General features: G+C 59.6%; 44 protein-coding genes, 2 tRNA genes and 1 pseudogene (1 of these 47 running past the window's edge). 17 read left to right on the forward strand and 30 right to left on the reverse strand.

All coding sequences use genetic code 11. The features are described from left to right. Positions 1–111 (forward strand): annotated as a pseudogene (locus ROI90_RS08115) (IS5/IS1182 family transposase); the annotation flags it as partial. A gap of 86 nt (positions 112–197) precedes the next feature. Here the strand turns inward: ROI90_RS08115 and ROI90_RS08120 are convergent. The 22 genes from ROI90_RS08120 to asnB all read right to left on the reverse strand — a co-directional run bounded on the left by ROI90_RS08120 (position 198) and on the right by asnB (position 27,229). Then, positions 198–1,421 (reverse strand): glycosyltransferase family protein, encoded by a 1,224-nt coding sequence (locus ROI90_RS08120; protein WP_315997838.1) that lies wholly within the window; start codon positions 1,419–1,421, stop codon positions 198–200. Beyond that, on the reverse strand, positions 1,421–2,680 hold the full coding sequence (locus tag ROI90_RS08125) for a glycosyltransferase (RefSeq protein WP_315997839.1): 1,260 nt from the start codon (positions 2,678–2,680) through the stop codon (positions 1,421–1,423). The genes ROI90_RS08120 and ROI90_RS08125 overlap by 1 nt, the downstream gene beginning before the upstream one ends. Before the next feature lie 18 nt (positions 2,681–2,698). Further along, the gene (locus tag ROI90_RS08130; protein WP_315997840.1) at positions 2,699–3,730 is read right to left on the reverse strand and encodes a glycosyltransferase family 2 protein; all 1,032 of its coding nucleotides are present in this window, start codon (positions 3,728–3,730) and stop codon (positions 2,699–2,701) included. A 108-nt stretch (positions 3,731–3,838) separates the two neighbouring features. Further along, positions 3,839–4,420, reverse strand: coding sequence for a DUF1919 domain-containing protein (locus tag ROI90_RS08135; protein WP_315998065.1), 582 nt, complete (start codon positions 4,418–4,420; stop codon positions 3,839–3,841). Between the two features lie 172 nt (positions 4,421–4,592). Further along, on the reverse strand, positions 4,593–5,519 hold the full coding sequence (locus ROI90_RS08140) for a glycosyltransferase family 8 protein (RefSeq protein ID WP_315997841.1): 927 nt from the start codon (positions 5,517–5,519) through the stop codon (positions 4,593–4,595). A gap of 36 nt (positions 5,520–5,555) precedes the next feature. After that, positions 5,556–6,584: a glycosyltransferase gene (locus ROI90_RS08145; protein WP_315997842.1), complete on the reverse strand. Its 1,029-nt coding sequence runs from the start codon at positions 6,582–6,584 to the stop codon at positions 5,556–5,558. A 49-nt stretch (positions 6,585–6,633) separates the two neighbouring features. Then, on the reverse strand, positions 6,634–7,686 hold the full coding sequence (locus ROI90_RS08150) for a glycosyltransferase (RefSeq protein WP_315997843.1): 1,053 nt from the start codon (positions 7,684–7,686) through the stop codon (positions 6,634–6,636). Between the two features lie 32 nt (positions 7,687–7,718). Beyond that, the gene (locus tag ROI90_RS08155; protein ID WP_315997844.1) at positions 7,719–8,657 is read right to left on the reverse strand and encodes a glycosyltransferase; all 939 of its coding nucleotides are present in this window, start codon (positions 8,655–8,657) and stop codon (positions 7,719–7,721) included. An 18-nt stretch (positions 8,658–8,675) separates the two neighbouring features. Further along, the gene (locus ROI90_RS08160) at positions 8,676–9,347 is read right to left on the reverse strand and encodes a NeuD/PglB/VioB family sugar acetyltransferase (RefSeq protein WP_315997845.1); all 672 of its coding nucleotides are present in this window, start codon (positions 9,345–9,347) and stop codon (positions 8,676–8,678) included. Between the two features lie 43 nt (positions 9,348–9,390). Further along, complete coding sequence (locus ROI90_RS08165) at positions 9,391–10,515, reverse strand: DegT/DnrJ/EryC1/StrS family aminotransferase (protein ID WP_315997846.1); 1,125 nt, start codon at positions 10,513–10,515, stop codon at positions 9,391–9,393. A gap of 43 nt (positions 10,516–10,558) precedes the next feature. After that, positions 10,559–12,334: an ABC transporter ATP-binding protein gene (locus ROI90_RS08170; protein ID WP_315997847.1), complete on the reverse strand. Its 1,776-nt coding sequence runs from the start codon at positions 12,332–12,334 to the stop codon at positions 10,559–10,561. 531 nt (positions 12,335–12,865) lie between these two features. Then, positions 12,866–14,614, reverse strand: a complete 1,749-nt coding sequence (locus tag ROI90_RS08175; protein WP_315997848.1) for a hypothetical protein — start codon at positions 14,612–14,614, stop codon at positions 12,866–12,868. 110 nt (positions 14,615–14,724) lie between these two features. After that, a complete protein-coding gene (locus ROI90_RS08180) occupies positions 14,725–16,494 on the reverse strand; it encodes an ABC transporter ATP-binding protein (protein WP_315997849.1) in 1,770 nt (589 codons plus the stop codon). Between the two features lie 174 nt (positions 16,495–16,668). Then, complete coding sequence (locus tag ROI90_RS08185) at positions 16,669–17,610, reverse strand: glycosyltransferase family 2 protein (protein WP_315997850.1); 942 nt, start codon at positions 17,608–17,610, stop codon at positions 16,669–16,671. 22 nt (positions 17,611–17,632) lie between these two features. Further along, a complete protein-coding gene (locus ROI90_RS08190) occupies positions 17,633–18,739 on the reverse strand; it encodes a DegT/DnrJ/EryC1/StrS family aminotransferase (protein WP_315997851.1) in 1,107 nt (368 codons plus the stop codon). Between the two features lie 53 nt (positions 18,740–18,792). Beyond that, complete coding sequence (locus ROI90_RS08195; RefSeq protein ID WP_315997852.1) at positions 18,793–20,337, reverse strand: glycosyltransferase family 39 protein; 1,545 nt, start codon at positions 20,335–20,337, stop codon at positions 18,793–18,795. Positions 20,338–20,723: 386 nt separating this feature from the next. Next, positions 20,724–21,671 (reverse strand): GNAT family protein, encoded by a 948-nt coding sequence (locus tag ROI90_RS08200; protein WP_315997853.1) that lies wholly within the window; start codon positions 21,669–21,671, stop codon positions 20,724–20,726. Then, positions 21,656–22,063, reverse strand: coding sequence for a sugar 3,4-ketoisomerase (locus tag ROI90_RS08205; RefSeq protein ID WP_315997854.1), 408 nt, complete (start codon positions 22,061–22,063; stop codon positions 21,656–21,658). The genes ROI90_RS08200 and ROI90_RS08205 overlap by 16 nt, the downstream gene beginning before the upstream one ends. A 25-nt stretch (positions 22,064–22,088) precedes the next feature. Continuing rightward, a complete protein-coding gene (locus ROI90_RS08210) occupies positions 22,089–23,075 on the reverse strand; it encodes a UDP-glucuronic acid decarboxylase family protein (protein ID WP_315997855.1) in 987 nt (328 codons plus the stop codon). Positions 23,076–23,156: 81 nt separating this feature from the next. Continuing rightward, positions 23,157–24,494 (reverse strand): UDP-glucose dehydrogenase family protein, encoded by a 1,338-nt coding sequence (locus ROI90_RS08215; protein WP_315997856.1) that lies wholly within the window; start codon positions 24,492–24,494, stop codon positions 23,157–23,159. Between the two features lie 43 nt (positions 24,495–24,537). Beyond that, on the reverse strand, positions 24,538–25,269 hold the full coding sequence (locus tag ROI90_RS08220) for a glycosyltransferase family 2 protein (protein WP_315997857.1): 732 nt from the start codon (positions 25,267–25,269) through the stop codon (positions 24,538–24,540). A 52-nt stretch (positions 25,270–25,321) separates the two neighbouring features. Next, the gene (gene asnB / locus ROI90_RS08225) at positions 25,322–27,229 is read right to left on the reverse strand and encodes an asparagine synthase (glutamine-hydrolyzing) (protein ID WP_315997858.1); all 1,908 of its coding nucleotides are present in this window, start codon (positions 27,227–27,229) and stop codon (positions 25,322–25,324) included. Positions 27,230–27,356: 127 nt separating this feature from the next. Between asnB and ROI90_RS08230 the strand changes: the two genes are divergently transcribed. After that, on the forward strand, positions 27,357–27,887 hold the full coding sequence (locus ROI90_RS08230) for an acyl-CoA-binding protein (RefSeq protein ID WP_315997859.1): 531 nt from the start codon (positions 27,357–27,359) through the stop codon (positions 27,885–27,887). Between the two features lie 262 nt (positions 27,888–28,149). Here ROI90_RS08230 and ROI90_RS08235 read toward each other — a convergent pair whose 3' ends face one another. Continuing rightward, on the reverse strand, positions 28,150–29,559 hold the full coding sequence (locus ROI90_RS08235; RefSeq protein WP_315997860.1) for an FAD-binding oxidoreductase: 1,410 nt from the start codon (positions 29,557–29,559) through the stop codon (positions 28,150–28,152). 46 nt (positions 29,560–29,605) lie between these two features. Between ROI90_RS08235 and ROI90_RS08240 the strand changes: the two genes are divergently transcribed. The 5 genes from ROI90_RS08240 to ROI90_RS08260 all read left to right on the forward strand — a co-directional run bounded on the left by ROI90_RS08240 (position 29,606) and on the right by ROI90_RS08260 (position 37,601). After that, positions 29,606–30,283, forward strand: coding sequence for a C40 family peptidase (locus ROI90_RS08240; protein ID WP_315997861.1), 678 nt, complete (start codon positions 29,606–29,608; stop codon positions 30,281–30,283). Between the two features lie 138 nt (positions 30,284–30,421). Further along, complete coding sequence (locus ROI90_RS08245) at positions 30,422–33,607, forward strand: TonB-dependent receptor (protein ID WP_315997862.1); 3,186 nt, start codon at positions 30,422–30,424, stop codon at positions 33,605–33,607. A gap of 209 nt (positions 33,608–33,816) precedes the next feature. Continuing rightward, positions 33,817–37,278 (forward strand): TonB-dependent receptor, encoded by a 3,462-nt coding sequence (locus ROI90_RS08250; RefSeq protein WP_315997863.1) that lies wholly within the window; start codon positions 33,817–33,819, stop codon positions 37,276–37,278. A gap of 139 nt (positions 37,279–37,417) precedes the next feature. Then, positions 37,418–37,491: transfer RNA gene (locus tag ROI90_RS08255), tRNA-Ala, on the forward strand. 36 nt (positions 37,492–37,527) lie between these two features. After that, positions 37,528–37,601, forward strand: a tRNA-Ala gene (locus ROI90_RS08260). Positions 37,602–37,747: 146 nt separating this feature from the next. Here ROI90_RS08260 and cysK read toward each other — a convergent pair. Next, entirely contained in the window at positions 37,748–38,668 is a 921-nt protein-coding gene (gene cysK / locus ROI90_RS08265; RefSeq protein ID WP_315997864.1) for a cysteine synthase A, read from the reverse strand. A gap of 125 nt (positions 38,669–38,793) precedes the next feature. After that, on the reverse strand, positions 38,794–39,630 hold the full coding sequence (locus ROI90_RS08270) for a serine O-acetyltransferase (protein WP_315997865.1): 837 nt from the start codon (positions 39,628–39,630) through the stop codon (positions 38,794–38,796). A 173-nt stretch (positions 39,631–39,803) separates the two neighbouring features. On the opposite strand from ROI90_RS08270, the gene ROI90_RS08275 reads away from it, so the two are divergent. After that, the gene (locus ROI90_RS08275) at positions 39,804–40,145 is read left to right on the forward strand and encodes a cupin domain-containing protein (RefSeq protein WP_315997866.1); all 342 of its coding nucleotides are present in this window, start codon (positions 39,804–39,806) and stop codon (positions 40,143–40,145) included. 112 nt (positions 40,146–40,257) lie between these two features. On the opposite strand, the gene ROI90_RS08280 is transcribed toward ROI90_RS08275, so the two are convergent. Next, complete coding sequence (locus ROI90_RS08280) at positions 40,258–42,246, reverse strand: peptidylprolyl isomerase (RefSeq protein WP_315997867.1); 1,989 nt, start codon at positions 42,244–42,246, stop codon at positions 40,258–40,260. A 166-nt stretch (positions 42,247–42,412) separates the two neighbouring features. Here ROI90_RS08280 and ROI90_RS08285 point away from each other — a divergent pair, with 166 nt between their 5' ends. The 4 genes from ROI90_RS08285 to ROI90_RS08300 are packed head-to-tail and all read left to right on the forward strand — an operon-like array spanning position 42,413 to position 45,612. After that, entirely contained in the window at positions 42,413–42,703 is a 291-nt protein-coding gene (locus ROI90_RS08285; RefSeq protein WP_315997868.1) for a hypothetical protein, read from the forward strand. Between the two features lie 59 nt (positions 42,704–42,762). Next, positions 42,763–44,139, forward strand: a complete 1,377-nt coding sequence (locus ROI90_RS08290; RefSeq protein WP_315997869.1) for a sensor histidine kinase — start codon at positions 42,763–42,765, stop codon at positions 44,137–44,139. A 41-nt stretch (positions 44,140–44,180) separates the two neighbouring features. After that, positions 44,181–44,576, forward strand: a complete 396-nt coding sequence (locus ROI90_RS08295; RefSeq protein WP_315997870.1) for a response regulator — start codon at positions 44,181–44,183, stop codon at positions 44,574–44,576. Further along, positions 44,566–45,612 (forward strand): adenylate/guanylate cyclase domain-containing protein, encoded by a 1,047-nt coding sequence (locus ROI90_RS08300; RefSeq protein ID WP_315997871.1) that lies wholly within the window; start codon positions 44,566–44,568, stop codon positions 45,610–45,612. The genes ROI90_RS08295 and ROI90_RS08300 overlap by 11 nt, the downstream gene beginning before the upstream one ends. A 143-nt stretch (positions 45,613–45,755) precedes the next feature. Here ROI90_RS08300 and ROI90_RS08305 read toward each other — a convergent pair whose 3' ends face one another. From ROI90_RS08305 to ROI90_RS08315, 3 genes are all read right to left on the reverse strand, one after another. Next, the gene (locus tag ROI90_RS08305; RefSeq protein WP_315997872.1) at positions 45,756–48,434 is read right to left on the reverse strand and encodes a cyclic nucleotide-binding domain-containing protein; all 2,679 of its coding nucleotides are present in this window, start codon (positions 48,432–48,434) and stop codon (positions 45,756–45,758) included. A gap of 229 nt (positions 48,435–48,663) precedes the next feature. Further along, positions 48,664–49,722, reverse strand: coding sequence for an MJ1255/VC2487 family glycosyltransferase (locus tag ROI90_RS08310; RefSeq protein WP_315997873.1), 1,059 nt, complete (start codon positions 49,720–49,722; stop codon positions 48,664–48,666). Positions 49,723–49,733: 11 nt separating this feature from the next. Then, positions 49,734–50,663: a hypothetical protein gene (locus ROI90_RS08315; protein ID WP_315997874.1), complete on the reverse strand. Its 930-nt coding sequence runs from the start codon at positions 50,661–50,663 to the stop codon at positions 49,734–49,736. A 187-nt stretch (positions 50,664–50,850) separates the two neighbouring features. On the opposite strand from ROI90_RS08315, the gene ROI90_RS08320 reads away from it, so the two are divergent. The 5 genes from ROI90_RS08320 (at position 50,851) to ROI90_RS08340 (ending at position 57,330) form a co-directional block, all read left to right on the forward strand. Beyond that, a complete protein-coding gene (locus ROI90_RS08320; RefSeq protein ID WP_315997875.1) occupies positions 50,851–51,387 on the forward strand; it encodes a redoxin domain-containing protein in 537 nt (178 codons plus the stop codon). A gap of 443 nt (positions 51,388–51,830) precedes the next feature. Further along, complete coding sequence (locus ROI90_RS08325) at positions 51,831–53,303, forward strand: FAD binding domain-containing protein (protein ID WP_315997876.1); 1,473 nt, start codon at positions 51,831–51,833, stop codon at positions 53,301–53,303. A gap of 196 nt (positions 53,304–53,499) precedes the next feature. Beyond that, positions 53,500–55,824 carry a xanthine dehydrogenase molybdopterin binding subunit gene (locus ROI90_RS08330; protein WP_315997877.1) on the forward strand — a complete coding sequence of 775 codons (2,325 nt, stop codon included), beginning with the start codon at positions 53,500–53,502 and terminating at the stop codon, positions 55,822–55,824. Beyond that, complete coding sequence (locus ROI90_RS08335; protein ID WP_315997878.1) at positions 55,773–56,267, forward strand: hypothetical protein; 495 nt, start codon at positions 55,773–55,775, stop codon at positions 56,265–56,267. The genes ROI90_RS08330 and ROI90_RS08335 overlap by 52 nt, the downstream gene beginning before the upstream one ends. A gap of 76 nt (positions 56,268–56,343) precedes the next feature. After that, positions 56,344–57,330, forward strand: coding sequence for an XdhC family protein (locus tag ROI90_RS08340; protein WP_315997879.1), 987 nt, complete (start codon positions 56,344–56,346; stop codon positions 57,328–57,330). 87 nt (positions 57,331–57,417) lie between these two features. On the opposite strand, the gene ROI90_RS08345 is transcribed toward ROI90_RS08340, so the two are convergent. Then, positions 57,418–57,671: the final stretch of a DUF4136 domain-containing protein gene (locus ROI90_RS08345; RefSeq protein ID WP_315997880.1), read on the reverse strand. The gene runs 352 nt beyond the window's last position; the window shows 254 of its 606 coding nt (coding positions 353–606); its start codon lies beyond the right edge, outside the window; its stop codon occupies positions 57,418–57,420.

Below are 57,671 nucleotides of genomic sequence, written 5' to 3' on the forward strand. Positions count from 1 at the left end.
AGCCGCCTCAAGCAGTTTCGCCGCGTGGCCACGCGCTATGACAAGTTGGATGCCCATTTTCTGGCCTTTGTTCATCTTGCCGCAACCGTACTCTGGCTGCGTGACTGTTAACACTTCCTAGTACCTGGTATGCACTGTAGCAGGCAAACGAGAAACCCAACCTTGTGGTTTTAGCCGGGGCCGGCCGGAGAAATGCCTTACAGTTGGGCAAAGATGGCGTCGGCGGTGGCCAGGTACTGGCTCAGGCCGCGGTAGGCAATGCCGGCGGCCCGGCACTTTTCGCGCAGCTGGGTTTTCTCCTGGTTCAGCAACTGCTCTACCTGCGGGTACACCCGGTGCACCTCGGTCTCCGAGAAGCCGTTCACGACCACGCCCACGCCGTACTTCTCGGCCACCAGGTCGTCTTCCGACACGCCGGCGCACACCAGGTACGGCAGGCCGCAGCACAGGTACTCGCCGACTTTAATGGGGGATCTGAATTTCTGGGAAGGCTGCGAGGGTACGGCCACCACGCCAAAGTCGGCGGCCGAAATGTAGTCCTGCACCTGCTCGTAGGGGCTGCGCGTGATGGTGTAGCTGGCCTCGGGCAACCCTTCGGCCTGCATCAGGCCCGCAATGTGGGCCGGCGCATCCGGCGACACGATGAGGAAGAACAGCTCGGGGTTATGCTGCAAAAACACCCGGAAGAGCACCGCAATTTCCCGGTCGTAGTAAATACCGCCGAACTTGCCCAGGTAGAGCACCACCTGCTTGTCGGCCGGGATACCATACTGGGCCCGAATCCGCTGGCGGCCTTCGGGCCGGAAGAAGATCTTGGTTTCGTCGACGCAGCTGGGCAGCTTGTATACTTTGGCCGCGGTGCCCCACTCCTGCATGCGCTGGACCATGTGCACCGTGCCGGTGGAAAGAATGTCGGCGTTCATGCCCGATACCCGCTCCATGTAGTGCAGCCCCTTGTAGGCTAAGCTGGTTTCGGGCCACACGTGGCAGTCGCGCATAAACTCGCTGTGGGGCTCGTACTGGTAGCCGTAGTAGCGCAGCCCCAGCACCTTGGCCATCAGGAAGGCAAACGAGCCGGCCACCGTGCCCAGGGCCCCGATGCTGCGGGCCCCTACCCCGAGTCGGAGCTTAAGCACCAGGAAAAAGCCGCAGAGCAGATCATACGCTTTCTTCAGCAGCTTGAAGCGACCCGAATGCCATTCAAGCGGATGCCACTCAATATTGTACGTCGCCAGACCAGCGTGCACCTGCGTGGCCTGCTCTTTCGTCAGGGCGTAGTCGTCTTGCTCGTAGGTAATAAGATGCAGGCGTAGGTCGGGCTGCTGCCGGCCCACGTGCTGCAGAAACAATAGCAGGTTACCTTTAAACAACGGGTCGTTAAAGCTATTGTAAACGTAGATAATTACGTGGCGTAGTTTCATTACTTGCTTGATTCGGTGAGCAGGTTTTCCCATTGCTGCATAATCTTGGCCGGGGCAAAATCCTGCACCCGGGAATACGCTTGCGCGGCATAGTACGTGCGCTGGGCCGGCTCGGCCAGCAGGCGGCTCAGCGTATCGGCCCACACCGGGGCGCTGTGGCCCAGGGCCGCGCCGGCCCCCAGCAACGGCAGCAGAATCCCGAACTCGGCCCATTCCGGCGCCTGCGCATACTGGGTGGCCGGGGTTTGAGGGGCCAGAATTTCGCGTGGGCCGGTGGGGCAATCCGTGGATACCACGGGCACGCCGCAGGCCATGGCCTCGCACAGGGCCATCGGGAAGCCCTCCGTGGAGGAGGACAGCAGCGACACCGCCGCGCGGGCAATGTACTGGAAGGGGTTGCTCTGAAAGCCGAAGAAATACACGTCGTAGGCCGCCGTCAGCGGCTCCCCGCTCCACACCTGCCAGCAGCGTAGGCCCAGCTCCTGGCCGCGCTGGAGCAGGTCGGCGCGCAGGGGGCCGTCGCCGAGCAGGGCCAGCTTGGGGGCCGCGTGGCCGGCGGCGCGCAGCGTGTGCAGCACCTGGAGCAGGGCGGTCTGGTTTTTTTCGCGGGCCAGGCGGCCGGCCGTAATCAGCACCGGATGCTCGCTGAACAAGGCCTGCGCGGCCGCGTTCAGCGGCTCCTGGCTACGCCGCCGGATGCCTTCCACGTCGAAGAAGTTGTTGACCGTCACGACCTTCTGCGGGGGCAGGCCAAACATGTCAATCAGCTCCTGGCGCAGGTCGCGGCTCACGGGCACCACGTAGTCGGCCGAGCGGTAGAGCCAGGGCATCAGCACGCGGCGGCGCAGCCAGCCCAGGGCCCCGCGAATGTTGGGGTCGTGGCGCTTGGAATTGTGAATACACAGCAGCACCTGCTCGGGGCCTTTGCTGAGCAGGTTGAGGTAGTCGGCACCCTCCAGGTGGCTGATGCAGACGTCGATGCGGTGTTCGCGCTTCAGCTCCTTCACCCGCCGGATGCGCTGCACGAAGCTGCGCAGCTTGCCCACCAGGCCGGCACCGGCGGGCACATCCAGGGCCACCAGGGTGTTCCGGGTCGGGAAAGCCACCTCGGTCTGGCTGCTGAACACGCACTCTACTACGTGGTGGTGGCGGGCCAGTTCCCGGCCGTGGTCATGAAAAACCCGCTCGGCTCCCCCGTATGTGAGCTGCGGGATAAGCAGCAGAATATTTTTACGCGCGGGCGCAGCAGAACGAATCATATACGGGAATGGAGCGCCTTAAAAATGCCGCAGCACGTAGCTTTTCAGCAGAAACTTGCCCTGTAGCCTGGCCGTGGGCTGGTAGTGCCGGGCCAGCGGCTGCCGCCGAAACTCGCGCAGGGAGTTGGTGCGCTTGTCGGGGTTGAGGTAGCAGGTCAGGAACCACCGCTCGGCCACGCACCGCAGCATGGCGGCGGGGTCGGCGTAGCGCCGCTCCTGGTTGAAGGCATTGATTTTCCAGAGCCAGGCGTGTACCTCGGCCAGCGTAATGTCGCCGAGCGTGAAGGGGACGTAGGAAATGGTGTTGTGGACCAGCAGTTCGCGCTCCGTAAACGGAATGCCGAACACGCGCAGCTGCCGCTCCCGGATCTGGTTCGACTTGGCGTTGCGCCGGGCATGCACGTCGGCCTTCAGGATTTGGGGCAGCGTGCGGTAGTGCAGCAGAATCTCGGGCTGGTTCACGATGTCCACCACCTGCGCTACGCGGGCAATGAATTCGTAGTCTTCGCCGAAGGTGTCCTGAATCGTGTCGTCGTAGCGCAGGCCGTGCTCCTGTAGCAGGGAGCGGCGGAAAAAGGCCGTGGGATTGGCCACCGGCATGTTGAAGAGCATATAGCTGCGCACGGCATCGGCCGAAACCGGGTACTCGTACACGATGTCCGACTCGCCGAAGCACTTCATGAAGCTGCTGGTGAGGCCCACCGAAGGGTTCTGCTCCAGAAAACCGATCTGGGTTTGCAGGCGGTGCGGCAGGGCCACGTCGTCGGCGTCCATCTTGGCAATGTACTTGCCGCGGGCAAACTCGGCGCCGTAGTTGTCGGAAAAGGAGCGGCCCCGGTTCTGGGCATTGGCCAGCACTTTCACCCGCGGGTCGGCCTCGTAGCTGCGGGCCACGGCCAGGCTTTCGTCGCGGGAGCAGTCGTCCACGATGATCAGCTCGAAGTCCTGAAACGTTTGCTGCAGGATACTGTCAATAGCAGGCCGCAAGTACTCCCCGGCGTTAAAGACGGGGATAATCACGGATACGAGGGGCGACGCGGAAGTAGGCATAATAGCGCAAAGGTACGACCTACCGGCCAAACCACCCATGCCGGAAGCCAGGCCAGCCGGCGGCCTGGCTTCCCGCGCCGGGTGGCTTCGCCGCTACCGGCCCCTACCCTACTGGCGTTCTACGCCGCTGCCGAGCAGCTTCGCCATCAGCCAGTTTGCGGGCGTAAAGGCCGGGTTGCCGGTATTGAGCCAGTTTACGAGGTCGTACTCGGCCAGGGAGTTGTAGAACATATGAGCGCCGTTGGTGGTGTAGTGGCGCACCAGCACGGCCTGGTCGGTGCCGGGCACGGACTCTTTCAGCAGCAGCAGCCGCTTGTAGGGCATCTGGGCAAACTCGCGCACCAGCTCGGGCGTAGCGCCGTCCTTGCTGCCGTCGAACTTGACGAGCAGGTTGTTCCAGTTGATGCGGGCCACCCGGCGCTGCCATTTCTCGCGGGCTTCTTGCTCGGAATGGTAGTGCAGAAAATCAACCTCCACTTTGCCGCCCAGCGTGGCCAGCGGGTAGGGGTTTTTCTCCCGAATCCTGTTTATCTCATCGTAGCGCGAGGTTTGCTGAAACACGAGCTCCTGGCTCAGGTAGTGCTGGGGGTTGCGCAGCAGCTCCAGGTAGCAGGGGCCCATCAGAAACAGACCGATAAAGGGCGTATTGAAGGGCATACCCACGTATTTGTAGACCTCGGCCCCCAGCAGTCGTTCGAGAAAACGGTAAAGTCGCGGTTGCGGATCAGGCGCAGCTGGCGGCGTTTGGCCTCGAAGCGCCGTTTGCCGGCCACCCGGTTGGTTATGTTAGCAAGCATCGACGTTGTCCTATCCTTCTGTTGTAGAGCTACAAAACGTGTTGGGCACGGCCCAATCTAACGGATTATTTTTTCAGCCACCGGGTTATCATGGCCGGGTAGTCGATGGCCAGCTCGCCCAGCCGGATTTCAATCATCTTGCGCACCTTGTGCCGGTTCCACTCGAAGTCGTCGTAGCGGCGGCGGTATTTTTTGGGCACCTGCGCCAGGTATTTGAAGTACAGGTCGCGCAAGCGGTTTTCGCCCAGCATCGACCACGGCTTGTGCTGGGTGGTGTAGTGCAGAATGACGGTATCCTGGAGAAATTCCTGTAGCTGTTTGCGGGGCTGGTCTTTGGGAATTTCCATGTACATGCGGTTAAACCGGCTGTCCAGCTTCAGCCAGTTGCTGGTCAGCACCGCGTTCAGCGCATCCTGATCGGGGTATACCAGCTTCTCGGCGTTGTTGCGAATAAAGTCGATTACCTTGTTGGTCACGTCGCGCCGCACCCATTCGGCGCGGTCGATGAGCAGCACGCCGGAGTTGAAATAACTATCGGGCTCGTGAATATTCAGCTCGGGGCGCATGTCCACGAAGTCGCGCACGGCGGCCACGGGCAGGCCCTTCATATCGGTGGCAAACAGGGTGCGCAGCTTGCCCAGCACGATGATATCGGTATCGAGGTAGATGAACTTTTGCACCTCGGCCGGCAACACCAGCGGAAACATCAGCCGGTAATAAATGGAGGCCGTCCACCAGAGCGTGGGCGGCAGCACAAAGTCGCGGGCAAAACTTTCCTCAATGTCGTAGTAATGCACGTTGCTGCCGCGAGCCACGGCGTACTGCTGCAATTCCTGGCGCTGCTCGGCCGTGAGGCCGGTCACAATGGCATGAATGACAATGGCTTCCTGCTTGTTATTCTCAACAATGGACGTAAGTAGGGTATACACCGGCGTCAGATAGTTCTCATCAAACGCTATGGCAATATGTATACTAGACCCCGACTTACTCATGTGCTTCAATTATGTGTAGAGTAGTACTCTCCCGACCTAGCGGCTGGCAAATTGCTTGCTCAGCTCACTAATCTGCCGGAATACTCTCACGGCCTCTTCCCGCTGCTTCACCGAAGTCTGGAAGTTGTAAAACAGGCGCAACGTCTCAAAATTGTCAATCAGCCCTTCCTTTTCGCGCCGAAATATAGCGTTTAGCAAATTAACGGGTTGCTTGGCCATTTGGGCGCCCAGCCACAGCAGGCGCTTGTTGTAGAGGAAGCGGAAGTCTTTTTCCGTCAGGTTGGGGTGCCGGAAAATGAAGTAGTACACGATGCTCGTGAGCTGGGACGAAGCCGTGCCCTGGCCAATGCGCAGCAGGTAGTTCCACGTGAGGCGTTCCTTGAACATAAAGTGCTTGAAGCGCAGCCGGTCGTCGTACCAGAGCTTGTAGCCGGCTAGCTGCATGGCGTCGCCCAGCTCCACGTCTTCGCCGCTCACAATGATTTTGCCGCGCTTGGTGGACGTCGTGAAGCGGAAGCCGTGGGCCAGCAGCTTCAGCCACGCCGATTTGCGCACCACCGAGCCGGCCCCATACAGGTAGCCTTCGTGGTCGGGCAGCGGGCCGCTCTTGCCGCCGTTCTGGGGGCCCACGGCATACACGGCCTGGAAAGTTTCGAACCAGGCCGGCGCAGGCACCTCAAACATGCCGTCGGCGTGGGCACCCAGCACCCCGATCTGGGGGTGGGCGCTCATAATTTCGTACACCAGGGAGAAATAGTTCGGGGCCAGCCAGTTGTCGTCGTCGATGATGACAATGTACTCGTAGGCAGCCTCGTTGAAACCCCGGATCAGGGCATTTTCCTTGCCGGCCACGGGCTCTTCCAGCACCCGAAACGGCACCTGGATGTTGAGCTGCTCGCGCAGGGAGAGGGCTACTTCCACCGTGTTGTCGGAGGAGGCATTGCTGATGATGAGCACCTCCCAAGGGATATTCGGGCCCGTTTGCTGGGCCGCAATGTGCCGCAGGGCTTCCGTCAGACGATTAGCGCCGTTGTGGGTACAAATCAGGGCAGTTATTCCGTTCACTTTTCAACAGTTAGAGTACAGAGCGTGGGGGCCGGGGGCACCACATATTTTAGTTGTCCAGGGCCCGCAAGCGGTTGATGAAGGCCTGCACCTGGGCGTAGCTTTGGTCGCCGCGCAGCTCCTTTTTCACCAGCTCCCGAAACTGCTGCCAGTAGAAGCTGACCCGGATTGCGGCCGGCTCGCCTTCGCGAAAAAATTCCTTTTGCTTGATGGCCTGCGCCAGAAACTGCCCGGTATACTGCAACGAGTACTTGGCGTTGCGCAGCCACACCAGCGGCTTGGCGGCCGTGCCGTGGGTATGCATGGCCTGAATGTAGTCCAGGTAGGGCCGCAGCGCCGCCTCCGACTCGGCGTTGCCGGCGAAGATGCGCTCCACGTAGTTCCAGGTCAGGCGCTTGGCCGGAATGAAGTGCTGGAAGCGCAGGCGCTCATCGTACCAGATCTTGTAGCCGGCCAGCACGAAGGCGTAGCACATTTCATTGTCTTCGCCGGAGGTCAGCTTGTCGCCGTGGCGGCCGGTGAGCATGGACTTAAAGCCTGCCTTGTAGATTTTCTCCCAGGCGGCCTTGCGCACCACGCAGCCCGCGCCATACACGTAGCTGGGCTGCCGGGTGATGTCGCCCTGGTGGGTGGCCTGCTTGTCGGCGGCGTAGATAACGGCAAACTCGGGGAACCACCGGGGCGGGGTTATTTCGCACTCGGGCCGGCCAATGCCACCCAGGGCGCCAATCTTCGGGTCGTGCTCCATGATGTCCCAGGCCAAGTACAGGTAATTGTCTTCCAGCCAGTTGTCGTCGTCCACGATGCACACGTACTCGTAGCGGGCCGTGGCAAAGCCTTGCTCCAGGGCGTTGCTCTTGCCGCTTTTGCCCTCGTAGAGCAGCCGGTAGGGAAAGGGAAAGTTCAGGGCCGCAAAGGCATCGGCCGCCACCTGGGAAGTGGCGTCGGTGGAGGCATTATCGACCAGCAGTACCTCTACCGCGAACTTGGCGGGGTCTGTTTTCTGCCGGGCCAAGACTTGCAGGGTTTCTTTGATGCGCGCCGCACTGTTGTAGGTACAAATCAGTACCGTTATACCGCGTTCGGGCTGAGCAATTTCCATGTACGAGAAGTTCTGATGTCAGGGGCTGCCACCTATGCGGTAAGCTTTTTATACCACTGATAAACGATTTGCTTGAGGTGGCCGATGGTGCGGGCTCTGCCTACTACTGAAATGGCCTTGTAGTAGTTGTAGTAGCTGGACCACCGCTGCCCTTCTTCCCGGAGCCGCTTGCTCTGGTCGAAGTGCAGGCCCTCCAGAAACTCGTTGAACCGCCCGTGGTGCTGGGCATCCACCATTTGCTTGTAGTGGGCCGTTTCGAAAATCTGTTTCTGGTTGCGGGCAATGATGCGGCTGTTCTGGGTGGCCGACATAATGCCGCCCGGGTGCAGCCGGTAGCGCGACATTACCTCGGGCAGGTAGTACACTTTGCCGGTGCGCGTGAGCAGTAGGTGCAGCGAATAGTCGCCGCTGAAGGCTTCCTTCACCCAAGCCGGAATCGGGAACAGTGCCGAGCGCCGAAACAGCATGGAGGCCGTGGGAATAAACCAGCCGTGGCGGGCAATGTCGCCCTGGGTAAACTCATGCTCAGTGGTGGGCAAAATGTGGGGAAACTTCTGGCTGAACAGCCGGGGCGGAATGGAATTGTCGTCCATAAACTCCTCGGCATCGTGAATGCAGGTGTTGCAATCCGGGTGGCTTTCCAAAATATCTACCTGGCGCTGCAGCTTGTGGGGGCTGGTCCAGTAGTCGTCACCTTCTAGCAGGGCAATGTAGGTACCGGTGCAGGCCTCCAGCGTCCCGAGAAAGTTGCCCATCACGCCCAGGTTCGTCTCAGGCAGCAGCAGCCGTATCCGGTCGGGGTAGCGGCGCTGAAAGTCTAGGGCAATCTGCCGGGTAGCGTCCGTGGAGCAGTCTTCGCCAATCACCAGCTCGACAGCAAAGCTGGTTTCCTGCATCAGCACCGATTCGATGGCCTGGGCCAGAAACCGCTCGTGGTTGTAGGTAATGCAGCAGACGCTTACTGTGGGCATAGGCAAAAAATTAAAGAACTAAACAAAAGTGAGCGGAGGCGGCCCGGGCTGCCCAGCAGCGGCAGCCCGGCGCACAATCCGGCCGGGTACGCCCACCACGGTGGCCCCGGCCGGCACATCCTGAATAACCACGGCGCCGGCCCCAATCCGGGCGCCTTCACCAATGGTGAGCCGCGGCAAGATAGTGGCATTGGCACCCACCAGAACGTAGTCGGCCAGGCGGCAGCCGCCCAGCACCCGCGCCCCCGGCGACACCTCGCAGTAGCGCCCCACCACCACGTTGTGGTGAATGGCCGCGCCGGCGTTTACCAGGGTGCCTTCGCCCAGCCGGGTGGCGTTCGAGACGAGGGTGTTGTGCATCACGTTCAGCCCGGCCTCCAGCTCTACCTCGAATCGCCCCACCTGGGCCGTGGCGGCTACCACGGAGGTAAGCTGCCCGCCCAGCCCGCGGAATTTGTCGGCCAGCTTCTGGCGCAGGTAGCTGCCACCCAGCCCCAGCACAAACGCCGGGTCGCGCCGGAACAGCTCGGTGGCCTGGTCTACGTGGCGCAGAATAGGAAACCGGCCAAACAGGTGCGACTCTAGGTTGGGCGTCACGTCGTCGAAGAAGCACAGCCCGGCTGTGGTGGCGGCCGGCGGCAGGCATTCCAGAACTTCTATGGCGTGGCCACGGGCACCGACAACCAGCATGAGCTTACGGAGGAAATAGGGAGGAAGTGGTTCGAAAGGCGGCTTAGCCGAGGCTCAGCTGCTGGGCCGAAGCGACGGCGGGCTGCGCCTCCATTACCGACTTGATTACGCGGCAGATGGTATCTACCTCCTCATCCAGCAGCTCGTAGTACAGCGGCAGGCACAGGGCCCGCGTCGAAATATCTTCCGATACCGGGGCCGACTGCTGGCCCGTGTACTCGAGCGTGTTCAGGGAAGGGTAGAAATAGCGCCGGGGAATGATGTCGGCCGCGTTTAAGGCGTCGCGCACGGCCAGCAGGGCCTGCTCCGAGGGCATTACCGTGGGATAGTACGAGTAGTTGTAGCGGGTGGTGTGCTCCTGCAACTGCGGCCGCCGCACGCCGGTACCGGCCAGCAGCGCATCGTACCGCTCGCTCAATTCCCGCCGCCGCCGAATCAGCTCGTCTACGCGGGGCAGCACGCACAGGCCCATAGCGGCATGAAACTCCGAGCTTTTGCCATTTACGCCCACGCCCCAGAACGCCTCTGGGCCGTTGTGGCCGAAGTTGCGCATGTAGCTGATCTTGTGGGCTAGCTCGTCGTTGTCGGTCACGATGGCGCCGCCTTCCACGGTATGAAACAGCTTGGTGGCGTGGAAGCTCAGGGTCGAGATGTCGCCGTAGTTCAGCACCGAGTTGTCCTTGTAGGTAACGCCGAAGGCGTGGGCCGCGTCGTATATCACGCGCAGGCCGTGGCGCTGGGCCACTTCCGCAATGGCTTCTACGTTGCAGGGGTTGCCATACACGTGGGTTGCCATAATAGCCACCGTCTGGGGCGTAATGGCCGCTTCCAGCAGGTTGGGGTCAATGCAGAGCGTCTGGGGGTCAATATCGACGAACACCGGTACGCTGCCTTCCCACACGATGCTGGAGGTGGTGGCCACGTAGGAGAAAGGCGTGGTCAGAATCTCGCCTTTCAGGTCTAGGGCTTTCAAGGCTATCTGCAGGGCAATGGTCCCGTTGTTGACGAAGAACAGGTGCTTAACGCCCAGATACTCTTTCAGGCTTTTCTCCAGCTCCACCACCAGCGGGCCGGCGTTGGTGAGGTGGGCTCTTTCCCAGATGCCCGCTAGGTAGCCCACATACTCCTCCATGGGAGGCAGATACGATTTGGTTACATTGATACCCATATCAACTGAAAAACAAGTGTTGTGGTGAAAGCGCCCAGGCGCGTTAGAGCTGCACAATCTGGCGTACCAGGTTTTCGTACTGGTGCACAGCCACGACTTCCCCCTCGCTCAACTCATAGATCTGGTCACAGTCGCGCAGAGTGGTGATGCGGTGGGCAATGATAAGAATGGTCATGTCAGTGTGCGAGAGTTTGTTGATAGCCTCGTTCACCTCCCGCTCAGTTTCGTTGTCGAGGGCGCTGGTGGCCTCGTCGAGCACCAGCACCTCAGTGCGCTTGTAGAGGGCCCGGGCAATGCCGATACGCTGGCGCTGCCCACCGGAAAGCTTGGAGCCCCGCTCGCCAATCATAGTATGCACGCCCTCGGGCAAACCGGCAATGAAGCTCGTCAGCGAGGCCTGCTCAATGGCGTAGCTCAGGCGCTCCTGGTCCACAGTGGCGTCGCCGAGGGTGATGTTGTCCTGAATCGATGTTTCCATCAGGAAGGTGTCCTGCTTCACGTAGCCGATTACCTTGTACCAGGCCACCAGATTCTGGGGCGTGAGCGGCTTGCCGTCTACCAGAATATTGCCGCTCTGCTCCACGTAGAAACGCAGCAGTACGTTCATCAGCGTGGTTTTGCCCGAGCCCGAACTGCCGATAAACCCGATTTTCTCCCCCTTTTTAATGGTCAGGCTGATGTCTTTCAGGGTTTGCTTGGCCGCGCCGGGGAAAGAGTACGTGATGTGGTCGAAGGACAGGGACTTCTCGAAGGTGAAAGGCACTTGGATTGGGTCGACAGGTGAGTAGAAATCCGCGTTCCGGTCGCCGCTGATGATTTCGATGGTGTACTGCGCCTGCTTGATCTGGAACAGGGACTGCAGCAGCCGGTTCACCGACGGCATCAGGCGGTAGGCGGCGGCGGCAAACAGGCCCACCAGCGCAATAAGATCAGTAGAGGCGTTGGAGAAGAACAGCGCGTACAGGAAGATGGTCAGCACGCCCAAAATGGCTACCATCTCAATCATCTTGATGGGCAGCAGGCTGTAGAGGTAGCCTTCAGCATCGAGCTTTTGCAGCTCACCCTGGTTGGCCAGCAGCTTGCGCTTAAATTCCTGCTGCTTATTGGCTAGCTTCAGCTCCACGTAGCCCACAAATAAGTCGTTGAGGACGCTGAACGCCACGGGCCGCAGCTCGTTGATACGGTGCCCGATATTCTGGGTGCGGGTGCGCAAGGCGCGGTACATCAGCCAGGTAGTAGGCACCAGCACGACGGCCAGAATAGCCAGCAGCAGTGGCTTGTACACAATGATGCTGATGACGATAACGACGATGACGGCTACTTCCGAGAAGAAGATAAACAGTGGCCGCAGCACACCGCTCACATATACGCCAGGCACTTGCAGGGCCGCGTTCATCAGGGCTGAAGAACCCGTGTCGTTGAACTTCCAGAACGACAAGTCCAGATACTTGCTTAGCTGGCTGTCAATGATTTTCAGGCCGATGTCGGCAGTGAAGCGGGTTTGGAGGTAGTTGACCCAGGTCGTGAAGACGTTCTTGAACAGGAAGAACAGCAAAATCCCGACCATCAGAAACAGCAGGAACGACCGTTCCGACTGAAAATTCAGGCTGTTGTAAAGCAGGGAGAAATACTTGCTTTTTTGTACTCCGCCGGGTTCGGCCGCCACCATCATGACGGGCACCAGGGCCGCCAAGCCGAATACATCCAGAAAGGACGACACCAGAACCAGCCCGAACATCCAAATTGCCTTGTACTTCTGGGATGAAGTCAGATAATAGCGTATGCTATTAAGTGAATAGCTGATGATTCCGGTGTCCATAGATTACATTTCGACCCGGGAAACTGACAAGAAGGATGCAATGAGCATCCTATAGAATCAACAGTTCCCAAATCTCAGGTTGGGGGCAAAGTTACGGGTTTTGTGCCAGATACCACCCCTACACGCTCTCCTGGCAAGAGAATAACCCCGTTTAAATCAGCTACATACCACAATTGTCAATCTACTACGAAATTGATAGTCAAGCATTTGAATCTGATTCTACTCCTCCCTCCGTTGCCAGAACCCCACTAGCCGCAGTGCAAACAGCCCAACAGCAGAAGCTCTGGCAATTATGGGCCCGGGACGCGTGCCAAAGCAATACTTTCGCTCCCTGCCCGGCTGAAGCAGGTGGCTGCTGTGTGGGTGGTTCAGGCTTATATTAAGCCGGGTACAGTATAACGAAACAAGGAAGTCTACTACTTTCCGTCCTCCCTCCTGCCCCACTACGCCATATACACGCTGGCCCAGCCTGCTATTCCCAGACTGGGTCAGCGTGTGAAAGAGTTCTGAGTTAGAATTACCAGCCAGGCGCTACTGAGCCGCGGAGTCCGCAACCGGCGCGTATACCGTGAGCGTATCCTGGTAGTTGCGCCAGTTGTACTGGTTGGGATTGTAGGGGCTCAGCAGCTTTTTTACCTCGCGGTAGCCTTCCGGGAAACGCATGCCGTGGCTGGCCATGCAGGTGAGCAGCTCAGGGCCGGGCTTCTCATTCACGAGCAGGAAGGCCTTGGTTACGTCCATTCGGGTTTTGGCCAAGGCGTCGCAGTTGCGCAAATCCAACTGCCCGAAAATCCAGGGGTTGCCCGGCGAAATACCATCGAGCATATACACTAGGCCCGGCATATCGTACATGGCCACTACAGGCATGCCGGGCTCGAAGCCGGCCTGCTTCATGGTTTGCTTCAGGTCGCCCATGAAGGCGGCCGTTTTGGCGTCGAGCTGCAATGTGGCTGGGGTGTGGCTGCTACCCAGCGTTACGGGCACATTTTGCTGGAGCATGTTGGCAGCCTGCAGGTAGGGCGCGTACAACAGGCCATAGGTGTACTGCTCGGCAATAACCAGGGCGGGCACCAGAAAAACGACCACGCGCACCACGGTGCTGTGCGCAATGGCGGGCATGCTCACGTACAGAATGCAAAGCAACGCCAGCCAGTAGTTTATATCCAGCATGATGTTGATAAACAAATTGTTATAAGTGCCTACTGCCCCCACGAAAGGTAGCATCAGCAGCCAGCCGGCAATGATTAGCTTGCGCCATTTCACCTTCTTGTGCGGCTGCTCCAGATACGCGGCACTGAACATGGCCAGCACCACCAGCATAAGGGCCAGAAACCACACGATGGAGCGGTTGTGGTTGAGGTGGGTATTGCGGTACAAGTCGGTACGCAGGGCTTCGTAGACCATGAAGGCCAGGATGAGCAGGCCAATACCCAGCTGCACTACCGGGGACAGCCGCAGCTTGTTGCGCAGGTAGGCCCGGGTCAGGAAAAAGCTCAGCAGCACAAACAGGAAGAACGGATACACCAAGGTGCGCAGCACCGGATACGAATCTTTCAGGTAGCGCACCAGCAGGCCGCCGTTGTAGCTGGTTTTGAGCAGCAGCTGGGTTTCGTGCACGAAATTGGCCTGCCACACCAGCGGCGACTGAATGCCGAGAAAAAAAACGGCAATGCCCGCCAGGTAGCCCAGCACCACCAGGCCAACGGGCTTGTACCACTCCCGCACGTTGGCCAGCCCCGCCGACAAACCGATTACCGCCAGCCCGGTGCCCAGGGCAATAACGCTGGAACTGCCTTTCACAAACAAATCAAGCCCGACGAAGGCGCCGCCCAGAAAGAGCAGCACGTGCCGCCCCTTGAATCTGGCCGCACTAGGATAGGCGCTGTAGAGTAATACGCTGCTGGCGAATACCGCAATGCAGAACGAATTGATATTGTTATAGAAGATCGTGCGGGGAAAAATGGAATACTGCAGGAAGTTGCCGCTCACGAACAAGCAGGCGACGGCCCAGTAGGGCAACGAGTTGGTGTGGTACTTCTCCCGAATCCACTTCCAGACGCCACCGGCCAGCAGCAGCCCCGCCGTGATGGTCGTAAACAAACTGGCCAGCCGGTAGCCAATGATAGACGTGTGGTTGGGGCTTAGTACCTTATTGATAAGCAGGTTGAAGCTGGTAAAGCTCGAACTGTACTCTTCCGGGTACGTGTAACCCAGCAAGTAGAATCCTTCATCCGTCAAATCGTAGCCTTTGTTGATGGCCCATAAGAAAAGCCCGATCAAAAAGGCGGCGATTAAGCCTAGTACAACTGAATAAATGGTTAGGCGCGGCGCGGAATCATGATGCATACGGGGAAGCCCTTGGAAGATGGCACGAGAGAAAAGAGCTGCAATTACAGCACTCGGTTGAGCAAATCCTGATACCGGTGGGTAGAAATTATCCGGCCCTCGCTCAACTCATAAATCTGGTCACAGTCGCGCAGCGTGGTGATGCGGTGGGCAATGATAAGAATGGTCATGTCGGTGTGCGAGAGGCGGGCAATGGCCTCGTTTACTTCCCGCTCGGTTTCGTTGTCCAGGGCGCTGGTGGCCTCGTCCAGAATCAGGATTTCGGTGCGCTTGTACAGGGCCCGGGCAATGCCGATGCGTTGGCGCTGCCCACCCGAGAGTTTGGAGCCCCGCTCCCCAATCATAGTATGCACTCCCTCGGGCAGGCTATTGACGAAGGAGCGTAGCGAGGCCTGCTCGATGGCGTAGCTCAGGCGCTCCTCGTCAATGGTCGTGTCGCCGAGGGTGATGTTGTCGCGGATGGAGGCCTCCATCAGGAAGGTGTCCTGCTTGACGTAACCGATAATCCGGTGCCAAGCTTCTACGTGCTCGGGACCCAGCACCTGCCCGTCTACCAGGATGTGGCCCTGCTGCTCGGTGTAGAAGCGCAGCAACAGGTTCATCAGCGTGGTTTTGCCCGAGCCCGAGCTGCCGATAAAGCCCACTTTCTGCCCCTTCTCGATGGCCAGCGACACGCCTTGCAGGGCCGGGCTGGTGGCCCCGGGGAAGCTGAAAATCAAATTGTCCAGCACAATATTGTTCTGGAAGCTCAGCCCCACCTGCTGTTCCGACTGTGCCGCCCGGTACTTTGGGTCACGGTACGATTCGAGGTCTTCAATCGTGTACTGACACTGTTTGAGCTGCACCATAGCCATCAGCATCCGGTTTACGGAGGGCATGAGGCGGTAGGCGGCGGCGGCGAAAAGCCCCACCAAGGTAATCAGGTTGGTGGAAGAGCCGGGAATGTAGATGGCGTAGAGAAAGATGGTGAGTACGCCCAGAATGGCCACCATCTCAATCACCTTCAGCGGCAGCAGGGTATAGAGGTACACCTCGGCGTCCAGCTTCTGAATTTCTTCCTGGTTGCCGAGCAGGCGGTCTTTAAACCGCTGCTGCTTGTTGGCCAGCTTCAGCTCAGCAAAACCGGTAAACAAGTCGCCGATGATGCTGAACGACACGGGCCGCAGCTCGTTGATGCGGTTGCCGATGGTTTGGGCCCGGGCCCGCAGGGCGCCGTACGTGAGCAAGGTAGTGGGCACCAGCACCACGGCCAGAATGCCCAGAAGCAACGGCTTGTAAATCAGAATACTAACTACAATCACCAGCACCACCGCCACCTCCGAGAAGAAGATAAAGAGCGGCCGCAGCACCATGTTGACGTAGGTACTGGGCACTTGCAGCGTGCTGTTGATAAGCTGGGAAGAGCCCAAATCGTTGAAATACCAGAAGGGAAAGTTCAGGTATTTGCTGAGCTGGTTCTGGATGATGCTCAGGCCCACGTCGGCCGTGAAACGAGTCTGGAGGTAGTTGACCCAGGTCGAGAACAGGTTTTTGAAGAGAAAAAACAAAAACACGCCGATGATCAGGGCCAGCAGGAAGGTTTGTTCCGACTCAAAATGCAGCCCGTTGTAGATGGGTGAGAAGTATTTGCTTTTCTGCACGCCGCCGGGCTCGGCAGCTACCATCATGACCGGTACCAGAGACGCCAAGCCGACAACATCGAGAAAGGAGGCCAGCAGCAGCAACACAAACATCCATATGGCTTTGCGTTTTTGGGGCGTGGTCAGGTAATAGCGGATGCTATTAAGGGAGTATCGGATAATTCCGGTGTTCATGGCGGCGGGGGTCACGCGGGAAACTGAGGGCTGCACTAGCGGCTCGGGTCCAAGGCTACTCAGCTTCGGTCTCAGTTAAGCGGGGAGAGTACGTATTTTACCTCCGTCATGTTTTGCAACGCGTGCAGCCGAAGACTAATGAGGTGGCAGATAGAACCAATAGGTTTTACGCAGCTACTGCCGGGCGGCTGCATATAAATTTTTTACTACGTACAGCGGGCGGCTACGGGCCGCGTCCAGGCCGCGCCATACATACTCGCCGATAATGCCCAGCGCAATCATCTGGAAGGCCGATACAAAGAGCAGCACCAGCATCAGCGTGGTCCAGCCCTCTACCTCAATCCCCCCAAACACCTTCACGCCCAGAATGTAGAGCCCGTAGAGCAGTGCCACAATGCCCATACCCACCCCCAGCACCGATATGGCCCGGATGGGGAAAAAGGAAAAGGCCAGAATCGAGTCGATGAACAGTTTGATCTTCTTCTGAATCGTCCAGCGCGACTTGCCGATTTCCCGTTTCCGACGCACGTACGGAATGTTCACATAGGGGTAGCCCAGCCACACCATCAGGTAGAACAGGTTGCTATTGCGCTCCTTCATTTCCAAGATGTGCTCCCCTACCTGCCGGTCGAAAAACACGAAGTCGAAGCCGCCATCCGGGATATTGGGCAGGGCAATCTTCTTCATCAGGGCGTGAAAGGTTTTGGCAAACATCTGCTGCAGCCCAGTTTCCTCGCGGTCCTGCCGGTTGCCGATGATGAGCTTGAGGCCTTTCTTCCAGTAGTCGTACATCTGCACCATCAGCTCCGGCGGGTCCTGCATGTCGGCCGTGATGATAGCCATACAGTCGCCGGTGGCTTGCTCAATGCCGGCTACAATGGCGTTGTAGGAGCCCACGTTGCCGGCCAGCTCCACTATCCGCACTTTCTCGGGGTAGGCGTTCCGAAAAGCCAGCAACGCCTGCAGCGTGCCATCCCCCGAGCCATCATCGACGAGCACATACTCGAAGGTCACTTCGGAGGGGAACAGCGCCTCGTTGGCAATCAGCTCCCGGCTGGTGACCGGAATATTGGCTTCGTTGTAATAGCAGGGTATGATGATCGATAACTTGGGCATTGCAAAGGAATCAGGGCAGAAATTAAGACTGGAAGAACGTACGGATGGCGCCAGCTACTACTTCCACCTCCGTGGCCGTCATGCCGGGCCACATGGGCAGGCTCAGGCAGGTAGTGGCCAGTTCTTCGGCAATGGGGAAGTCGCCGGCCTGGAAGTTCATGAAGCGGTAGGCGTCCTGCAGGTGGGGCGGAATAGGGTAGTGAATGAGCGTGCCGATGTCCTGGGCCGTGAGATACTGCTGTAGCGCGTCGCGGCGGCTGGTGCGCACCACGTAGAGGTGGTAGACGTGGGTAGCACCGGGGGCCACGGCGGGCAAGTGCAGGTCGGCAATGCCGGCGAGCTGCTCGTTGTAGAGCGCGGCTACTTCCTGGCGCTGGCCCGTCCACTCCATTAGCAGCGGGAGTTTGGCGCTGAGCACGGCGGCCTGCAGCTCGTCGAGGCGGGAATTGTGGCCGATTACCTCGTTGTAGTATTTCTGCTGGGAGCCATAGTTGCGCAGGGTCCGGACCTTTTTGGCCAGCTCGGCGTCGTTGGTGGTCACGGCGCCGGCGTCGCCGAGGGCGCCCAGGTTTTTGCCGGGGTAAAAGCTGGTGGCATTCACGTGGCCGAAGCTGCCGGTAATGCCGCCCTCGTAGGTAGCACCCTGCGACTGGGCATTGTCCTCGATTACGTAGAGGTTGTGCCGCTTGGCAATGTCCATAATGGCCCCCATCTCGCAGGCCTGACCATAGAGGTGCACCGGCATAATAGCCCGGGTACGGGGCGTAATGGCCGCTTCCAGCCGCGCGGGGTCCAGGTTGTAGGTAGCGGGGTTGGGCTCTACGGGCACGGGCGTGGCGCCCACGAAGGAAATAGCCAGCCAGGTAGCAATGTAGGTGTTGGATGGTACGATGACCTCGTCGCCTTCTTTCACGTCCAGGGCCTTGAGGGCCAGGTGCAGGGCATCGAGGCCGTTAGCCACGCCCACGCACTCGGTGGTAGTTGAAAAGCGGGCGTATTCGGCTTCAAACTGTTTTACAGCCTCTCCCAGCACGTACCATTGCGAATCAAATACCTGAGTCATGGCATCCAGCACCTGGGCGCGGACCGCCTGATTTTGCGGAGTGAAGGAGAGAAAAGGGACTTTCATACGGCGAAGATAAAGGATACCGGGCAAGCCGGTTTGGAAGAACGTTTTTTAGGTTAGCTATTCGCGGGCAGCGGCAGCTCCTGGCGCGTAGCTACCACCTGTACGGTTTTTTCGCGGCGCCGGGGCAGCAAGTTGCCCAGCAGCAGCGCGGCCGGCACGAGCATCACCACATCGGCTTGCAAGAGGTAGCGCATTTCCATGGAGCGAAAAATGGCGGCCATGTAGCCAAAGATAAGGGCTGCAAAGAGCAGAGCCGGCCAGAGCCCGGGCACGCGGCGGAAGCGCCACGCCCCTACCAGGCCCACGAGCAACACGATGGAGCGCCACGTGAAGAGCAGGGCCGCCACGCGCTGCCCGGTAGTCAGGGCCGCGCCGGCACCGGTTTTGAACTGGCTCTTGAACAGAATTTTCTGAAAGTTGTGCAACGGCACTTCCAGCCGGGCCCGCACCGGATGGCGGGCTATATAACTGGCCCGCAACCGGCTGAAACCTTTGCTCACCAGCGCGTTGCAGTTGGTATGCCGCAGCAATTCGGCTTGGGGATCGGCGGGGGGAGTAGCGGAAGCACTGAGCTTGGCCTGGGCCCGAACGTGAAAGCTGGAGGCACAGCTGCGGCTCAGCACGATAAGGGAATCGAGCAGCTGCTTTTCGGCGGCTGTGCTGATAACGTGCGCCGGGAAGGCAGGCTTGGGGGCAAACAGGATTTCATCTATGCCCATGGTTACATCGTTGGTCCAGGTCAGCACCCAGGCAAGTGCGGCCTGGGTATCCTCGCGCAGGTTGGCGTAGCCCGCTGCGGCTGGTTTGAGAGGAATCAAGCGGCCCAGCGTAACGTAGTTGCGGATGGGCCACCAAATATACAGAGAAAGGAAGCCCGCCAGAACCAGAGCCACCGGCAACCGCCGCTGGCCCCGCTCCTGGCTCAAAAATAAGTAGGCCACCGTTACAACCAAGCATACGCCCAGAAACTCGCGCACATACACGATGACCGCCAGCAGGCAGCCCAGCAGCAGCCACGTGCGGGGGCGCCGCCGGCCCAGCAGCAGCACCGCCCACCACAGCAGCACCAGAAACAGCCCCAGCGACTCGGTGCCTACAATGGTAGTCCAGACGATGCTGAAGGGGTAGGCTGCCAGCAGCAGGGCGCCCAGCGTGGGGGCCCACGACCTAGGCGGTGCCAGCCGGGCCGTAATGACATAGAGGAGCCAGATACCCAGCGTGTCGAGGAGTACCTGCGTGACGGCTACGGCAGCTACGGCCCGCTCTGCCCCAAAAAGCAGGTAATGGATACCGTAAAAAAATGGGTAGCCCGGCAAGCGGCCCACCGAGGCATCGGGCTCACGCGGGTCGAACGTGTAGCGGCCGTACTCGAGCAGGTTTTGGAAGCTGAGCACGTAGGAAAACGTGTCGCCGGTGGTGTGAATATCAATCTGCCGGCCCGCGTAATACACCTTGGCCCCCACCAGCAGAAAGAGCAGCCGCAGTACTGCCCCGAGCAGCAGTATGGGCCATACGCGGGGCCACGTGCGTCGTAGGCTGGCTCGGAACCCAAACTTTTCAAGGCCTACCCGATCGTGCGTGTTGGTACTGGATGGCATATTCTTAAAGTAAAAAGTTATGTCACTATCGGCAGCTCAGAAGCTGAACTGCAACTCCGCCGGATGGTTTCTGGCTGTTTCTCAACGAGGTAAACCTGGCAGCATATTGCCCTCAGCATCGGAATTCGCTAAGAAAAGAGGTATTCAGCTTGCTGAAGCTAGGGCAAACGTAGCAGTAACCTTCCGCAGAAAAAGGCCACGGCTGATCAGCTTAACATTTGGATATGCTGTTCCTCTGCCCTTTAAATACAGAAAATTATTTCAGGTATATTTATTTTATACACACCCCGGCCCGGCGAAATATAGGCGCAGCAGTACTTGCCGCCAATTCAATACGGAAATATCCGTATTGAATTGGCGGGTAAAATGAAAGTATAAGCGGGGAATTAGGCGGACCAGGCCAACACGTGGCTGGAGCCACCGAGCTTAAACCCAAGCTTTTCGCAGGTCCGGAATACGGCGCGGTTGGTGGCTTGGGTGGTCATTAGTACGTAGGAGGCGCCGTTTTGCCGGGCCCGGTGTACGGTTTCGGCCACTAGTCTCAGATGCCAGCCGCGGTTGGCGGGCCCTACGGCTGTAAGAACCACCCGCGAGAAGCCCGAATTCAGGCTGGCCGCGTGCTGATGCAGGTCGCTGATGGCCAGAAATGAATCGACGGGCAGGCCGGCCTCGTTGGGCACAAGCACGTCGTCGCAGTAGCCTTCCACGGAGGCGGAGGCATATTTGGCCAAGAATTGGTCGCCCAACTCGTCGCCAAACCATTGGTCGGCATGAAACCGGTCGTACTCGTTGCGGGCCTGGGCGGAAATCTGGCCAATGGCCGCGGCTTCTTCTTTGCTGGCCGACCGCACCGGGTAGCGGGGGTGGTCGAAGCGCTGTACCGCGTCGTGAAAAAAGGTAAGGCGAGTTTCAACCAAACGCCAGCCAGCGTCGCCCAGGGCCTGGGCCACGCGGGTATCTTCGACGGGCAGCTCGGCGAAACAGTAAGCAACTCCTTGCTGCTGTAGCTGCTGCCGGAAAGCGGTGCCGGCAGCAGCTAGAGTAGCAGCGGAGGTAGTAGAGGCAAATAAAATGGTGAAGAGCTTGTACACCGGGGCCCGGAAAAAGTCGGTATCCCAGGCCAGGAAGGTGTACAGAAACTGAACGGTAGTTTCGCCTTCGGCAAACTCGAACACGTGGTGCGCCGGGTCAGCGGCGTAGTGCTGGGCCACACCCGGGCCAAACAACCGCTGTTGGGTGTCCGCGTCGAGCTGGCGCAGAAAGTTATAGGGCGAGTAGAAAAACAGCTTCTCGGCCCGGGCGGCTACCAGTTCAGCGTTTACTTGGCTCCCCATACTTGCCGGAACGTTTCGTATTGCCGGATATAATCCTGCTCGTTGTAGCGCGTAGAGGCAAATACCAACTGCACGGCGGTGTGCGAGTACTGCATGGTATGCCAGGCATTCGGGGGCACGTACACGCCCACGTGCGGCGACTCCAGCACGAAGGTTTGCACTTCGCCGTCGGGCATTTCGGTGGTCACGATGATGCGCCCGGCCATAGCCACGAGCACCTGCTCGGTGGCGTGGTGCGCGTGCCGGCCCCGCACGATGCTCTCGGGCGTGAAGTACGTCCAGAAAGTACGCTCGACGGTGAATGGGATCAGGCCGTTGGCTTCCCCGACGGAAATATAGCCGATGTCGGAGGCGCCCAGCTTCGGAAACTCAATCAAATGCGGCTTTTGCATACGCGTGGGCAACGAGGTAAACGGATTAGAAGCTACGGGGAGTATTGTCTACCTGGCCCGAGGAGGTGGTTTGCACGTGCTCCTTAAAGTATTCCAGGGTGCGGCGCAGACCCTCGGCGCGGTCTACCTTCGGCTCCCAGCCCAGGATTTCCTTGGCCTTGGTGATGTCGGGCTTGCGCTTCATCGGGTCGTTTTGGGGCAGTTCCTGGTAGGTGGGCTTGAACTCCACGTTCATCAGCTTGGCAATTTCTTCGCCGAACTCCTTAATGGTGATTTCGTCGGGGTTGCCGATGTTCACGGGCAGGGCGTAGTCGCTCAGTAGCAGGCGATAGATGCCTTCCACCAGGTCGTCTACGTAGCAGAAGGAGCGCGTCTGCGAGCCGTCGCCGAACACGGTCAGGTTTTCGCCGCGCAGAGCCTGCGAGAGGAAAGCGGGCAACACGCGGCCGTCGTTGAGGCGCATGCGCGGGCCGTAGGTGTTGAAGATGCGCACGATGCGCGTTTCCAGGCCGTGGTGGGTGTGGTAGGCCATGGTAATGGCTTCCTGGAACCGCTTGGCCTCATCGTAGCAGCCACGGGGTCCTACGGGGTTCACGTTGCCGAAGTACTCCTCCACCTGGGGGTGAATCTCCGGGTCGCCGTATACTTCCGAGGTGCTGGCAATCAGCATGCGGGCGCCTTTCACGCGGGCCAGGCCCAGCAGGTTGTGCGTACCCAATGAGCCTACCTTCAGCGTCTGAATCGGAATCTTCAGGTAGTCGATGGGCGAGGCGGGCGAGGCGAAGTGCAGGATGTAGTCCAGCTTGCCGGGCACGAACACGAACTTCGACACGTCGGCGTGGTGAAACTCAAAGCTTTCGTTGCCGAACAGGTGCTCAATGTTTTTCAGGTCGCCGGTAATCAGGTTATCCATGGCAATGACATGGTAGCCTTCCTTCAGGAACCTGTCGCAGAGGTGGGAGCCGAGGAAGCCCGCACCGCCCGTAATCAGAACTCGTTTTTTGTCAGACATCGTATTGTTAGCTACAAGCCATTAGCCTCAGGCTGCAAGCTTTTTGTTGTCGAAAGGGAAGTAAACCTGGCCGCTTAGCGCTTAGGCCGGCTCGTGGTGAGCCGTTTTCACCCCGATGCAGTGGTAGGCGTAACCGGCCGCCTGCAACTCCGCCGCATCATAGATGTTGCGGCCATCGAAGATAACCTTCTGCTTGAGCAGCCGGCTCATCACCTCAAAGTTCGGCACCCTGAACTCGGGCCACTCCGTCACAATCAGCAAGGCGTCCGCGTCAATCAGGGCCTCCATCTGGTCTTTGGCATAGGTGATAGTATCGCCCAGCGAGTGTTTGGCTTCTTCCATAGCTACCGGGTCGTAGGCGCTTACGGTGCAGCCTTCAGCCAGCAGCTTCTCAATGATAACCAGAGAAGGAGCTTCGCGCATATCATCGGTTTTGGGCTTGAACGACAGGCCCCACACGGCAATTTTCTTCCCGCTCAACTCCCCGCCGAAGTGCTTGCGCACTTTGTTGTAGAGCACCTCTTTCTGGGCCTCGTTCACGCTTTCCACGGCCTGAAGCACCTGCATCTGGTAGCCGTTTTCCTCGGCGGTTTTGATGAGGGCCTTTACATCCTTGGGGAAGCAGGAGCCGCCGTAGCCGATGCCGGGGTAGATGAACTTGGTACCAATGCGGGCGTCGGAGCCGATGCCTTTGCGCACCATGTTCACGTCGGCTCCCATGATTTCGCAGAGGTTGGCAATGTCGTTCATGAACGAAATCTTGGTGGCCAGCATAGAGTTGGCCGCGTATTTCGTCATTTCCGCCGATGGAATATCCATGAAGATAATGGGGTGGCCATTCAGCAGGAAGGGCTTGTACAGGCGGCTCATTACCTCCTCAGCGCGCTCCGAGGATACGCCTACCACAATGCGGTCGGGTTTCAGGAAGTCGTCGATGGCGGCACCTTCTTTAAGGAACTCGGGGTTGGAGGCTACATCGAACTCGATGGTTTCGTTGCGGCGGGCCAGCGCATCGGCAATTTCCTTGCGCACCTTGGCCGCCGTGCCCACGGGCACCGTGCTTTTGGTTACAATGACACCGTAGCTGGTCATGTTCTCACCAATCTCGCGGGCCACACCCAGCACGTATTTCAGGTCGGCGGAGCCATCTTCGCCGGGAGGAGTACCCACGGCAATAAAGGCTACGTCGCAGCCTTTGATGGCTTCAGCCAGCTTGGTAGAAAAATGCAGACGACCAGCGGCCACGTTGCGCGTTACCATTTCCTCCAGGCCCGGCTCATAAATCGGCAGGATACCCTTGTGCAGGTTGTCGATTTTACGCTGGTCGATATCAATGCAGGTAACGTCAATACCCACTTCGGCAAAACAAGTGCCGGTTACTAGGCCTACGTAGCCCGTACCTACTACAGCAATTTTCATATGTTGTTCAATTGGTAATTGTCGAATTTGTCAGGCACAGGCTTTAGTTGAGCAGGCCGTATTTGATGATGCAGTAGATGGCGCGGAACCCGTCGCGCCAACCAATTTTCTTGCCCTCGGCGTAGGTACGGCCATAGTAGCTAATGCCTACTTCGTAAATGCGTACGTTCGGAAAACGAGCTGCTTTGAGTGTTACTTCCGGCTCGAAACCAAAACGCTTTTCTTCCAGTTGCAACCCCTGCACAATATCCCGTCGAAACAGCTTGTAGCAGGTTTCCATGTCGGTGAGGTTGAGGTTGGCGAAGGCGTTGCACAACATTGTAAGCCACTGGTTGCCAATGCTGTGCCAGAAGAACAGAATCCGATGGGGCTTGCCACCCAGGAAGCGGGAGCCGTACACGACATCGGCCACGCCCCGTACGATGGGACGTAGCAACACGTTGTACTCCTCGGGGTCATATTCCAGATCAGCGTCCTGGATAATTACGTAGTCGCCGGTAGCCTCGCGGATGCCGGTATGCAGGGCGGCACCCTTTCCCTGGTTGACTGCGTGCTTACGGTATTGAATGTTCAGCTCCGGATTGGACGCCATGTAGCGCTGAATGGCTTCCTCTGTATTATCCCGGGAACAGTCATTTACAATGATGACTTCTTTGGTGAAGCCTCCAATCAACTCCACTGCCTTCACCTGGTCCAAAATCAGGTGGATGGTTGCGCCTTCGTTGTAAGCCGGAATGATGATAGAAAGCTTACGTGGGGTAACCGATGCTGACATGAAGAAAAGCTAATAAGGAGAGAAGACTGCGGGAATAATACGTAAGGTTGTACTAGCTTATCATCCACTTCTTCCACCACCACTGAAACACGATAAGCGCCCAGATACGGGCGTGCACGTCGCCGGGGCTGCTGCTGAACAGCTGCTTTTTAAGCCCCCGAATGGCATCAACATCGAAAACGCCCTGGGATTCAATAAAACCGTCGGAGAGCAAGTCGTCCTCAATTAGTGGGCGTAGCTCACCGCGGAACCACTTGAGCAAGGGCACCTCAAAGCCGTGCTTAGGGCGTTTGTACAGCTCCTCCGGCAGCATAGGCCGGAACGCATCCTGCACGATTTTCTTTTTCATCTTCGCGTCAATCTTGCTGCTCACGGGCAGGGAGAAGGCGAAGCGTACTACGTTGGGGTCCAGGAAGGGCGGGCGCACTTCCAGGGAATTGGCCATGCTCATCAGGTCAACCTTAGTGAGCATGTCATAAGGCAATACCAGCTTGGTATCGGTCAGAAGCACCTCGTTCAGGTCGCCGTCGGCGTGCAGATCTTCCAGCAGTTCCCGGCGGCGCTTATCGGCCAGCTTCTTGCCCACCTTACGCTGGGAAGCCGTACTTAACAGTCCGCGAGCATCCTTTTCAGAGGCAAACGAGGCCCAGTCCCAGTACCGGTCTTTGGGGCCGCTGAGCATACCCCGGGAGAAGCGCTGAAATTGACGTATTTTATTGCCAAAGAACGAGTTACGCGACTTAGGCAGCACGTCCCAGAGCAGATTCAGGCCGGTTACTGCTTCGGCCTTGAAGCCGCCCTGCCGCACCTGAAACTCGCCCATGTGCTTATTGTAACCGGCAAACAATTCATCGGCGCCGTCGCCGCTTAGGGCCACGGTAGCTTTTTCGCGGGTACGCTTGCTCAATATGTACACGGCCAAGGCCGAGGAGTCGGCGAAGGGCTCGTCGATGTAGTTGAGTACATCGAAGATGTGGTCATACAAGTCCTGGTTTGTCAGGGAGAAGACCGTATGATTGGTCTTGTACCGGTCGGCAACGAGCTTGGCGTACTTGGTTTCGTCGAAGAAGGGCTCATCGGCAAAGCCAATACTGAACGTGTTCAGGTGCTGGGTGTGGCGGGAAGCCAGGGCTACCACCACGGAGGAGTCAATACCACCGCTGAGGAAGGCACCCACGGGCACATCGGCTACAAGGCGGCGGGCCGTGGCCTCGTCCAGAATTTCCACCAGCTTTTTCTGTTGCTGCTCGTAACTGGTTTTGTTTTTCTCAACCTTTTTGGGGTCGTAGGGCACTTTGTACCAGCGCTTGCGCACTACCTTCTTGCCCTTCACATACATGTAATACCCAGGCAACAATTTCTTCACTCCTTTGAAGATGGTAGCCGGGCCCGGAATGTAGTTGAGCTGTAAATAATGACTCAGCGAGACGTAATCGAGCTTGCGCGGAATACCCAGCGCCAGCAACGACTTCATTTCCGAGGAAAACAGCAGCTTATCCTCGTCGCGGTACACCAGTAAGGGCTTCTCCCCCATCCGGTCGCGGGCCAAAAAGATGGAATCTTCTTCCTTATCGTAAATGGCAAAGTCGAAGAAGCCGTTGAGCTTTTTCAGAAAATTGCGACCCTCGGCAATGTACATGTGCAGCACTACCTCGGTATCCGTCTGGGAGTGGAAGCGGTGACCCCTCGCCACCAGTTTCTGACGTAACTCTTTAAAGTTAAAGATTTCGCCGTTGAAAACAATGGTGTATCGGCCCGACTCATCGGTCATGGGCTGGTTGCCGTCGGCCGTCAGGTCAAGAATAGCTAACCGCCGAAAGCCCAGTCCGCAACGCTCAAAGAAAAAATGTCCCTGCGAGTCGGGGCCACGGCTGGAAATAGCATCAGTTGAAGCGTGCAGCGAGGCCAGCGCATTGCGGCCCGCATCGGTAAAGGCGAATACTCCGGAGATTCCACACATAAGGCGGGCAAAAGTACGAACTATCAGGACTTGAACTCTGAAAAAACTACGGAACCTGCCCGCAACCAAAGCCGTGCCACCTTAGTACAACCCCTACATTCCCCTCACTTACCCCCTACTCCATCCCATGAACCTGCAAGATAAACTAAGCCTCCAGCAAGATTTCGAAGCCGCCGTATCCCGTGTGGACAATTTGCCCGGCGACCAAGCTGCCGCCCACATGACCGACTTGTATGGCCTGTATAAGCAAGCCACCGAAGGCGACCATGACACTAAACAGGAGGAAGTAGGCGACGACACGCCTGATAACCCGAACGGCCCCAAAGGTCTGTCGCAGGCGCAGTGGGATGCCTGGAGCAAATTTAAGGGTACCGACCAAGACGAAGCCCGCCGCCTCTACGTAGAGAAAGTAAATGAGCTAGCCGGGCCAGTTGGCGAAAAGGCCAACGTACTTACTGGCAACGGCCACCCCGCCACCGCTTCACAGGTAGGTGGTGCAGACGCAGCTTCCGGTCCGGAAGTGCAGATAGATGATAATACGACTCTTTCGCAGCAGCCAACTAGCGGCCCCGGTGTATCGCAGGGTGGCCTACGTGGCGATATTACCGCTGGCGCACCCTACGGTGGTGAAGATAAGCTGAAGGGCGACCAGAGCTAAATCACAAATATTCGCTGATTAAGCAGATAGCGCAGCTTCGTTCTGTTAGCGTCCCTTCGGAATAAACACAAGAAGCCGCCCCAACTGGAGCGGCTTCTTGTGTTTACCCTAGGTTAATGACGAAGCTGTTTAGCAAATCGTAAAAAACAACAAAACGTCAGCACGCGAGATGCTTCGCCTCCGGCTCTGCCGGACGTTCCAGCATTTTCTAAACAGCTTCGACAGAAATCTGTGCTATCCGCACGACCAGCAACATCTGTGATTAAAAGATTTTGCCGGGGTTCAAGATGCCATGAGGGTCGAAGACGTGCTTGATACCGCGCATCAGGTTCAGGTTGGCTTCTTTGAGGGCAATGCCGATGTAGCCCTTCTGCACTAGCCCGATGCCGTGCTCCCCGCTGATGGTGCCACCCAGCTTCACGCACAGCTCAAAAATTTCGGTGATGGGCTGGCGCAAACCCACGTTCCACATTTCATCATCAAGGTTGCCCCGGATGATGTTAACGTGCAGGTTGCCGTCGCCGGCATGGCCGTAGCACACAGAAGTGAAGCCGTAGCGCCGACCGATTTCCTTTACGCCGGCCAGCAGCGTGGGCAGCTCAGCGCGAGGCACCACCGTATCCTCCTCCTTATACACCGAGTTGTAGCGGACGGAATTACCAATGTTGCGACGGATGCGCCAGAGGTCGTCTTTCTGCCCGGCCGTGTCAGCCAGCAGAATTTCGTCGATGTCATAGCCCTCCAGCACCCCGTACACGGCCTCAGCTTCTTTGTACAGCTGGTCGAGGTCTTGGCCATCCAACTCAATGAGCAGGTGGGCCCGGATATCCTCGGGCAGCGTGAGCGGAATTTTCAGGTACTCCGACGACCACACAATGGCTTCGCGCTCCATGAACTCCATGCCTGAAGGGATGATGCCCGCCCGAAAAACCGCCGATACGGCCTCCGCCGCCTGGGCCTCCTGCCGGAAGGGCACCAGCATCAGGATATTGTGCTTGGGATAGGGCAACAGCCGGAACACCACTTTGGTGATGATACCCAACGTGCCCTCTGAGCCAATCATAAGCTGGGTGAGGTTATAGCCGGTGGAGTTCTTGAGCGTGTTGGCGGCCGTCCAAATTAGCTCGCCGGTGGGCAGCACCACCTGCAGGTTGAGCACGTAATCTTTGGTAGTGCCATACTTTACGGCCTTGGGGCCGCCACTACTGTGGGCCAGGTTGCCGCCCAGAGAGCAGCTGCCTTTGCTAGCGGGGTCGGGCGGATAAAATAGGCCCACCTCTTTCACGGCATTCTGAAATACCTCGTTCACTACGCCGGGCTCCACGGTTGCCTGCAGGTTTCGCTCGTCAATTTCCAGGATGCGGTTCAGGCGCTCTGTGCTTAGCAGTACCCCCTGATGAATGGGCAACGCCCCGCCCGACAGGCCCGTGCCCGCGCCCCGGGGCGTTACCGGAATGTGGTGCTCATGGCACAGGCGCACAATTTGGCTAACCTCCTCGGCGTTACCGGGGCGCAGTACCACGTCCGGGGCAAAGTGTAGGTCCTCGGTATGGTCGCGGCCGTAGTTGGCGTACACATCGGCTTCGGCCCGCTCGGCCGTAAGGATATATGCCGGGCCCACAATGGCTTCTAGTTGGGTTACTAATGCCGGCGTCAGGAGCTGAAAGTCCATAAGAAAGATGAGGAGTGAAATACCAGCTTCGCGTATCTTTGCCCCGATGCGCGAACACGCTACGAAGGTACAGCATTCAGTTCAGTGGCCCCGGCCCCTGCTGACAGCCTTATTGCTGGGCATGCTGAGCTGGCTGGCAGCCTGCGGCTCTACCAGTAAGGTAAACTACCGCAACGGCCGCTACTACTCGGCCCGGGATATGGCCCGCATGAAGGCTACGGCCCGCCGGCGCCCGGCGGTGCGCCCCGGCACGACGGTAAAAACTAAGACGAAAACGCCCACCACGGCCGGCCGGACTAAAACGGTAGTGCGGCGGCCGCTGCCAGCCAACGTGCCAGCGCAGATGGCGGCCGTAATAGAGACGGCCCGCTCCTACCAGGGCACCCCCTACCGGTACGGCGGCACTACCCGCCAGGGCATGGACTGCTCAGGGTTGCTACACGAGTCATTTGCTGCCATCAGCGTGAGTATTCCGCGTTCCAGTAACGAGCAGGCAGCGTGGGGAGAGCCCGTACGCCCGCAGGATTTACGGCCTGGTGATTTGGTATTTTTCGGAGCTTCACCTGGCAGCTCAACCATAACTCATGTGGGCATGGTGACGGAAGCCTCGCCCGAGAGCGTACAGTTCATTCACTCTTCCAGCTCCTTAGGTGTTGTGGAGAATGCCTTGGAAACAGATTACTATCTGAGCAGATTCATTAAGGCGGTACGGCCTAGATTGTGAATTTTCCCTCTTACCTTTGCGGCACGAAAGCACGGCATTTGTAACGCTGGGTAAGGCAGATATGCAAGTAACCTAGTATTTTTGCGGCGCTTTTCCACCCTCCAGAAGCACCCGTTTTTTCACCAATCCCCCTTTTGTATGAAACGTAATCTTTACGCCTCCGTGGCGCTGGTGCCGATGTCGGTGCTGGTGGCCCAGTTGGGCTGGGCGCAGGTAACAACCTCCGCCATGAACGGCATTATTACCGACAAAAGCGGTGAGGGGCTTCCCGGCGCTACGGTAATTGCTATACACACGCCTACCAACACCCAGTACGTAGCACCAACCAACTCCGAAGGCCGCTTTAACCTGCAGAACATGCGGGTAGGTGGTCCTTATACTGTACGGGTATCCTTTGTAGGCTACAAAGAATCTGTACGGGAAAATATTTTCCTGACTCTGGGCCAGAACCAGCGCCTCGACATCAACCTGAGCGAGACAGAGCAGACGCTGGGCGAAGTAGTGGTAAGTGGCCGCCGCGACCCGGTTATCAACTCCGGCCGTACCGGGGCTGCAACCTCCGTTTCGCGTGAGCAAATCCAGCGCCTACCCACGCTGAACCGTAGCCTGCAAGACTTTGTGCGGGTTTCGCCCCAGGCTAACGGTGGCGGCAGCAGCTCCATTGGGGGTGCTAACAACCGCTACAACAACATCACCATTGACGGTGCGGTAAACAACGACGTGTTCGGCTTGTCTGGTAGCGGTACCCCCGGGGGTAACGCCGGCGCCCAGCCCATTTCGCTGGATGCTGTGCAGGAACTCCAGATTGTAGTTGCCCCTTACGATGTAACGCTTGGCAACTTCACCGGCGGCGGTATCAACGCCGTAACCCGCTCAGGCACCAACGACTTGTCCGCCTCCATTTACGGTTTTGGCCGTAACGAGAACATTGTAGGCAAAAGCGTAACGGAGCCCCGCACCAAGGCTGGCGAGTTCTATAACTACCAGACGGGTGCCCGCGTAGGTGGAGCCCTTGTGAAAGACAAGGTATTTTTCTTCCTGAACGGTGAAATTGCCCGGCGCAGCGAGCCGCTGGCTTTCGTACCCGGTACGTCTGCTTCGCGTCTGGACGTCAATGTTATCAACCAGATTGCCGCTCGCGCAGCCGAGCGTTACGGGTATCAGGTGGGCGTAACGGAGTTGAACCGCCGCACGCAGAGCAACCGTATCTTCGGTCGTCTCGACTTCAACTTGTCCCAGAATCATCAGTTGACGGTACGCCACAATTTCGTGGATGCGTTTGATGACAACATCTCGCGTTCTTCGACGCAGATGCGTTTTGGCAACAACATCTTCCAGAATAACAATACCACCAACAGCAGCGTTGTAGAACTCAACAGCCGTTTGGGTAATTTCTCGAACAAGTTGCTGCTGAGCTACACCCGTATCCGTGACAAACGCACGACTCCGGGCAACCTGTTTCCGACCTTTGAAATCAACGAAGCTGGCAACCGCTACACGTTCGGCACGGAACGGAGCTCTGGCTTTAACGAACTGGATCAGGATATCTTCGAATTCACGGACAACGTAACTCGAGCAATTGGTAAGCACACCCTGACCCTGGGTACGCACAACGAGTTTTTCAAATTCCGGAACCTGTTCATTAACAACGGAGTAGGTTACTACCAGTTCAACAACCTGGCTGATTTCCTGGCTGAGCGTCCTAACCGTCTTCAGGCAGCTTATGCTACCAACAACAACGGCCAAGCTAGCTTCAGCGCCATGCAGGCTGGCGTGTATGTTCAGGACGAATACTCACCCCAGGAAAACCTGCGCCTGACCTTGGGCGTGCGCCTTGATGTACCGTTCTTCTTCGACAAGCCCGGCTTCAACCAAGGGGTAACCGACCAGTTCGGTAGCAACATCAACACCCAGAATACGCCGAACGGCCAACTGCTGTGGGCTCCACGTTTGGGCTTTAACTGGGACGTGAACAACGACCAGAAAGTGCAGGTGCGGGGTGGTACCGGTATCTTCACCGGCCGGGTACCCTTCGTGTGGATTTCGAACGGCTTCACCAACAGTGGTCTGATTCAGGGTGCTGTGGATGTACGTCCGGTAACTACTGGTACTGCGCCCAACCAAACGACGACCTACCCGGCTATCATCACCGACCCAAGTCAGATTCGTTCCTCGTTTGCAGCCGTGCCTACCGCCGAAATCAACGTAATAGACAAGAATTTCAAGCTGCCCCAAGTGTGGCGCTCGAACTTGGCCGTTGACTTCCGCTTGCCTGGCGACATCGTAGCTACGCTGGAAGGTATCTACTCGAAAACGCTGAACGATATTTACTACAAGAACATCAACCTAGTGGCCCCAACCGGGCGCTTGGCTGGTCCTGATCAGCGGCCGATTTATCCTTCGAGCCGGCAGATCAACCGGAACTATACCAACGTTCTGCAGCTGGATAATACCAACAAAGGCTACCGCTACAACGCTACGGCGCAATTGCAGAAGCAGTTTACCAATGGCCTGAATACCAGCGTATCGTACACCTACGGTATGTCGAAAGAGGTGAACAGCGGCGCTAGCAGCACGGCCCTGTCCAACTGGCAGTTCAACCAGGTACAATTCGACCCCAACAACCCGGAACTGGGCTTCTCGGCTAACGACCGTCGTCACCGCGTTCTGGGCACGGGTGGGTATACCTTCCGGTATGCCGGCGACCGTTTGGCCACTAACTTGTCCATCATTTACGAAGGCTTGGCTGGCTCGCCCATTGCTTATGTATATGGGGCTGGTGGACGTGACCTGAACAACGACGGTGCGTTTACCAACGACCTGATTTACATTCCGCGCAATGTGCGGGACGCCAACGAAATTGTGCTGATTCCTACGCCAACCTCCAATGGTGTTGTTGACAATCGTACAGTAGCGCAAATCCAGGATCAACTGGATGCCTTCATCGAGAACGACCCATATCTGCGCAGCCGCCGCGGACAGTACGCCGAACGTTTTGCCGCCCGTACTCCTTGGACGCATCAGTTTGATGTGCGCATAGCTCAGGACTTCAACTTCCAAGCTGGCGGTAAGAAAAACACCATTCAAGTTACCTTCGATATTCAGAACGTGGGTAACCTGATCAACAAAGACTGGGGCCGTCAGTACTTTGTTAATAACAACGCTGTTGAACTGCTGCGTCCGGAGGTTACCGGGGCTAACAATGTTCGCCCAACTTTCTCCTTCCCCTCTACATTCGCTGCTAACGGCAACCGCGGTTACGATATCTCAGCGTTTGGCTCACGCTGGCAGGGTCAGTTAGGCGTACGTTACAGCTTCAACTAAGCAAGTTGTAACCTCTACGGTTCCTAATCTTTTCTAAAAGCGGACGGAGATATTCTCCATCCGCTTTTTTACGGCTATACACTAAAAATGCCCTTTGTCGGCCCAACCACGGTTGAGCTGACAAAGGGCATTTTTAATAACATTTTAATAACTTACCAGAGGTCAACTGTAGAGTACTTTTGCACCGGTTTTTCACCAACTCCTCTTTTATGAAACGCAATTTGTACGCCTCAGTGGCGCTGGTGCCCATAGCTGTTCTAGCGGCACAGCTCGGCTGGGCGCAGGGTACTACCACTTCAGCCATGAACGGTGTGATTACCGATAAGGCTGGTGAAGGCTTGCCCGGTGCAACGGTTATTGCCGTCCATACCCCCACTAACACGCAGTACGTGGCCCCTACCAACTCGGAGGGTCGCTTCAATATTCAGAACATGCGGGTGGGTGGGCCCTACACCATCCGGGTTACGTTTGTGGGTTTTAAGGAGGCGGTGCGGGAAAACATTTTCCTGAGCCTGGGCCAGAATCAGCGTCTCGATATCAACCTGAGCGAATCGGAGCAGACGTTGGGTGAGGTAGTAGTAACGGGCCGTCAGAACCCGGTTATCAATGCTGGCCGCACGGGGGCCGCTACCACGGTGCAGCGCGAGCAAATTGAGCGCCTGCCTACCCTGAACCGCTCCTTCAACGACTTTACCCGCCTCACGCCCCAGGCCAACGGCCAGAGCTTTGGCGGCCGGAACGGCGGCTTCAACAACGTGACCATCGACGGGGCCGTTTTCAACAATTCGTTCGGTTTGTCATCCACCATTGGTGGCCAGGCAGGTGCCCAGCCCATTTCCATTGATGCCATTGAGCAGATCCAGGTGAGCCTGGCTCCGTACGATGTGCGCCAGGGCTCCTTTACCGGAGCCGGCATCAACGCCGTCACCCGCTCGGGCTCCAACAAGGTGACGGGCTCGGCTTACTTCTACAACCGCAACCAGCGGGAGCTGTTCCTGGGCCGCAAAGTAGGCGACGTGGAGGTGCCCGTCACCAATTTCCGGCTGCAGAACTACGGGGTGCGCCTGGGCGGACCCATCATCAAAGACAAAGTATTCTTTTTTGTGAGCGGGGAGCGGGAGCGGCGCACTGACCCACCATCCGGCAACTTCCAGGCCAGCAGCAGCAGCAACCCCGCCAACGGCACCAGCTACTCACAGGCCAGCGAAACGCAGCTGAATAGCCTGAGCACGTTCCTTCAGTCGCAGTTCGGCTACGAAACCGGCGCTTACCAGGGCTACAGCCAGCGCCAGAACAGTGACAAGATTACGGCCAAGATTGACTGGAACATCTCCCAGAATCACCGCTTCAACGTTAAGTACAACTTCCTGAAATCGTACGCCGATGTGCCCCCGTCCGGCAGTGGCTCCATTGCCAACGTGCGCTCGGGCACGGCTTTCGGGCTGCCTTACCAATCGGCCTACTACACCATCAACAACAACCTCAACTCCTACATTGCGGAGTTGAACAGCTCGTTCGGTAGCCGCTTCTCCAACAACCTGACGGCCGGCTACACCGCCAACCGGGACTTCCGCACACCGTTTTCCACCATCTTCCCCTTCGTGGAAATTGGAAATGGTGTGGGCCGCACGGGTACTACCGGCGCCACCAGCCCCAACGCCACCTACACGTCGTTCGGCTACGAGCCGTTTACGGCGGGCAACCTGCTGAACTCGGATACTTACCAGTTCGGCGACAACTTCACGGCTTACCTCGGCAAGCATAACGTGACGGTGGGCACCTACAACGAGTTCTACAAGTTCAAGAACGGCTTCGCACCGAACTATAACAGCTACTACCGCTTCAATTCGTTGGAGGATTTCTACAGCGCCAACGGCTTCACCTACGACCGAGCTACCGGCCAGTATACGCCGTTTACCAACCCCAATGCGGCCCGCGCCACGCCCTCGCAGTTCCAGTTGCAGTACGCGGCCAACCCCCAGGGCGAGTTCCCCTACGCCGACATCAAGGCCCAGCAGTACGGCCTGTATCTGCAGGATGAGTACACGCCGATTACCAACCTGCGCATTACCGCCGGCATCCGCGCCGACCTGCCGGTAATCAGCTCCGATGTGGCCCAGAACACCAATGCGGCAGCGCTGTCGTTCCGCAACGGGGAGAAAATCAATACGGGTGAGCTACCCAAGAAACAGGTGCTGTTTTCGCCCCGGATTGGTTTCAACTGGGATGTGAAAAACGACAAGAAAACCCAGGTGCGCGGTGGTACCGGTATCTTCACTGGCCGGGTACCCTTCGTGTGGATTTCCAACCAAGCCAGCAACAACGGGGTGCTATTCGGCTCAATTGCCGCTACCAGCGCCGCCAATGCCGCCAACTACCCCTTCTCGGCGGACGTAGCCAAGTACATTCCGGCCTCCCGCGCGGCTAACACTACCTACAACCTGGCCGTAACCGAGCAGGACTTCAAATTCCCGCAGGTATGGCGCTCCAACCTGGCTCTTGACCAGGACCTGGGCGCGGGCTTCGTGGCCACGCTGGAAGGCTTCTACACCAAGGACCTGAACGCGGTGTACCACCAGAACGTGAACCTGCCCAACTCAAGCCTCAGCTCGGTGGGGGCTGACAACCGGCCAATTTTCTACGACCTGTCGCGCAGCACCATCAATGCAGCGGGCTTGTACACCGGCACGGGCCTGGTAGCTAACAACCGCATCTACGGTGGCCAGGGTGGCGCTTCGGCCGCCAACCCCAACATCACGGATGCCATTGTGATGAAGAACACCAACAAGGGCTACTCCTATGCCCTGACCGCCCAGGTGCAGAAAAACTTCGGCAGCGGCCTGTTCACCAGCCTGGCATACACCTACTCCGACTCCCGCTCGGTAAACGACGGGGGCTCCATTGCCCAGTCGATCTGGCGTGACCGTTCGGTATCCGGCGACCCGAATGCCGACGTGCTGAGCTACTCCCAGTTCCTGCAGCGCCACCGGGTAATTGCCGTGGCCTCCTACCGCAAGGAGTACCTGGGCCACCTGGGCACCACCTTGTCGGTCTTCTACACCGGCTCCCCGCTGGGCCGCTTCAGCTACCTGTACTCCGGTGATATGAACGGGGACAGCCAGTCGAACGACCTGGTGTACATCCCGCGCAACCAGGGTGAGATTGTGCTGCGTGACGTGACGCTGACGGCCGCCCAGGGTGGGGGCGTATACAGCGCCAGCCAGCAGTGGGCTGATCTGGACAAATACATCGGTCAGGATGACTACCTGAGCAAGCGCCGTGGCAAGTACGCCGAGCGTAACGGCGGTGAACTGCCCTGGCTGCACCAGGTAGACGTGAAACTGCTACAGGACCTGTTCGTGGACCTGGGCAAGAACCGCAACACCCTGCAGCTGAGCGTAGACCTGTTCAACATCGGCAACCTCATCAGCAGCGACTGGGGCACCTTGCGTACGCCTAATCGCACCAACCTGCTCACCTTCCAGGGCTACACGGCCCAGGGTCAGCCGGCCTTCACCTTCCCCTACCTCACCAACCCATCCGCCACGACGGTAAGCGGCACGACGACGGTAACGCCCGGTGTGCCACTTAGCAGCACCTTCCGCGACAACGTGGGCTCTATCAGCTCGCGCTGGCAGGCGCAGGTGGGCATCCGCTACATCTTCAACTAAGCCTCAACCACTTAGCTACTTAAAAGTGGGCTGACGATATCGTCAGCCCACTTTTTTTATCGGTTTACTTGCAGAATCAAAAACTCGCCGTACTTTTGCCAGACCAAATACAGCCAGTCATTTGGTTTGAACACTACCTGGGGGATTAGCTCAGCTGGCTAGAGCGCTTGCATGGCATGCAAGAGGTCATCGGTTCGACTCCGATATTCTCCACTTCTACTCGTAATTGACGAGTAATTTTTACCCAACGGGGGATTAGCTCAGCTGGCTAGAGCGCTTGCATGGCATGCAAGAGGTCATCGGTTCGACTCCGATATTCTCCACTCCCGTTCCTAAAAGCTCAACCTAGCGGTTGGGCTTTTTTGTTTTTCGCGGTTGGTATCGGAACAAAAAACTGAAGAAAATGAAAGCGGCCCCACCTGAAACCAGGCGGGGCCGCTTTGTTACTGACTTACGGGCAAATCGGTGCCTACACAAATAACCCTTCCACCGACAGGTACCGCTCACCGGTATCGTAGCAAAACGTGAGTACGCGTCCACCCTGGGGTACTTCGTTCAGCTTCTTGGCCACCGCGGCCAGGGAAGCCCCAGAGGATACGCCCACAAATAGGCCTTCCTCGCGGGCGGCGCGGCGGGTCATCTCAAAGGCCTCCTGCTGGCTGACCTGGATGACACCGTCGAGGATTTCGCGGTGCAGATTTTCGGGGATAAAACCGGCGCCAATGCCCTGGATGGGGTGCGGGCCGGGTGCGCCCCCACTGATGACGGGCGAGAGTTCGGGCTCGACAGCAAAGGTTTTCATGGCCGGGAAGTGGGGCTTCAGCACTTCCGTCACGGCCGTGATGTGGCCGCCCGTGCCCACACCGGTAATATGAAAGTCGAAGCCCTCGGGAGCATCGCGCAGGATTTCCTGGGCCGTGGTTTCGGCGTGTACCCGAAGGTTGGCCGGATTGCTGAACTGCATGGGCATCCAGGCGCCGGGCGTGTCGCGCACCAGTTCGTGGGCTTTTTCAATGGCCCCTTTCATGCCTTTCTCGCGGGGCGTGAGTTCCAGATTGGCTCCGTAGGCGGCCATGAGGCGGCGGCGCTCAATGCTCATGCTTTCGGGCATTACCAGGGTGAGCTTGTAGCCTTTCACGGCGGCCACCATAGCCAGGCCCACACCAGTGTTGCCGGAGGTAGGCTCCACAATCATGCTATCGGGCCCGAGGATACCGTCTTTTTCGGCTTGCTCCACCATGCTCAGGGCAATGCGGTCTTTGATGCTGCCGCCGGGGTTAGCGCGCTCCAGCTTCACCCATACTTCTACGTCGGGGCGGTGGGCAAACAGCTTGTTCAGACGCAACAGCGGGGTGTTGCCAATGGTGTCGAGAATGGAAGTAGCTTTCATATTTTTCAGGAAGTGATACTAGGTGAAGTGAAAGGTGATACTAACAGACCTCAGAAGTCAGCTGACGTTTGGGCGCAAGGGCCCTCGGATATCAGTCTCACTTCTTGGGTCTCATCATCTGAGTTCTAAATGGAGAACAGGATGTCCTCACTTGGATCCTGGGAGCGGGTGACGTGGATCTGGGCCTGGTGGTAGACGCGGGAATGCGAGGGCACGCTTTCCGTAAGCCACACATTACCCCCGATGATGCTGTGGCTGCCCACGGTGGTATTGCCGCCCAAAATAGTAGCTCCGGCGTAAATCACCACCTTATCCTCAATGGTGGGGTGGCGCTTGATGCCCTGTAGGTGCTTGGCTACGCTCAGGGCCCCCAGCGTAACACCCTGGAATATCTTTACCCCGGCCCCAATTACACAGGTTTCGCCGATAACTAGCCCGGTGCCGTGGTCGATACAGAAGGATGGACCGATACGGGCCCCGGGGTGAATATCAATGCCGGTACGCTGGTGGGCATACTCGCTGAGCAGGCGCGGCACCCGGCCCACGCCGCGCTGGTGCAGGCCGTGGGCGAAGCGGTGCAGGGCAATGGCGTAGAACCCCGGGTAGGTGCTTACCACTTCCTCCAGGCCCTGGGCGGCGGGGTCGGCAGCCAGAATGGCCTGGGCATCCAGCAGCAGCATGTGGCGCAGAGTGGGCAGAGAGTTAATAAGCCCTGCTACCAGCTGAGCGGCAGGCTCCGGCACTGGCACGGCGCGCAGCAGATTTGTCAGATCATCCTGGAGCAGGCGCAGCGTGGCGGCCACGGCATCGGTGTCGCGCAGGGGCCGAGCAGCCCGCTCCGGAAACAGCAGTTCCAGCAGGTGGTCGGCCAGCTGACAAAATGCCGCGGCCGGCAGTGGGGCCGCCGTGCGCTGGTGCGCCTGAGCCAGCGCGTACAGAAAGTCGGAATCGTACACAGGCATGAACACGAGAAAGGGGGTGGGCAGCCAACGAGTGGAAGCTACACCGCCACGGATTTTTGTAAACCAAGGCAGCCGGGGAAGGTTTGGGGCTGTTCAGTAAGCAACCTGCCCAGCTTGCCATTCGTTAGCCAACGCAACTGCTTATTCTTTCATTTTCCTTCTTAATCCGCATCATGGCTGATACCACCATCACCAAAATAGATTCCCGCACCTCCCCCACCGGCTCCGAGGGCGAAAAATACCTGGCTTCCGGCAAAAACGTATCCATGCGTCTCTGGGAAAACGAACAGCCCGGTGAGCCGAAAGAACCCTCGGTGCGCCCCTACGAAACGGTGGGCTACGTGCTGAAGGGCCGCGCCGAGCTGCACATTGAAGGCCAGATGGTGCTGCTGGAAACCGGCAACTCCTGGGTGGTTCCTAAAGGCGCTTCTCACACTTACAAAGTTCTGGAGGCCTTTTCGGCGGTAGAAGCTACCACGCCACCCGCCCAGGCCCACGGCCGCGACGAGGAATAGATAACTGCTGCTGAAATAAAACTGTCATTCCGACCAACGGGAGGAAGCTGGGTATACCAATTCAACAGTATACTCAGCTTCCTCCCGTTGGTCGGAATGACAGTTTCTACCCTTACTTCACCAACTCCACCTCCTCTATCCGGTCCCCGATTTCCAGGCGGCTCACCACGTCCATACCTTGCACTACCTGGGCGAAAATGGTGTAGCGGCCGTCGAGGTGGGGCGTGGGAGCGTGGGTGATAAACCACTGGCAGCTTTCGGTATCCTTGCCGGCGGAGGCCAGGCCCACGGCTCCTTCGCCGTAGTGCAAATCTGCAAACTCGGAGCGCAGGTTGTAGTCGGAGCTGCCCCACCCGTCGCCGCGGGGGCAGCCGCCCTGGGCCACGAAGTTGGGCACCACCCGGTGGAAGTTTTTGCCATTGTAGAAGCCTTGGCGGGTAAGCGCCACAAAGCTGGCCACTGAGCCTGGTGCCTGCTCCACCAATAAGCGCATTACCACGTCTCCTTTGCTGGTGTGCACCACGGCCCGCTGCCCGGCCGGCAACGAGGTCACCAGGCCCCAGTCGATGGGATGAGTGGCGGCTGGGGCTACCGGCGTAGGGGTGGCAGGGCGCTGCTGCACAAAATCAATAGTCTGCTGCAAGGATTGCCAGGCTTCCAGGTCGCGGGGCAAGGTGAGTTTGTCGCGGGCCTGGAGCAAAAAATCGGGGTTGGGCAGCAGGCGACGCAGGTCCAGCTTGGGGTCCCGGATGGCCTCAGCGGCGGTGCCCATCATGGCCACGTCCCCGCTGAGCACGCCCCGGCGCAGGGCCAATGCCACCTCCGGGTAGCGGGCCGCCGGAAAATCGGGCTGGCGGCGCAGGGCCACCAGGGCCTCCATTCCGTAGGTACCTATTACTACGGGCTGGTTGGGGACAAACGTAGCCTGCTGCACAAAATCGAAGGCAACGGGGTCTTCGCCTAGAGCTTTCAGCAGGTAGCCCTTCTCATATATATCGGCCGTGGCCGCGTACCGTTCCTCAATAGCCCGACGGATGGCAGAACGCTCAGAACCGGGCTGACGCAAGGCCGCAGCCAAGAGTGTGACCCGCACCCGCCATTGCTCTAGCCGATTAGCCTTTTCCAGAAACAAGGTACCGGGCTCGTCGGCAGCGTGGGACAGGAAGAACTCGGCCGCCGAAAGGGCCACCTGCGCATTATTGTCGGTGAGGGCAGCCCAGGCCGCTTCTTTCACCTGGGTGTACATGGCTTTATTCATGGCCCGCAAGGCACTTACCCGCACCCGGTAGTCGGCGTCGCGGCGGGCCAGCGTGGCCAAAGTTGCCGGCACGGTGGGCGCGGCGGCGGCTTTACCCAGGGCGGAGGCGGCCCCGCTGCGCACGGCATAGTGGGCATCCTGCTGAGCAGCGGCACCAATGGCGGCCGCATACGGAGCCAGGTTCAGCCCCCGGGTCCGGACTAACGCATTGGCAGCGGCTACGCGGGCACTAGTAGGGTTGCTGCGGCCTAGTAGCTGCACCAGGCGGGCCACGGCGGCTTCGGAGGTGAGGCCCCGCAGTCCGGCCCGGTACAAGCCCCAGGCCTGGCCGCTCAGCGTGGCGGTATCGACGGGCAGATTGGCTGGGAGCTTCGTGAGCAGTACAAAGGTGCGCCGGGAGGTACAGCGGCCCAGGGCTTCCAGCTCGTAGCGGCGCACGGCAGGGTGCTTTTCCTCCGCTACCTGCCGCCACAGTTCGGTTTCTGCCGTGGAGTCGGCGGTTTGGCCCAGGGCGTAGGCAGCCTGCTGGCGTACGGGCCACTCGGCATCCTGCAAAGCCGTGAGCAGCCGGGCCGTGGCAGCTTTGTCCTGCACGGAGGCCAGGGCCTCGGCGGCCGCCCGGCGGTAGCGGGCCTGCGGACTACTCAAATACGGCAGCAATCCGGCCGTGCGCCGCTCATCCTGCAACGTGGCAATGCGGCGCAGGGTGGTATCGGCGGCAAACTGGTTGGGCGCTGAGCCAGCGGCGGCCGAGCCGGAAGGATGGGGTGCGCAGGCCGTGAGAAGAGTACAGCCGGCGGCGGCCGCCACGGCCGCCAACCGGTACAGGAGGGAGTAATTCATGAGTGCCCCTAAGATAAATACTCTGGGCCCGTAGGCAACGCCCGCGAGCAAAAACGCATCCAACCAGTGTGGTAGATAGTATATCCCGGCTTCGGGGGAAAGCTTCGCGCTTGATTAGTCGGAAACCTATTTATCCGTGCATATTTACGGTACTATCCTTCCTTCCATGTTCCGCATATTCGTTTGTTGGGCTTTGTTTTTCGCCGGCGTGCTGGGCGCCGCACCCGGGCACGCCCAGAATAAGCCGGCCCCGCCGCCCCGCCAGAAGGTGCTGAATGTGCGCGTGGTATTGCCTACTATGCTCGGCAAGCTGGCCGAAGTAGCCGGGCTACTGCCCGATTCCGGCCAAGACAAGGCCCAGACCTCTACCGACAATCCGGTAGTGACGCTGGCCGTGCCGCTGCCGCGCTTCCTGAGCAAGTCGGAGCCGGCCCCGGCCAAGCCCCGCAAACCCTAGCGCTGCTACCTCGCTCGTCTTTCTTATTTTTTCTTGTTTTACCTTCTACCCTCCCCTGTATGGAAGTAAATGCCTCCGTTTTCTTTTCTGTTGGGCTGGCCGCCGTGGTGGTGTGGAGGATGAGGAGGTTTCTGGATTTGCCCACCCGGGCGCCACAGCTCGACCGGCTGATTAATTTTTTCTGGGTGCCGGGCATCGTGCTGTACCTGTTTGCCCTGCTCATCCACTGGAAAACCGACCGCCTGGATGAGATATACACGTTGCTGCTGCTGAGCATGGTGGTGCTGGTGCTGGTGCGCGTGCAGGAGTACCGCCCCGCCCGCACGCTGCTGCTGGCGGTGGCCCCGTACGTGCTGTACGCCGTTATTGAGCTGCTGTCGGGGGCGCTGAGCAGTGACTTCTTGCGCGAGTACCGGGGCCTGTTCAGCAACAGTAAAGGCTTCGCCATTATCTGGCTGATTACGTTCGTGCTCATAGCCCGCAAGCAGAAAAAGCACCTGGAAATAGAGCGGGTACAGCGGGAAGCGGAGGAAAAGGAACGGCGCGAAATTGCCGCCCAGAACGCCGTGCTGGAAAGCATGGTGGCCGAGCGTACCGCCTCTCTCACCCAGCAAACCGAGGAGCTGCAACACGCCCTGGAAGAGCTCAAAACCACCCAGGCCCAGCTCATTCAGGCCGAGAAAATGGCTTCCTTGGGAGAGCTGACAGCCGGTATTGCCCACGAAATTCAGAACCCGCTCAACTTCGTCACCAACTTCTCGGATGTATCGGCGGAGCTGGTAACAGAGCTGGAGGAAGAGCAGCAACGCCCCGACCGGGACGCGGCGCTGGAGGCCGAGCTGCTGGCCGATTTGCGCCAGAACCTGCAGAAAATCACCCACCACGGGCAGCGGGCCGCCAGCATTGTGCGGGGCATGCTGGAGCACAGCCGCGCCAGCACCGGCGAGCGGCAGGCCACCGACCTGAACGTGCTGGCCGATGAGTATCTGCGCCTGGCCTACCACGGTCTGCGGGCCAAGGACAAATCGTTCAACGCCACGCTCAACACCCACTTCGCCCCCGACCTGCGCAAGATAAACGCCGTGGCCCAGGACCTGGGCCGGGTGCTGCTGAACCTGTTCACCAACGCGTTTTACGCCGTGCAGAAGCGCAAGGAACAGGGCCAGGCCGACTACGCCCCTACCGTGAGCATCGCCACCCGCCAGCTGCCCGATGGGGACGTGGAAATCAGGGTGCGCGACAACGGAACCGGCATTCCGGAGGGCGTGCGCCAGAAAATATTCCAGCCCTTCTTCACCACCAAGCCCACCGGCGAGGGCACCGGCCTGGGCCTCTCCCTGAGCTACGATATCGTGACCAAAGCCCACGCCGGCACCCTGGAAGTGGAGTCGCAGGAGGGCCGGGGCACTGAGTTCATTATCACGTTACCGGCCTAGAACTACCGCCCGGCCGGCGGTTTCTGTTAGTTTTGCTTTTGATGAAGATATTAGTTGTTGACGACGAACAGGACGTGCGGACGCTGTTCGAGCAGCGGTTCCGCCGCGAAATCCGCAGCGGAGCCTTCACGTTTTCGTTTGCTTATTCCGGCGAGGAAGCCCTGGAGTACCTGCACGGCCACGCCTCGGAGGTCGTGCTGATTCTGTCCGACATCAACATGCCGGGCATGAGCGGGCTGGAGCTGCTGCGCCACATCCGCCAGGAGTACAACGCGCCCCCGCCCCTGCCGCCCCAGGTGATGATGATAACGGCCTACGGCGACGATGCCAGCCGCCAGCAGGCCCTGGCGCTGGGCGCCAACGATTTCCTCTCGAAGCCCGTAGATTTTGCGGCGCTCAAGGAAAAACTACTGCACCTGACCGAGCATGAAAACTAAAATTCTGGTGGTCGATGATGAGGCCGACCTGGAGCTGCTCATCAAGCAGAAGTTCCGGCGCAAAATCCGGGAAAGCGTGTACGAGTTCGTGTTTGCCAGCAACGGACAGGAGGCCCTGAATAGCCTGCAGCAGCACCCCGACCTCGACATCATCCTCTCCGACATCAACATGCCGGTAATGGATGGCCTCACCCTGCTCACCAAGCTGCAGGAGGCCAACCCGGTGCTGAAAACGGTGATGGTATCGGCCTACGGCGACATGCAGAACATCCGGGCGGCCATGAACCGGGGGGCATTTGACTTTGTGACCAAGCCGGTGGATTTTCAGGACCTGGAAGTCACCATGGACAAAACCGCTTTGCACGTGCAGCAGCTACGCGGTACGCTGCGGGCCATCCAGGAAAACAACATCCTGCGCATGTACGTGGATGAAACCGTGCTCAAATTCGTGGAGCGGCCCGAGTTTCAGAACACGCTCATGGCCTCCGAAACGGTGGATGCCACGGTGGTGTTCATTGATATCTGCGGATTTACCTCCCTCTCGGAAGTGCTGCCGCCCACCGATATCGTGGCCATGCTGAACCGCTACTTCGACCAGATGGTGCAGGAGGTTATTGCCCAGGGCGGCCACGTGGATAAGTTCATGGGCGACGCCGTAATGGCCGTTTTCCGGGGCGAATACCACCTCGACCGGGCCATGGACGCGGCCTTGGCCGTGCGCCAGGTGGTGCAGGCCAACGAGGACCTACTGCCCGATGGCCGCCCCTACCGCCCGGAGGTCAGCATCGGTATCAACACCGGAGAAATGGTATCGGGCAACATCGGTTCGGCCTCGCTCAAGCGCTTGGATTACACTGTCATTGGCGACAATGTGAATGTAAGCCAGCGCCTGCAGTCGGTGGCCCAGCCCGGCCAGATTATCATCACCGAAGCCACCTACGAGCGGGTGAAGGAGTCGTTCCAGTGCCGCCCGCTGCACGAAGTAACGCTCAAAAACAAGGCCCAGCCCGTCATGATTTACGAGGTGGTGGCGTAAGGAAGAATTACTGTCATCCTGAGCTTGCGAAGGACCTTATCACGCCTGACCAGAAACCGCAAGATTTTATTCCAGCGTGATAAGGTCCTTCGCTGTGCTCAGGATGACAGTAGTTTTTCTTACTCATTCGCGGCTTCCCGGCCCTACTTCACCATCTCATTCTGGCGGCGTAGGCGCTGGCAGAGCACCTGCATGATGTTGCGCAGCACCTCGGGGCGCTCCTCCATCACATCATAAAAGTCGTCCTGATCGAGGCGGAAGGCCAGTACGGGGGTCTGGGCCACGGCCGTGGCGGAACGCGGCTCCGCATCCAGCAACGCCAGCTCCCCGAAAAAGTCGCCGGGACGGAAGGTGGCCAGCTGCTGCGGGCCGTTGAAGATGCTCACCTCGCCCTGGTGCACGATGAACAGGGACGCGCCCAGGTCGCCCTTGGCAAATACCTGCTCCTCGGCCGCAAATACCACTTCCTTCATGATGGGCACAATGCTGCTGAGCACGTTGGCGGGCGTTTGGGCGAAAAGGGCGGTGTGTTGCAGCAGGGCCACCCGGTCGGCGGCGGAAAGGTGCGCGGCAGCGGCGGCGTGGCTCATAAGCAGTTCGGGTAATTGTGGGTGATGGATACAGGCCTGTTGGTAGGCCGCCGGGTGCGCCGCCGCCCAGCGGCTCAGGGCATCCAGGGCGCTTTCCCGCACCAGCAGGCTGGCACTTTCCAGGTAGGACGGCAGCAGCATGAAATCAGCGGCGGCGGGCTGCCATTCCCGCAGGGCCAGGCTCAGCGTCCAGTCAGAAAAAACGATTTCGCCCTGCTTGATGATAAAGTGCAGCCCGGGCAGCGGCGCAGCGGCCGTGGGCAGCAGCCGGTCGAAGATGCGGGCTTTTTCGGCGGCGGGGCGCAGCTCCAGCAGGGTTTGCAAAGCCTGGTACACCGGGCGGGCAATGAGGTTATCGAGGATTTCGAGGGCATTGGCCTGCCGCTCCCGGGCGGCGTGCGCCACACTGCGCTGGGCATCGGCAATGGCCTGGGGCGGGTACAGGTGCAACAGCAACCCGAACAGCCGCTGCTCCAGGCGGTGCAGCTCGTAGGCCAGCGCGTCGCGCAGGGGCTGGTGTTCCGTGGCGGCTTTGGCGTGGAGCAGCTGCCGGGCCAGCAGCAGCTCCTGCTGCACCAGGGCCTGAAACGCCGGGGCGTTGGTCGGCTCGGGCGGGAAGTTGCGGAGGGCCCGCAGGGCGGCCTCCCGGGAAGTCAGGAATGGGCGCTGCGCCAGGGTAACCAGCGCGTTGCGGCTTGCCGTTGATGGCACGTGCCCCAGCAGCTGGGCCAGGCGCCGCAGCTGGGCATCGTCGGGGGTAGTGAGCAGGGCCTGGGCCACTGCGGGCACGGCCGCCGCGCCCAACTGCCGGAGCCGGGCGGTGGCCGCGGGCCGCGTGGCTTTGTCGGGGAGGGCAGCAACCAGATTGGCAAGTTCTTCCCTGGAAACCACTTCGGACCCATCCACGGCCGAGGCCGGCAAAGCATCATCGAGGGTAAACCGGCGGCTGACGGCGTGCTGCAATTCGCCCATATACTGCCCGTAAGTGCGGTACAGCAGCAGCAGGGCTCCGGCCATCAGCGCCCCCATCCAGCCAAACGCAAAGCCGGTACCCAGCGCTGGCACCAGGTGCGGTAGCAGCAGCAGCAACCCGGCCAGCCCCATGCCCAGCGGCTCATAGAGGCCTTTTGCCAGGGTGTGAGCCTGGAGGCGCTCCGGGGCCGGTAAAGGCTGAAACAGCACCAGAAAAACGGGGTCGAAGAAGGCGCGGCGCAGCACTTCCAGCGTCAGGAACAGGATGCAGAAGTAGAGCATTAGGCCCCCATCGGCCCAGGTATCGTGCAGGCCGTAGAGGGCCAAGCCGGCCACCACCAAAGCCGGCAAAGCCAGCAGCACCGGCCGCACCCCGGCCCGGTCCAGCACCTTGCCCGTCACCACCAGCTTCACCACCAGCGCCACTAAGTAGGTGATGGCCAGCACGGTGCTCACGTAGCGCATCACCACCGACTGGTCGTGGAATCGGTGCTTGACGTGCACAAAGAACGTGTACTCGATGCCGGTGGTCACGGCCGCAATGGCCAGCATGCTTAGGCACATAGTCAGCACCAGCCGGCTGCTACCAAACCACCGCTGCAAGGGCGCGGCCACGGCCTCGGTGCGGGCGGCGCGGGCCCGGGAGCGGGCCTCCACCACGTGCTCCCGGCCGGTGGCCCGCAACACCAGCAACGCGCCCACGTAGGCCCCAAACGCCAGCAGCAGCAGCCACAGCAGCTCGGTATGATGGTGAATAAGCAGGGCCAGCACGGCGCCCAGGGCCTTGGCGGGCATGTCGCCGGAGCTAATCACGCTGAACAGCCGCCGCCCCTGCCGCACATCAAACACCACTGCCGACACGCCCCAGAACTCCAGGTTGGTGAGCAGGTAAATCACGCGGTAGCCCGTCATGATGGCCACGGCGGCGGCCACCGAGTGGCCCACGGCCACCAGCACCGCCAGCACCGCCATCAGGGCCACCACGGCCAGCAGCACCCGCACGGCCACGCGCTGCAACCCCAGGTGGTGCTCAAAGTGGGCGTAAATCTGTCCGGCGGCCATCATGGCCAGGGCGGCCACACCGTAGGCCAGCGGCAAGTTTCGCTCGGGCTGGTTTTCGAGCAGAATGACGTTGGCGGCCACGTACACCAGAATAGTGCCGATGCCCAGCAGAAAATTGTGCAGGAAAAACAGCCCCACCGTGCGGCCTTCCTCCGGCCGGATGCCCAGCAACTGCTGCCAACGTGCGCGTAAGGTCATGGGGAGGAACTGGGAGGAAGAAGTTAGGAAACAAGAGTCAGGAGCCGGAATCCTGTCGTGTCCTGGTTCCTAACTTCTGATTTCAACCGCAAGATAGGAGCCTTCGGGCGGGTTAGTGCCGTTTTTTTGCATTGCTGGAGCCCTTTGCGCGTAGCCTGCCGCCTCAGGCGCTACCGCCGCGTTAGCAAGCCCACCCCGAACCCAATAGCCAGGCGGCCGGTGGTCCGGCTCAGGCCGTTACCTCCGCCAGAGCTTGTTCCAGGGCCGCGAACAGCTCCTCATTGCCCTGCTGCTCGTAGGTCTGCAACGCTTTTTCGAAGCCTGCGAGGTCGTAGAGGAAGGCCTTGAGGTTATCGGGGGTAATGGCCGGGAAGTGACGGCCGTAACCGAGCTTCTCCACTTCGGCGGCGTTCAGAAACTGCTCGAACTGGGCTGGAATGGGCACCGCGCAGATGGGCTTGCGCAGGTACACGGCCTCGCTGATGAGCGAAAAGCCGCCGTTGGTTACCACGGCCCGGGCGCTGGCCAGGTCGGCCAGGAAGCCGGCTTCGCTGAAGGCCCGCAGCTGCACGTTGCCGTGGTTTTCCTCCTTGTTAAAGCCGTACACCCGGAACTCCTGCCCCGGCAGCAGCTGCAGCTGGCCCACCAAATCCTTCTGGGTGGTGGCCGACTGGTACACCAGCACGTGCTGGCCGCGCGTGGGCCGCAGGGCCAGAACCTCGGGCCGCAGAATGGGCGGTACCAGCGTGGTGCGCTCCTTGATGACGGGCAGGCGGAAGAACGTGGAAACCAGGTACTGCCGACTGCCCGGCAGCTTGGCCCGCACAATCTGCCGGGCCAGGCTGAGGTTGCCCCGCTCCTGGGGCGGCACCACCACATCCAGCGCCGCCCGGCTGATTATCTGCATGTTATCGATGCTGATAACGGGCAGGCGCTTCCACTTGGCAAACAGAAAGCTGAACGACTCAAAGTCGGAAATAACCACCTCGGGCTCAAAGTCGCAGAGCAGCTCCCGGTACTTGCGGAAGTTGACGAGCAGGTTTTCCGGGGCGGAGCGCAGCGTAAGCGCCGCCGTGCGCGACTTGGAAACCGTGAGGTGCTTGTAGGCCAGGTGAAAGCCCCGGATTTCGTGCACCCGGCCCGGGAAGTTGGTCGCCAGCATCTGGTAGGCCCGGGAGCTGCTCACCACGCACACGTTGTGACCCTGCTTTAGCAGGTGGCCAATTACCACCTTGCTGCGCGTGGCGTGGCCCAGCCCTTCGCCCGGCACTCCGTAGAGAATGTTCATAGCGCTGCGAATTACCGGCGGCCGGTAGGCACGCGGAACTGCACGCCCAGGCTGGGAATGAAGGTGAGCCCGCTGAGCTTGGCCTTGGTGTTATTTAGCAGCTGGTACTCGCCGTAGTTCTGGTAGTACACCGACAGGGCCGGGATAAAGTAGGCGTAGCGGTAGCCCAGCTTGGCATTAAAAAACGCCCCGAACGAGCCGAAATTCTGGCGGGCTGAGGGCAGCGCCGGCAACGCCAGCCGCCCCGCCGAGTAGAACAGGTTGCGGGGCTGAAAGCCGTACTTGAAGAAGCTGTGCGCGTACACCACCCCATAGGAAATGGCCCCGATTTCCTCCTCTACGCCCAATGATTTGCTGAACACCAGCGGCACAATCAGGTCGTGGCGGCTGGCCTCGAAGCCCAGAAAATCCGTCACGTTATCCAGGAACGGAATACTGGGCAGCTTGCTGCGCTGGGTGGCAAACTGCAGCCCGATGCTGCCGTACGTGGCCCCGGCCGCCCGGCTGCCCGGGTTTTCGGGCGTGCCCGTGGGGCCCATAAACTGGTACATGGCATCGAAAACGTGGGAGCCGAAACCATATTTATAGCCCACGTCCAGCCGGTCAATCACCCCATAGCGTACGTACAGGTCGGAGGTGGGCCGCACGGGGTCCAGCACGTAGGCCAAGGCCCCAATCTGCAGCTTCTCAATGGTCTGATCGTAGAAGACACTATCCTTGTTGGCCGCCGACTTAGCCGCCTCCACTAGTGCCGAGCCGGTTTTGCCCAGCGTCTCGGTGGGCACGTTGAAGGCCATGTTGCCGCCTATTTTGAACTCGCCCCGGGGCGTTACCTTGCCCGTGCTTACAATGGCGCGGGGTGCCGTGCAGGAAGCGGCAAACAGCAAACTAGCCCCGGCCAGCAGGCTGAGGGCGGCAGGAAGGGAGGAGAACTTATTCATCAATAGCGAAGATAGGGAAGAGCAAAAACTGGCTGAGGGCTAAAACCAGGCCGAAAGTAGGAAAAGCCCCGCAACCCGGCTGCTGCCCCCGCACTTCCGGCTGCTGTTGAACCCGCTGCCCAGGTCCCGATGTTGCCCCGGCGGTGCTGTGTGCCAAGGAGCACAACTTTCGGTTTTATCTTTGATTATGACTGCATATTTCACTTGGTTTTTACACGGATGGCGGGCCTTGGCTCTAGGGCTACTGGTGCTGACTGCCGCTACCGGCGCGGCCCCGCAGCCAGTCGTGTCCAAGGCTACCGTGTACCTGTTCCTTTCCGATACCTGCCCAATTTGCCAGACCTCCACGCTGGCTTTGCGGCAGCTGCACGCCACTTACGCGCCCCAGGGAGTTGCGTTTGTGGGGGTTTTTCCGGAGCCCCAAACCCGGCCCGCCGATATTATTCTGTTTCAGCAACAGTACCAAGTACCCTTCCCACTGCGCCAGGATGAGGAGCAGCGACTCACCCGGCAACTGCAGGCCCGCATCACCCCCGAGGCAGTGGTAGTGGCCCCCGATGGCCGCATCCTCTACCAAGGTCGCATTGATGACAGTTACCTGGCCCTGGGCAAACGCCGCACCGTAGTGCTCCATCATGAACTCCAGGATGCCCTGGCAGCCGTGGTAAGCGGGCAACCAGTGGCCGTACCCCGCACTGAGGCCGTTGGCTGTTTTATCAATTAAGCGGCAACAGAGAGGGGTTTGTATTGCCCCTCTCCCTGTTGCGCGGCTCAGCGTAAGCGCGGTACGTCTACCGCTGGCCGTATCTTTCCTTGTTGGGAAATTACAGAAATGTTTCGTGGGGCGGAAGCCAAACCGGGCCGGACGGTTTGGCATTTCCTGGTACCGTCCGCCAGTGCCACCCAACTGGTCGTATTCTTTTCGTTTTAGCGTCCCCGGTGCTGCTGATGGCACTGGAGCCCGCAAATGCTATACGGCAGGCGCTTCTGATCCGGCGGCAGGTGCATCTTTTAGCAGACCACCCATGCGCACACCTGCCGCTCAAGAATGCAATGCAGAGCAGCTATTACCGATGGACTACCCGGTTATCAGCACAGCCACACTGTTACGCTGGGAACTGAAAATCCAGTAACTTTCTCTTCCGTTTCCGGAATTTTTGCCCTGCCATGCTCCAGTTTTACCTCAATAACCAGCTTGTCCGTACGCAGCAGCCGGCCGGCAGCACCCTGCTTGATTTCGTGCGCTATGACCAGCACCTGAAGGGCACCAAAATTGGCTGCCGCGAGGGTGACTGCGGGGCCTGCACGGTGCTGGTAGGTGAGTTGGATGCGTCGGGCGAGGCTGTGCGCTACCAGTCCATGACCTCCTGCCTGACCCCTCTGGGCAACGCCCACGGCAAGCATGTGGTAACGGTGGAAGGCATCAATCAAGCCCGCGGCAGCCTTACCCCGGTGCAACAGGCCATTGTGCGGGAAGGCGGCTCCCAGTGCGGGTTCTGCACCGTGGGCTTTGTGATGAGCCTCACCGGCCACGCCCTGAGCAGCCAGCCCAGCACCGAGGCCAGCGTACTGGCTTCCATTGATGGCAACATCTGCCGTTGCACTGGCTACAAGAGCCTGGAGCGGGCAGCGGCGCACCTTCAGGAGCAGTTGCAGCAACGGCCTGCCACCGAATCGTTGCCCTGGCTGGCAGAGCAGGGCTTCGTGCCGCAGTATTTTGCCGATATGCCTGGCAAGCTCCAAGCGTTGCACGGCGCCACCACGGCCGCTGCCGCGGGCGGCTCCGAAACCACTGCCCCCCTGCCCGCCGCCGCAACCAGCCTTGATGCTCCGGCCGCCGCCCGGGCCCGCATTCTGGGCGGCGGCACCGATTTGCTGGTGCAGCAGCCCGAAAAAATTCGGGCTACAGACGTGAAGTTGGTGTACGACCAACACGCCCTGCGCGGCATCCGGCGCGAAGGCAATACCATTACGCTGGGGGCCGCCACCACGGCCCAGCAACTGCTGGAATCAGAGGTGATGCTGGCGGTGATGCCGCAGTTGCCGCGCTTTCTGAAGCTGGTGAGCAGCACCCCCATCCGCCAGATGGGTACCGTGGCCGGCAACTTCATCAACGCCTCCCCCATCGGCGACCTAACCATTCTGTTCCTGGCCTTGGGAGCGGACGTTGAGCTGGTCAACGCCACCGACCACCGCCGCTGGCTGCCGCTTGCGGAGCTGTACGCGGGCTACAAGCAGCTCACCAAAACTGCCGACGAGCAGGTAACGACCATCCGCTTCCCCGCCCCGGCCCCAACCGATGCGTTCAACTTCGAAAAAGTATCCAAGCGCACCCACCTGGATATTGCCAGCGTGAATACTGCCGCTTGGCTGCGGGTGGAAAACGGGTTGATTCAGGGAGCCCGCCTCTCGGCCGGAGGCGTGGGGCCCACTCCGCTGCTGCTGCGCCAGACGGCTGCCGCGCTGGTAGGCCGGCCGGTTTCGGTGGAAACGCTGCGCCAGGCTCAACAGACAGCCCAGCAGGAAATCAGCCCCATCAGCGACGTGCGCGGCACCGAGCAGTACAAGCGCCTGCTGCTGCACCAGTTACTCGAAGCCCACTTCGTGGAAACCGGCCTGCTCCTCGAAGAACAGCTGTAGAGACGCGACACTTCGCGTCTCACCCGTTGCTGACGTTGCTTAGCCAGCACTGTCATTCCGAACGAAGTGAGGAATCTGGGTTTACCATTTAGGAATTAACCCAGATTCCTCACTTCGTTCGGAATGACAGTTGGCCCTATCCTGGCCCCTTCTTACCCTCTTACCCTCTCACCCTCCTACCCCCATACCCTTCCTCGTGAATCACCTCGACCCCATCCGCCACGTGCGCGGCGAATCCCAGTATCTGGATGATGTGCCGGTGCAGCACGGCACCCTGTACGCCGCCGTGGTGGAGTCGCCGGTGGCGCATGGCCAGCTGCTGACGGTGGACGCCACGGCGGCATTGGCGCTGCCCGGTGTGGTGTACGTTCTCACGGCCCAGGATATTCCCGGCGAAAACCAGATTGGCGGCATCGTGCCCGATGAGCCGCTGCTGGCTGAGGGCCACGTGCACTTCCGCGGGCAGCCGGTGGCCCTGGTGCTGGCCGAATCAGAACATGCGGCTCACGCGGCTCTGGCCCACGTGCGGGTGGAGGTAGAACCCCTGCCCATTATTACCGACCCGCGGGTAGCCGCGGCTCAGGGCGAGCTGCTGGTGCCGCCCCGTACGTTCCGCATTGGTGATTCCGGAGAGGCCTGGCCCGGGTGCGCCCACGTGTTTGAGGGCGTGGCTGAATCGGGCGGACAGGAGCACTTGTACATTGAAACGCAGGGTGCCTACGCCTTTCCCACGGAAATGGGCGGGGTGCGCATCATCTCCTCCACCCAGGGCCCCACGGCCGTGCAGCGCCATACGGCCCACGTGCTGGGTCTGGGTATGCACCAGGTAGAAGTGGACGTAACGCGCCTGGGCGGGGGCTTCGGGGGCAAGGAAGACCAGGCCACGCCCTGGGGCGCACTGGCCGCGCTGGGGGCCTTCGTGGCCCGCCGCCCAGTGAAGCTGGTGCTGGACCGCATGGCCGACATGCGCATGACTGGCAAGCGCCACCCCTACTCCTCCGACTTCAAAATTGGGCTGGATGCGGACCTGAAGATTGTGGCCTACGAGGTGACGTTCTACCAGAACGGCGGCGCGGCGGCCGATTTGTCGCCGGCCGTAATGGAGCGCACCTTGTTCCACAGCACCAACACCTACTTCATCCCCAACGTAACGGCCACTGCCTACAGCTGCCGTACCAACCTGCCGCCCAACACCGCTTTCCGTGGTTTCGGGGGGCCGCAGGGCATGTTTGTGATAGAGTCGGCCATTGCCAGCGCGGCCGAGCGGCTGGGCGTACCGGCCACCGAAATCCAGCGCCGCAACCTGCTGCGCGAGGGGGACCTGTTTCCGTATCGTCAGCCGGCCGAGGGCTGCCACGCCGAGCAGGCCTGGGACACGGCCGCCGAGCTGTTCGACCTGCCGGCCCGCCGCCGCGAGGTGGACGAGTTCAACCGCACCCACCGCTGGCAGAAGAAAGGGCTGGCCGTTATGCCCATCTGTTTCGGCATCAGCTTCACCAAAACGGCCATGAATCAGGCCCGGGCGCTGGTGCACATCTACACCGATGGCTCGGTGGGCGTGAGCACCGGGGCCGTGGAAATGGGTCAGGGCGTGAACACCAAAATTGCGCAGGTAGCCGCCCGCACGCTGGGCATTGGTCTGGACCGCATCAAGGTGGAAAGCACCAACACCACCCGCGTGGCCAACACCTCCCCCTCAGCCGCCTCCGCTACCGCCGACCTCAACGGCAAAGCCACCGAGCTGGCCTGCCTGGCATTGCGGGAGCGGCTGCTGCGGCTGGCTTCCACCGAGCTGAGCATGGATTACGAGGGCCTGCACATCGAAAATGAACAGGTATTGGCCGCCGGCAAGCCCGCCGATACCACCTGGGAGAAGTTGGTTTCGGCGGCCTATTGGCAGCGCGTGAACCTCTCCGAAAACGCTCACTACGCTACCCCCGACCTACATTTCGACGCCACTACCAACCAGGGCTACCCCTTCGCCTACCACGTGTACGGCACGGCCCTGACCACCGTGCAGGTGGATTGCCGCCGGGGCACCTACGAGGTGCAGGCCGTGCACATTGCCCACGACTTTGGCCAGAGTCTGAACCCGGCCGTAGACCGGGGCCAGATTGAGGGCGGCGCGGTGCAGGGCATCGGCTGGATGACGCTGGAAGAACTGGTGTACAACGAGGAAGGTCGCCTGCTGAGCAACTCCCTCAACGCCTACAAAATCCCCGACCTGTACGCGGCCCCCAAGGTGCTGGACGTGCATTTCCTGGATACGCCGGGCCACTCCCGGGCCGTGATGCGCTCTAAGGCCGTGGGCGAGCCGCCGCTGATGTACGGCATCGGGGCCTACTTCGCGCTGCGCGACGCGGTGCGGGCATTCAATCCGGATGCCGGTATTTCTTTCTCCGCTCCTATGACGCCGGAAAAGGTTCTTGTAAATTTGCACCCCCGTTTTACAACCACCCCCTCCGCTGCTTGGAATTCATCCGCTCCGTCAACCTCCGCAACCACCTCCGCGGCCTGCTGATTTACGCCGCCGGCGACACGGCCGCCGCCCTGCTCCTGCATCAGTTTTCCTGGACCCGGCTGCTGGGCATGGCCCTGGTAGGCGGCATTCTTTACTCCTGGGAAGTGCCCGCCTTTTTCCGCTGGATTGACCGGCAGGTACCCGAGCGGCCCGATGGGGGGCTAGGGCGGCGGTGGCTGCGGGCGGCATTGTCGCAGGTGTATTTCAACCCGCTCTGGATTGTGCGGCACTACGTATTTCTGCGGTTGTTCAGCGGCCAGTTCAACGAAATTTCCCTGGCCCTGGTACCGGTGGCTACCCGCTCGTTTCTGCTGAATGTGCCGTTGGCGCTGGTGGTAAATTACTTCATTCAAAACAAGGTTTCTGCCAACTTGCGGTTTGTGGCCAGTGCGCTATTTTCGGGCTTTATGGCGGTGTACTACGCCATCAGTTCCACCTGGTAAGCGGCCACGGCCGGGGCTGCTGACTGTTTAGGCGGCCGGCCTGCTTGGCTGAACTTCTGTTCCTTGCTTTCTGCCCGTGAATACTTCCACTGCCTTTCCTGCCGCCCAGCGCGACCTGCCGGTATGGCAACAGGCCGCCGCCAGCTTGCAGGCGGGGGTGCCGGTAGCGTTGCTGTGCGTGCTGGCCAGTGCGGGCAGTAGCCCCGGCCGGCAGGGGTTTAAGATGGTAGTTACGGCCACTGATATGGCCGGCTCCATTGGGGGTGGCATTATGGAGCATAAGTTTGTGGAGCTGGCCCGCACCCTGCTAGCCGAAGGCAGCTTCGCCCCGATGTTGCGCCGCCAGATTCACCGCAGAGAAGCCCCCGCCGACCGCTCAGGCATGATTTGCTCCGGGGAACAGCAGCTTCTGGTGTACCCGCTGTCGGCCGCCGATCTACCCACCGTATTGCGCATCACGGAGCTATTGCAGCAGTCGGTGCCGGGCCGGGTGTGGCTATCAGCGGCAGAAGGATTGCGCGTACAGGAGGAAGCTGCGGCGGCCCCACACTACACCCTGCAGCACGGCCCAGACTGGGCCTACTCCGAAAACCTGGGGTTCCGTGACAAGGCTACCATAGTGGGCGGCGGGCACGTAGCGCTGGCGCTGTCGAGGGTACTGGCTTCCCTTGACTTCGGCCTGACCGTGCTGGATGACCGTCCCAACCTGAACACGCACCAGCTTAACCCCTACGCGCATTACAAGCGCACGGTAGTCTACGAGCAGCTGCTCCAGGAAATTCCGGCCGGCCCGCACCAGTATGTCATTCTGATGACCTTTGGGTACCGCTCCGACTTAGCGGCCTTGCGCGCCTTACTACACCACCCCGTGCGCTACCTGGGCGTGATGGGCAGCCAGGCCAAAATTACCGAGTTGCTGGTCACCCTGCGGGCTGAGGGCGTGCCCGAGCAAGCACTGGCCCGGGTACACGCGCCCATTGGGCTGCCCATCAACAGCCGCACGCCCGAGGAAATTGCCATCAGCATTGCCGCTGAGCTTATCAGGGAGCGTAACGCGCAGTAGCGTTCTGGTACGGCCGACGCATATAGGCATTGTTTACTTGGCTACCTACGCCGGCCGCGTGTTGTGGCTATGGGCACCAACTATTCATCATTCATCGGTTTCGCTGGTAGTATTCTGGCCGCTGAGGTACCCCTCGGTGAAGATATGGTACTGGTCGAAAATGGAACGTACGGAGCGGCGGAGTACGATTTCGCCCTGGGGACCGGTGGGTACGCTTACGCCCGAGGCGTAGCCGTTCCAGACGGCCCGGTTGGTGCGGTTATCAATGAGCGTGACCAGCAGAGTGCCTTCCTGGAGTAACAGGCGCACCGGCTGGTAACCTTTGCGGTCCTCATTGGGTG

This window comes from Hymenobacter endophyticus, assembly GCF_032464715.1.
GTDB classification, from domain to species: Bacteria; Bacteroidota; Bacteroidia; order Cytophagales; family Hymenobacteraceae; genus Hymenobacter; species Hymenobacter endophyticus.

Excerpts from the sequence above, each read along its gene's own strand:
- ROI90_RS08120 (WP_315997838.1), bottom strand. The coding sequence starts at position 1,421 with ATGAAACTACGCCACGTAATTATCTACGTTTACAATAGCTTTAACGAC.
- ROI90_RS08125 (WP_315997839.1), bottom strand. The coding sequence starts at position 2,680 with ATGATTCGTTCTGCTGCGCCCGCGCGTAAAAATATTCTGCTGCTTATC.
- ROI90_RS08130 (WP_315997840.1), bottom strand. The coding sequence starts at position 3,730 with ATGCCTACTTCCGCGTCGCCCCTCGTATCCGTGATTATCCCCGTCTTT.
- ROI90_RS08140 (WP_315997841.1), bottom strand. The coding sequence starts at position 5,519 with ATGAGTAAGTCGGGGTCTAGTATACATATTGCCATAGCGTTTGATGAG.
- ROI90_RS08150 (WP_315997843.1), bottom strand. The coding sequence starts at position 7,686 with ATGGAAATTGCTCAGCCCGAACGCGGTATAACGGTACTGATTTGTACC.
- ROI90_RS08155 (WP_315997844.1), bottom strand. The coding sequence starts at position 8,657 with ATGCCCACAGTAAGCGTCTGCTGCATTACCTACAACCACGAGCGGTTT.
- ROI90_RS08160 (WP_315997845.1), bottom strand. The coding sequence starts at position 9,347 with ATGCTGGTTGTCGGTGCCCGTGGCCACGCCATAGAAGTTCTGGAATGC.
- ROI90_RS08165 (WP_315997846.1), bottom strand. The coding sequence starts at position 10,515 with ATGGGTATCAATGTAACCAAATCGTATCTGCCTCCCATGGAGGAGTAT.
- ROI90_RS08170 (WP_315997847.1), bottom strand. The coding sequence starts at position 12,334 with ATGGACACCGGAATCATCAGCTATTCACTTAATAGCATACGCTATTAT.
- ROI90_RS08180 (WP_315997849.1), bottom strand. The coding sequence starts at position 16,494 with ATGAACACCGGAATTATCCGATACTCCCTTAATAGCATCCGCTATTAC.
- ROI90_RS08185 (WP_315997850.1), bottom strand. The coding sequence starts at position 17,610 with ATGCCCAAGTTATCGATCATCATACCCTGCTATTACAACGAAGCCAAT.
- ROI90_RS08190 (WP_315997851.1), bottom strand. The coding sequence starts at position 18,739 with ATGAAAGTCCCTTTTCTCTCCTTCACTCCGCAAAATCAGGCGGTCCGC.
- ROI90_RS08195 (WP_315997852.1), bottom strand. The coding sequence starts at position 20,337 with ATGCCATCCAGTACCAACACGCACGATCGGGTAGGCCTTGAAAAGTTT.
- ROI90_RS08200 (WP_315997853.1), bottom strand. The coding sequence starts at position 21,671 with ATGGGGAGCCAAGTAAACGCTGAACTGGTAGCCGCCCGGGCCGAGAAG.
- ROI90_RS08205 (WP_315997854.1), bottom strand. The coding sequence starts at position 22,063 with ATGCAAAAGCCGCATTTGATTGAGTTTCCGAAGCTGGGCGCCTCCGAC.
- ROI90_RS08210 (WP_315997855.1), bottom strand. The coding sequence starts at position 23,075 with ATGTCTGACAAAAAACGAGTTCTGATTACGGGCGGTGCGGGCTTCCTC.
- ROI90_RS08215 (WP_315997856.1), bottom strand. The coding sequence starts at position 24,494 with ATGAAAATTGCTGTAGTAGGTACGGGCTACGTAGGCCTAGTAACCGGC.
- ROI90_RS08220 (WP_315997857.1), bottom strand. The coding sequence starts at position 25,269 with ATGTCAGCATCGGTTACCCCACGTAAGCTTTCTATCATCATTCCGGCT.
- asnB (WP_315997858.1), bottom strand. The coding sequence starts at position 27,229 with ATGTGTGGAATCTCCGGAGTATTCGCCTTTACCGATGCGGGCCGCAAT.
- ROI90_RS08230 (WP_315997859.1), top strand. The coding sequence starts at position 27,357 with ATGAACCTGCAAGATAAACTAAGCCTCCAGCAAGATTTCGAAGCCGCC.
- ROI90_RS08235 (WP_315997860.1), bottom strand. The coding sequence starts at position 29,559 with ATGGACTTTCAGCTCCTGACGCCGGCATTAGTAACCCAACTAGAAGCC.
- ROI90_RS08240 (WP_315997861.1), top strand. The coding sequence starts at position 29,606 with ATGCGCGAACACGCTACGAAGGTACAGCATTCAGTTCAGTGGCCCCGG.
- ROI90_RS08245 (WP_315997862.1), top strand. The coding sequence starts at position 30,422 with ATGAAACGTAATCTTTACGCCTCCGTGGCGCTGGTGCCGATGTCGGTG.
- ROI90_RS08250 (WP_315997863.1), top strand. The coding sequence starts at position 33,817 with ATGAAACGCAATTTGTACGCCTCAGTGGCGCTGGTGCCCATAGCTGTT.
- cysK (WP_315997864.1), bottom strand. The coding sequence starts at position 38,668 with ATGAAAGCTACTTCCATTCTCGACACCATTGGCAACACCCCGCTGTTG.
- ROI90_RS08270 (WP_315997865.1), bottom strand. The coding sequence starts at position 39,630 with ATGCCTGTGTACGATTCCGACTTTCTGTACGCGCTGGCTCAGGCGCAC.
- ROI90_RS08275 (WP_315997866.1), top strand. The coding sequence starts at position 39,804 with ATGGCTGATACCACCATCACCAAAATAGATTCCCGCACCTCCCCCACC.
- ROI90_RS08280 (WP_315997867.1), bottom strand. The coding sequence starts at position 42,246 with ATGAATTACTCCCTCCTGTACCGGTTGGCGGCCGTGGCGGCCGCCGCC.
- ROI90_RS08285 (WP_315997868.1), top strand. The coding sequence starts at position 42,413 with ATGTTCCGCATATTCGTTTGTTGGGCTTTGTTTTTCGCCGGCGTGCTG.
- ROI90_RS08290 (WP_315997869.1), top strand. The coding sequence starts at position 42,763 with ATGGAAGTAAATGCCTCCGTTTTCTTTTCTGTTGGGCTGGCCGCCGTG.
- ROI90_RS08295 (WP_315997870.1), top strand. The coding sequence starts at position 44,181 with ATGAAGATATTAGTTGTTGACGACGAACAGGACGTGCGGACGCTGTTC.
- ROI90_RS08300 (WP_315997871.1), top strand. The coding sequence starts at position 44,566 with ATGAAAACTAAAATTCTGGTGGTCGATGATGAGGCCGACCTGGAGCTG.
- ROI90_RS08305 (WP_315997872.1), bottom strand. The coding sequence starts at position 48,434 with ATGACCTTACGCGCACGTTGGCAGCAGTTGCTGGGCATCCGGCCGGAG.
- ROI90_RS08310 (WP_315997873.1), bottom strand. The coding sequence starts at position 49,722 with ATGAACATTCTCTACGGAGTGCCGGGCGAAGGGCTGGGCCACGCCACG.
- ROI90_RS08315 (WP_315997874.1), bottom strand. The coding sequence starts at position 50,663 with ATGAATAAGTTCTCCTCCCTTCCTGCCGCCCTCAGCCTGCTGGCCGGG.
- ROI90_RS08320 (WP_315997875.1), top strand. The coding sequence starts at position 50,851 with ATGACTGCATATTTCACTTGGTTTTTACACGGATGGCGGGCCTTGGCT.
- ROI90_RS08325 (WP_315997876.1), top strand. The coding sequence starts at position 51,831 with ATGCTCCAGTTTTACCTCAATAACCAGCTTGTCCGTACGCAGCAGCCG.